The following is a 57,671-nucleotide window of genomic DNA, read 5'->3' on the forward strand; positions in this document are numbered from 1 at the left end:
CGATGGAGAAACCATCGCCATAAACGATATTTGAGTCAATTCACACAAAAACCTCTTCTAAACTTGTTGTTCAGAAGAGGTTTGTCTGCAGTCTGAAAGGAGTGACCATATGACTACAGTCACTCCTTTCTTTATGAAGATAAGATATCATCCTAGGAACACCCTTCCAACTTCTCTTCTAACATCTTATACCTCTTATCATACATATCCGGACCAAATTGATGAATAGCTTGTATCTGGTTCCTTTCTCCCACCTGTTGCCGTAGCTCATCTGATTGTAGTAGCGGACGAATCACTTTTCGCAGAGCAGACGGATTAATATCTTTCGCTAGATATCGCTTATTTGAAGTAGACAAGAAAATTTCTTGCAACCCTCCAGATGGATAAGCGACGACAGGCTTTCCATGCCCCATGCCCTCTAAAGCAGTTAATCCAAATCCCTCAGGCAAAACACTCGGAACCACAACGAGGTCAAGCGCAGAATACACCTGAGCAATATCCTTCACAAATGGAATCCAATGAACTCGATTTTGCAATCGATGCTTTGCTATATGTTCGCGAATTTGCCGAAAATAGGCGTTTTTGTGGTTAATCGGCTTTGTAGCACGAAGCATGAGATGAATAGAGGGATCTTGCTTCATTAAGGGAGCCATAGCTCGAACTACATGCCATATTCCTTTTTGAACATTCACCTTGATTGCAACCGTTCCAACCACAATACTTGAATACGGAATCTGATACCTTCTTCTTAGTTGCCGATGCATTTTTTCAGATCGTAGGGCATGATGGTCCAATTCATTCCAGCACGGATATAAACAATGCATTTTATGATTAGGATATCCTCTCGAACGAAAAGGCTCTAGCACACTTTCAGAAATACCGATTATGACCGGCTCTATTCTTTGAACAAGCGAAAACCATTGTTCCTTATAAATGGGGACGTGTTCTTGTAAAAACCAAATGACGGGGATATTCTCTTCTTTTGCAATGATTGCAGGAAGCAAATTAACTGAGGTATTCACCACTATATAGTCAGGGCGTAGACTTTGCATAGTACGCCGAATCGCCTCATCTTCACCTTGAGAGCGAATATGATCTAGTTCTATTTGGAAATCACCTTGCAAATCTTTTACACTCCACACAGCAGAGTACCTACAAAATGTGGTAGGTATCTTAAGTCTATCCACTTGTCTAGAAAGCTCTCCACTTTGCGGAAAAATGCATAGGCAACAGTGCTTCTCGTTCATCTTTTGTATCAATTGAAACATCGTTTTCTCTGCACCTGACATCGCGTTTGCCTGACATATATGAGAAAAGAATGCAAATTTCTTCATGGATAGCCACCTTTCTAAAAAGGCTAATCAACCCCTACTGTGTAATGATAATATTATCCATCCAGGATCTTAATGGGTGGTATAATCTCTCTTGGTCTCTCTCTACATAGTATATGGAGCAATGTCCAGAAGGACCCTCGCATATATCTATCCGCATTTGCTTGTCATTCCATTATCAATCCAGATTGAGTACATTAATCTACTAGTCTCACATTTCTTTGCTGTCTTCATATACTAACTGAAAATAAGCAATGATCTTTCAATATGTATTATTTCTGGGGGGAAGCAAATTGAAAGTCGTGATTCCTGTAATCAATTTAAGCATAGGTGGCGGATGTAAAGTACTATCACAACTTGCTCATGGCCTCGTACAAGCTAACCATGAAGTAGAGATCGTAATCCCCCATGGTGCTTCCATCCATTATCCACTCACCTGTAAAGTAACACGAGTTCCGGAAATCAGCAGGAAATATATACCTAAAGGAGATATCATTCTAGCCAATTATTATAAAACGTTTGAGGCAAGCTACGAAGCTTGGCCACAACAATGTGTAAGATACACTATGGGATACGAACCCCACTATGTACCTGATAGAGAATATGCAATTACTCTTTACCAAAAAAAAGTACCAACCATTACAATTTCCAAGTGGCTACAAAAGAACTTGTGGACGGATAATACTCAAATAAGTACTGTTATTTCTCCAGGACTTGATTTAGATATATACAAACCTCGTGAAAAGTCCATTAAGCCAAAAGGAATTCGAAAAATATTATACATCGCAAGAAATCCTGCAGCCCAAATTAAGGGTTATAACGACTTTATAGATAGCATAGAAATCGTGAAAAAAAAGAGTAAAATGCCCTTCAAAGTATTTTTTATTTGTCCCGAAAAAAACATAATACCTGCTCATATTCCGCATAAATGTTTTCGTCCTGCATCCGAACAAGCCATGGCTGACCTATACCAAAAGGCGGATTTATTTGTCTCTACCTCATGGGTTGAAGGATTCTCTCTCCCCCCATTAGAAGCCATGGCATGTGGAACCCCTGTCGTAACGACAAATTCTGGAGGAGTCACCGATTTTTGCATTCAAAAAAGAACAGCAGTCCTTGTGAAAAAACAAAATCCTCAATCAATTGCAAATGGGATTCTTACTGTATTACACAACCAGAAGCTAGCAAATCAACTAGCCTTTCATGGTATGCAAATGGCTCAACAATTTTCTCTAGAACAGTTCACTCAAAGTATGATTCGTACTTTCCAAGAGATTATCACCACTAGGCAGTAAGCACAATAATTAACTTGGGATATCGAGAGGCAAATCTGGATCCCTATCCCATTTTTTCATAAAGTATTCACGATTCTCTTTTGATAACTTTCTAGCCAACTCATCTGAATTGTTTTGAATAAAGCTTTTGCTCCCAAAATGATGGACATAGGTATCGCCAGCGATCATACATTTATAACCCGCTAAGCGGACGCGATAAGTAAAATCGATATCTTCGTAATAACCCATACCATAGTTTTCATCAAACTCGCCCACAGTGTTCCAAATTTTTCGTGGAAAAACTAGACAGAATCCAGATAATCGATCTGATACTTTCCACTTTGCTAGATTTTGACGGTTAAATTTTTTGCAAAACATATGAATGTCCTTCACTCGTTTCAAATCCGTTTGGAGGTATTGATCGGGTAGAACATAGTTGGACAAAGGGGCCGTTACGCCACACAAAGGTCGATCTTTCAATACGCGTAACATATTTGCTAACCATCTATGAGAAGGCAGTGTGTCATTATTAATCGTTGCCAGATACTTTCCTTTTGCCATTCGAAACCCTTGGTTTAATGACGCTGAAAACCCATTTTTATAAGAATTATGAATTTGTTTAACCGTAGGAAATTCCTTTATCAATTTTTTTTCTGTTACATCTGTTGAGGCATTATTTACGATAATCACTTCTATCGGAATACGTGTATGCCTAAAGAGTGATCGCAAACACATTTGGGTCACAGGCCATTGATTATGAACTGGAATCACAATACTGGTCAAATTAAGATCGGACATCTGTAAACCCCCTTCATCAAGTAAAAAATGATCTCATAGAATCATTTCCTTCCAAATATCACACAACGTTTCTTTCAATGTGTAAGTTGGCTTCCAACCAGTAGAACCCCTGATTTTTTTATAACTTCCTATAAAACAATCCTGGTCTATAATAGAGGAATGGGTATTCGGGGTAATCACCTTAATGGGAGATTGAATCACTTCTTCCCATGTAGAAACCAACTCTAAGACAGAGGCTCCTTTTTGTGAACAAATTTGATAGCAGTCCCCCACACATTCGCTTGCCTTCTCAGAGAGCATAAACAAAGCCTGCACAGCATCCCTCACATCTACATAATCTCGAATCCCACTTAAACTACGTAAATGAATCGTTACAGGCAACTCTTCAAATGGATATTTCTCTTTCAATTGCTGAGCAATCCATGGAATAATTCCTTCTCTTGCTCCTGGTCCGATGAGATTAAAAGGACGAACACAAATAATAGGAAGATGATGTGTCCTAGCGAACCACTGTGCACTACTCGTTACCAGATGTTTACTCCATCCATACAAGCTAGTTGGCTCCACAATCGAACTTTCTGTTATCGGAAGCTTTTTTTGCGTTTGATATTCCATAGCTGTTCCGATCACGAACACACTTTCTAAAGAGTCTAATTTTAATTTACGGAGCGAATCTAAGAATAAAAGAGATGCATACACATTATCTTTCCAAACATTTGAGTGGTCGATATCCGCACGATTTTCTCCAGCTAAATGATACATTCTTTTCCACGGATGTTGGCGAAGAACGGTATCCATCTCTTTCAAATTAGTCAAGTCTGCCACTTGATAATGAACACGTGGATGTTGTACAACCTTTTCTCTTGAAATAGAACGTCCAATTCCTACAATCTGTGTATGTTCTTCTTTCAAATACCTTTGAATCAAATGTTGCGCCACAAATCCATTGGCTCCTGTAATGAAAATCCAATTATCAAGACCCATGCTCAACTTCTCCCGGAAGGATTTGAGCCTTAAACTGTTCAAAGATTTGATTCGCTTTTTCGTAGTCGTGCGGCCTTCCAATATCCATCCAAAATGAATCAGTGTGGTGATGGGTAACCCTCTCTTTATGATCAAGCAATGTATAGATCAAATCAGGAATATCGAACTTTCCTTCTTTCGGAATATACGTAAGAGCATCTTGATGAATGATATATATCCCCATACTTACTAATGAGTGATTTGTTGGCTTTTCTACAATCTGAAGGACTCTTTCTCCCCTCACATCTAATACTCCAAAATCGATCGGCACCTCAACCTCATGTGAGGCAATGGTTAACATCGATTTTTGATCAATATGTTTCTCATAAAAATCTCGGAAATGGAGATTTGTTAGAATATCGCAATTCATAACCAACATAGATTCCTGTTCACACGATATATCACGAAGCGCTCCTGCTGTCCCTAGAGGAACATCTTCCTTTAAATAATCAATCTCCAATCCCCATTTCTCGCCATTTTGAAAGTAGTTTTGAATCATTGTGGCGAGATATCCACAAGCCATCGTTATGCGGTGAAACCCATAATACCGGCACTGTCTCACAAGTATATCTAATAGAGGAATCCCATCGATAGGAAGTAATCCTTTGGGAAAAACATGAGTATAAGGACGCATCCGCTCTCCTTTACCACCCGTCATAATAACAGCATGCATCAAATCCTCCTCCTCCTGAAATACACTTTTTTGTTACACTACATATTGATCAGGACGATACCCCTCAGGGTTTGAGCGAATCCATTCGACTGTTTTCTCTAATCCCTCTCGTAATGAGACTTGGGGTTCCCAACCCATAACTTTAAGCGCTTTCGATGAATCTGAGCAAAGGCGGTCTACTTCACTTTTAGCTGGTCGTAAACGCTCATCAGCCACTCGGATCGGCAGTTCTCTTCCGACAATTTGTTTAATATATATGGAAAGATCTTCGATACAAATCTCTTTTCCAGAGCCCGCGTTTACTGTTGTACCAATCGCCTGCTCACTAGTAGCCGCGTGAATGAACGCTCTTGCAGTATCTTGAACATAAGTAAAGTCTCTGGTTGCCTCTAAGTTTCCTAAGACGATCTCATCTCGATGGATAGCTTGATTAATAATGGTTGGGATTACTGCTCTCATGGATTGACGTGGTCCATACGCATTAAAAGGTCTTACTGTGACTACGGGTAAGTCAAAAGAACAATAAAAACTTTCTACACATTTATCTGCACCAATTTTACTAGCTGAATAAGGAGATTGTCCTTGCAGTGGATGGGATTCAGGAATCGGGACTATTCGAGCTGAACCATATACTTCACTCGTGGAGGTGTGTACCATTCGGGATATTCCATACTCACGAACTGCTTGTGCTACATGCAACGTACCAAGAACATTTGTTTGAAATACATCTGTAGGGTTCTGGTATGAGTACGGGATGGCAATCAATGCTCCCAAGTGCATGACTATCTCTTGATTCCGTACAGCACTTCGGACTGCATCTTGATCTTTTAAATCCCCTGTGTAAAAACGGATTTGACTTTGCATCTCCTGGGGGATTCGATCCAACCATCCTTTACTTCCATTGGAATTATAATGAATGAAAGCCGTAACGTCTGCACCAAGTCTCACCAATTCTTCTACCAGGTGGCTCCCGATAAATCCCCCTGCGCCTGTTACCAGTACACGCTTTCCGTTCCATGTCACCTTCATCCACTCCCTACATAATCAGTTTTACATTTTATTCCGCTAAAATCAGGATGGCCACAAAAAAATCGATAAAGCAATTTCTTTTATAAAAAATGAGATATAAAATCATCTCAACTTGACCATTTATATAGACTCTCTATCACTTTTTATTCATATTTTCATAGAATAGGAAGATCGATATTATTACTAGATTAAAAAATAGGTAAGATTATTGGAACCTTATTATTCATATCTTCATAGAATATGAAGATCAATATTATTACTAGATTAGAAGAATAAGTAAGATTATTGGAGCCTTTTATTTTCTTAGAATACAAAGATCGATTTATTGCTAGATTCTCTGAGAAATCTCTTTCATCTTGTGCAAAAACATCAGGAGGGATGGAACGAAATTGGCCATTCATTTATCGGCTGAAGAGAATATTTTCCATGAGAGTCATAAAAGGGTTTGTTTTATCCACATGCGTGTCTTGAGTTATTGGAAGGATATATTAGATAGACAACTAAAAAGATTATGCTCATCGGGGTTATATCAAAAGTTAGATGCTATTTTTATTACTTTTGTTATAGATGATATTCATAATACCCAATATATTAAAGATCACATCATAGACCCCTTGAGTCATTATGATGATATCATTCAATATAGGATTCTCCCTCAAGAACATCTGTATGAGAGAGCCACCTTGTATTGGATGCACAAGTATTGTAGCTCAAGTACAAATAATGTGGCAGTGCTGTATCTTCACTCTAAGGGAGTAAAACATGGTGAAACATCACCCTATAAAGACAGTATAGATGACTGGGTTAATTTGATGGAGACTGTATTAGTTGACCATCACGAAGTAGTCTTTGAGTGTCTAAAAGAAGTAGATGCTTGTGGAACTATCTTTTTCCTTCTCCCTCCATATCCACCACATTATTCCGGGAATTTTTGGTGGGCAAATAGCAACTATATTAAACAGTTAAATGGAACAATTCCGCCGGATTATATCGCACCAGAAATGTGGATTTTGTCTCATGACACGGTTACATTTGCTGATATATTTAATTCTGGATATGGACTTGCAGCTCACTATTACACCCGATTTCCAAAAGAGAACATCCCCGAACACTTTCAACCAATTATTTATCAAAAAAATGGAAGCGAAATAAAAAGAATTAGTTCTTAAATAGATGTTTTTTAAAACAAAACTATAATCTGGGAGCGCCCTATGTGTATTTTAAAAATAGGGTTGCTCCCCTTTCTGTTCTTTGAGTAAAGTTTGTATAAGCATTCATTTTCTTATGAAGAAATAAAGAAACCCTTCTGAAAAATAAAAATCAAAAGGGTTTCTCTACGGTTAATCGAATAATGCTTACTTTATAACCCTGACTCCTCTATCAATTTTTTTATTTTGATATCCTTCTTACGATTACTAGGTATTAAAATTCCTAGGCCTGAGCAAGGAAGCACTTTGTGAAAAGTAAGATTGAAGCTTGTCTTCTTTAAAAAGTCTTCAATGGCGGTTAAAACTCCGTTCTTTTCACCATTTTCATATAAAGCATTATTTAAGTGATGATTACAACCACCCTCTACCAATTCAGAAACACCTGGACACATGCCTTTTTGTTCATAAGGCTTTCGATACGCTTCTGGAATTGTCTCAGGCATATAGTACATATCTCGCCTACCATACGGCCATTCTGTATCATGAAGAAAAACAAGAGGGAATTTTTCTATTTTTTTTGCTCTACGTTCAATCACACCCAACTCATTAAACACCGTATACCAATTATGATCACCATCGATGAGTACTGCATCATATTGGCTGATGTTAGGCAGAGCCATTAAGCTAGTTAAACGTCTCATTTTCATATGACGCTGATAATTCTTTTTTAGAGCACCCACATGAAACTTGGGATAAGGGTCAATGATATATGCCGTTCCATTCACTTTCCGGCAGTAATCAAGAATTTTTACTGTATTCATCCCCCCATTAGCGCCAATTTCTACAATCGTTTTCGCCTTTTCCATCCTGAGAATAGGCTTAATCACTTTCTCCCAAAATGGATGCATCGAAAACACCCCCTATGTATCTTATTCAAACCGTTGCTAGATTGATATTATTTCGCACACCCATTTTCTATTATGTAATCATAAAAAAAGAGAGCATAAGCCCTCTTTGGAATGCTTTACTATTGGTTACGCCTGCTTATCTTTATTAGAGGAAGAATCTTTAGAAGCCGCACCACACGAATCTTTACAACAACATCCTGCACACAACGATACAAGTGCTAAAACCCCCATGATGATTTCATTCGTAAGTGTCGCCTGCATAACTCCCAGGATCTCATCTGTAAATAAGCCAATCACCGCTAAGAGAGCAAAAACCACTCCAATCACTCGCGCTGCGCATTTACTCATTTCCTCTGATGAAGAGGAGGCTAGCCAAGCAATTCCTGCTACAATGTACAATAAATTACTCCACAAACTTGGGGCTACAGCTTCTGTGACCACTCCCGAATCAGGAAGAAAGAAACCAACAAGCCCCCACACCAACAATAAAATACCAAGACTAACCGCATATTGCTTCTTCATAAATCAGAACCCTCCATTCTTGGTTCAACAGACAGAATAAAGTGCTCTACAATTTATGAGCCTAATGCCTCTTATATTCATAAAGATTATTTCCATTTAAAGGATTCTAATATTTTCCTTATTTTTTTCGGTTCTTTGCATATAGAATAGTATATAGATTGCCGAAAGGAGTAAAAGTGATAATGCGACGTATTCTTCCTATCGTAACATCTATTCTAATCTTCTCTTTTGTGATAGTTGCTTGTACTTCAGCAGCTGATTCTGGAGGAAACAAAACTCCAGCTGCATCCACCGACACATCCCAGACAGCACCTGTACCTACCGAAACGGCTAGCTCTCTCTCTACCAATTCGAGTGACCCAACCAAAAACGAGGCTAGTAGTAAAGAAGAAGAGAAAAGCAACAACACGGCTGAGTCAAATCAAAAAGAAAAAAATGCAAAGCCAACAAACAGTCCGACTACCCCTAAAGCACCTACAACACCAGAAAAAAGTAAAGCACCTACCAAACCAACAGCAGGAGCAACAACTCCTAGTAACAGCGCTCTATCCTCTGCTGAGAACGAAGTAGTTCGATTAGTTAATATTGAACGACAAAAAGCTGGCTTAAAGCCTTTAGTAGCTGATACGAAGATCTCCTCCGTAGCAAGGGTAAAATCGCAAGACATGATCGACAATCGTTATTTTAATCATCAGTCACCAAGATATGGTTCTCCATTTGATATGATGAGTCATTTTGGAATTCGTTATCAAACTGCTGGTGAAAATATTGCAGCCGGACAACCTACTCCAGCTGAAGTAATGAAGAGTTGGATGAATAGCCCAGGTCACCGAGCTAACATTTTATCCAGTAATTTCACCAAAATAGGAGTCGGCTTTGTAAAAGGCGGATCTTATGGTATGTACTGGACTCAACAATTTGCCGGATAATCTTACTTACATCATGAAAAAACACCAACATCTAAGGGATTATCTCTTAGTGCTGGTGTTTTTATTTTAACCTATTCTCTACTTAGATCGCACTCCGCTAACGGAACTACTTTCGTACGTTTGGTGAATTTATATCCCAACCAAACGAGCACGAATAACGGTAACCCCACATAGGAAGCAGTCACTCCATACCAATCAATCTTATCTTCTAAAAAGGCTTGATAGTTTTGGCCAAAGATTACGATTGTACATAGGACGAACGCAAACAGAGAACCAAAAGGGAAAAATCGTGCCCGGTAAGGTAGTTCGCTCAAGCTTCGTCCTTGTGCTTTGAACGCTTTGCGGAAACGGTAATGGCTAATCGCGATGCCAAACCAAGCAATAAAGCCTGATAAGCCCGATGCATTTAACAACCATGTATATACAACGCCATCCCCAAACAAGGAAGCAATAAAGGCTAACGCTCCCACAGCCGCTGTAACCAATAATGCAGCTACAGGCACTCCATAACGATTTACTTTTGCTAGAAAACGAGGAGCTTTTCCCTCTTTCGCAAGAGTGTAAAGCATACGGGTGGAAGCATACATCCCGGAGTTTCCTGCTGACAAGACCGCTGTTAAGATAATCGCATTCATAGCAGAAGCAGCAAATGCTAGGCCTGCATTTTTGAATACCAGCGTAAACGGACTAACTGCTACATTTTCAACTTCGTTACTTAATAAATTTGGATCTGTATGTGGAATGAGAACTCCAATAATCGCAATCGCTACAACGTAAAACAGTAAAATCCGCCAAAAAATACTTTTCACTGCACGTGGGATATTTTTCTCTGGTTCTTTACTTTCACCAGCCGCTACTCCTATTAACTCAGTCCCTTGAAAGCTAAAACCAGCCACCATAAAGACTCCGACAACTGCTAAAATCCCCCCATTAAATGGAGCTTCTCCTGCCGTTAGATTGCTCCAACCAGCCGTATGTCCTTCTAGAATTCCAAAGATCATCGCTAAACCAAGTATAATGAAGATAATGACGGTAGCCACTTTAATAAAAGCAAACCAAAACTCTGATTCTCCAAACCCTTTCACAGATAAGAGGTTAAGCCCGATGATCAGTAATAGAAAAAGTCCACTCCAAAGCAAAGAAGAACTATCTGGAAACCAAAACTTCATAATCAAAGAAGCTGCTACCAGTTCAAACGCAAGCGTAATCGCCCAGTTGTACCAATAATTCCAGCCTAATGCAAATCCAAAAGCAGGATCTACATAACGAGTTCCATACGTACTAAATGAACCTGAAACCGGTAAATAAGAAGCCATTTCCCCCAAAGCTGTCATTAAGAAGTAAACCATGATCCCTACGATCACATAAGCAAGCAACGCCCCACCTGCGCCTGCATTTGCAATCGAAGCTCCACTCGCGATGAAAAGACCTGTTCCGATCGATCCACCGATTGCAATCATGGATAGTTGACGAGCATTTAGCCCTCTACGTAATTGATTCTCATTGGTTGACATAAAAATAACCCTCTCCCTGCCGTTCGTGTTTATCACGCGAAAGCTGGTTTGGGCATAAAAATAACCGCCAACAAATACAGACGGTAGGATCTCTTCTACCCGCACCAACATTTCGCTAAGATAGCTCAACACAAACCATATGCGACATGGTTTGTGACAGTCCTGTCCCTATTCGGTAACAGTCCCAGCAAAACTACATGAGAGTATGTAGTTTGCTTCGGCGGTTGTGCCTTTCCTATGTAGTCCTTGATGTTTACTACGACGTAAGTGGTGTCGAAACTCTCCATCTCATACAAAGTACTATTCAAAACCGCGACCTCTACCTCACCTTATTTGATGAGGGTTGAAATATATAATCCATTTAGGATACTTGAAATAATTCTACACGATCATAAAAAATCCTGCAATAACTATTTCATGTAGACTTAATTTTTGATATATGTGGCATGCTATTTATAGGTATCTATAACATGGAACATTAGGGGATTGAGATGGATAAATCACGGAGAAAAACAAACAAACCTAGACGAAAAAAGTGGAAGTTGATTTTTTTAACCCTATTAACCGTTATTTTTTTAATAGCAGGTGGTATTACCGCTGTCATCGTGCAAGGAAAAACATTTGACCTTGATCAATTAGGCAATATCCAAAATAATTCGGCCATCTACGACCTCGATGGGACCAAAGTAGCGGAACTAGGAAATTTCCAACGAGAGATTGTATCTCTAAGCGATATAAAAAAAACAAATCCTCTTCTCCCTCAAGCTTTTCTCAAAGTAGAAGATGTTCGATATTATCAGCATAGTGGTATCGATTTTTATGCATTGGGGCGAGCCGTCTACGCTAACATCATCCAACGTGATAAAGCCCAAGGAGCCAGTACAATTACGATGCAGGTAGCTGGAAACGTAATCCTCGAAGATCGCCGTAAAACCTATACCCGCAAGGTCAAAGAAATCGCAACAGCTTGGAATTTAGAACAGAAATATAACAAAGATCAGATTCTGGAAGCATATCTGAATTACATTTACTTTGGCAATAACGTCAGAGGAATCCAAATGGCTTCGAAAATTTATTTTGGAAAAGATGTAACGAAAAATCGTCTCACCATTTCAGAGATTGCTTTCTTAGCCGGTTTGCCCAAAGCCCCCGAAGCGTACAATCCATATGCCTCCGAGAAATCCGCTCAAAGAGCAATCGAACGACGAAAAATTGTACTGACCGAAATGGCTGAGAAAAATGAGATGAATGCACTCATCACCGAAGATGAGAAGCAAAAAGCCCTACGCCAGCCCCTCGGAACGGATGAAAAATATCTCGTCCGCTATGGCAAAAAGGATGGCTATCAACCCTACAAACAATTTGTACTGAAGGAATTAACAGAGCGCTTTGGAATCATCCCTTCAGATGTGGAAAGTCGTGGATTTCGAATATACACCGGAATTAACACTCGGGCACAAGCAGAAACAGATCGTGTTCTCAAACAAGACTCCACGTATAAAAAGCAGGCTATTTTAGATGGAGGATCTGCCACCGTTGATCCACGCACAGGGCTTATTGCCGCAATCGGAGGCGGCCGTCACTACGAAGGCCAAGGCTTTCGCATTAACGGACAACTTCCGATTCAACCCGGCTCGGCCATTAAGCCTTTAACCGTTTATGCACCTGCCATCGAAAAATCAGGTGGCGACATCAACGAGTACACCATCATTCCAGATCGTGCTATCACCATTAACGGGTACAGCCCTCGTAACTATGATCGCATCTTTAGAGGTGATGTACCGCTATCCGAAGTAGTAAAAAGCTCCTTAAACGCTGCTACAGTTTGGTTGCTAGATAATAAAGTGGAAGTTGCAAATGCGTTTCAAACCGCTCAAAAACTTGGCCTTCCACTTGAAGAAGCAGACAAAAATATCGCACCCCTTGCCTTAGGTGGGCTTACAAAAGGAGTTAGCCCTCTGCAACTTGCACAAGCATATACAGCTTTAGCGAACAATGGAGTCGTCATAAAAGCACATGCAGTAAGAGAAGTGAAAGTGACTGAAAATGGAGTAGAGCAGAGCATCCCGCCTCAATCCGAGCCAGAGAAAAAACGAGTTTTTAGTCCCAAAACCGCCTACTATATGACCCGCATCCTAGAGCAAGTCGTAGAAAGTGGTACGGGACGCTCAGCACAGCTTGCAGGCGGACGACCGGCTGCTGGGAAAACAGGAACAACCAATAACAACGTTGCCGCTTGGTTTGCAGGCTATACCCCCCAATACGTAACCGTTGCTATGGTATACAACACGAGTAAAACCCCCTTAGAAAATCGAGTAGACGACTTAACAGGCGGACACTATGCCACAACCATTTTCAAAGACGTCATGAACAAAGCATTATCAGGGGTTCCCGTTGTAGGATTCTCCAAACCATCTGGGGTCGAGGAACCAACTCCTCCTTATACATTCCAAGCCCCACAGCTACAAGCAACCTACAGCAAAGAAGCTCAGGCGATACAAGTAAATTGGAGCAGTCCATCCGATCGAGTCACCTATCAATTACAACGCTCCGAAGATGGAAGTAACTTTGGTACGATCTTCGAAGGGGCAGGAACAAGCTATACGGATCAAAACATCCAGATTCCTGGCTACAACTTCATGGGTGGTCAATCGAAATCCTACTATTATCGTGTAAACGCCATCGATTCGCAGACCGGGGAATCGCATACTTCATCCCCTGTAAAAGTAGACATCAACTCAACTCAGTCTAGACCACAACAACCCGATCAGCGACCCAAATCCTTTCCACCTAGACAGCCCGAACAATCTCCATCCAATCAGGAACGCCCGAACAGACAGCCTAATCAGGAAAATCAGCAACAACAACAGGAAAACCAACAAAACCCTCCTGATCGTCGACCATTTCCATAACAGCCAAAAGCGAGCACCCGTTTCCGAAACTAGTGCTCGCTTTATTTTCTTCTACAACTTAGTCAAGCTGTTATGAAAGAGTATGCACTAGGGCAAACTCATAGTTTCATTCATCACTTACAAAACCTTGCTAGCAGAAATCGCCTTTGTAAAGGTAACCAGTTCCTCAACTACTCCACGGAATCGTTTATCTGCCGCTTCGATTAATTGTCCATTTCCGGTTAAGTCAGCAGGGTCAATAACAACTTGTTGAGGCAATCCCAAACCGAGTATCCCACGGATTACGGTTCGCACATTATTAAGCGCATTGATGCCACCTTTTCCGCCACCTCCTGCCGCTGCAATGGAAACAGGCTTTTGGCGAAAATAGGAAGATCCCAGGAAATCAAGAGCATTTTTCAACGCCCCACTCATAGCGCTATGATATTCAGGGGTAAGAATGAAAAATGCCTCCGCTTGGCTGGCATAATCACGCAACTTTTGGACATTTGGGTGCAGTTCTTCTCCTTCTGCCCCTGAATAGAGAGGAAGGATATCATGACCTACATCAAAAAATGTAACATCTGCTCCTAGTTCGGTAAGATATTTCGAACCGAGATTCGCTACCTTTCTTGTATTTGACTCAACTCTAGCGCTTCCACTTATCACTAAGATTTGCAATCGAAATTCCTCCATATGTATATAACATTTTTTTGATACCATCATAGCACGATTTTGTCTCAAATTTCGATTTCTATCCCATACTAAGTAAGGTAGATATAACAGAAAAAACCGAACTCACTTACTTTACGACAGTTTGTTCAAGATACTGATATAGTAAGTTCAAAAATGGTATGATATTATGCGAATTGACTATAACGTATCTTAATCAGATTATCCATCAACTATACAACAGACATGTTACTCCATTCATAGCTGTATAGCTGGTGAAAAGGTGGATTTTTAATGAGTAAACCATTTAATGATGCATTCTTAAAAGCTTGTCGAAAAGAACAAACTCCACATGTTCCAGTATGGTATATGCGCCAAGCAGGGAGATACCAGCCAGAATATCGTGAGATTCGCAAGAAATATACATTCTTCGAGATGAGTGAGATCCCAGAAGTTTGTGCAGAAGTAACTCGTCTTCCTGTCGAACAGCTAGGGGTAGACGCTGCGATTTTATTTGCGGATATTATGACACCCCTACAACATATTGGTGTAGATGTCGAAATCCGCTCAGGAGTCGGTCCTGTCATCGATAATCCGATCCGTTCGGAGAAAGATGTAGAGCGTTTGACGGAAATTGATCCTGAAACGCATGTGGCAACCACGTTGGAAGCGATTCGCATCTTGAACCAACAATTATCCGTACCTTTGATCGGCTTTGCAGGTGCTCCTTTTACATTGGCAAGCTACATGATCGAAGGCGGACCATCGAAGAATTATCATAAAACCAAAGCCTTTATGTATGCCGAGCCTGTTGCATGGAAAGCCTTGATGGAGAAGCTAGGTGCGATGACCATCTCCTACTTAAAAGCCCAAGTAAAAGCTGGCGCACATGCCATCCAGGTATTTGACTCTTGGGTTGGTGCACTAAATGAACAAGATTATCAGCTGTATGTCGCACCGATTATGCACAAGATCTTCCAAGCTTTAAAGGAAATGGGTGTACCAACCATCTATTTTGGAATTGGAACGGGACATCTTCTTACCGAATGGAACAAGCTTCCTGTAGATGTGCTTGGATTAGACTGGCGCACATCCATCACGCAAGCACGAGCAAAAGGAATCGACAAAGCGCTACAAGGAAACCTAGATCCTTCTCTACTAATTGGCCCATGGGAAGTCATCCAAGAACGGGCAAAGGCAATTTTGGATCAAGGGATGGCACAACCTGGTTATATCTTTAACCTAGGACACGGAATTTTCCCAGATGTACCTGTAGAAAACCTACAAAAACTAACTGCTTTTATCCATGAATATACAAAGAGGTAATCAGTTATGGAAAACACCACAATTGGATTATTAGTAATGGCATATGGTACTCCTAGAAGTCCTGAGGAGATCGAACCTTATTACACACATATCCGTCGCGGGCATACACCACCACCAGATCTTTTAGAGGATCTAACGAATCGCTATGAGATGATTGGCGGAGTTTCTCCCCTCGCTCGAATTACAGAAGAGCAAGCATATGCTTTAGAAAAAGCTCTAAACGCAAGAAATAGCGAGAAAACGTTTAAAGTATACCTTGGCTTAAAACATACCACTCCTTTTATTGAAGATGCGGTACAACAGATGCACGCAGATGGAATTAGAGAGGCAGTAAGTATCGTACTTGCACCTCATTACTCCACTTTTAGCGTGAAATCGTACAATAAACGGGCCCAAGAAGAAGCAGAAAAACTAGGCGGACTTGCCATTTATTCCGTAGATAACTGGCATACGGAACCCAAGTTTATTTCTTATTGGGTTTCTCAGTTGCAGAAAACATTCTCTTCTATCCCTACGGAACAGCAGGCGAAAACGATTGTTATTTTCTCTGCTCATAGTTTACCAGAGAAAATTCTTCAAGTCGGCGATCCCTATCCGGTTCAACTAGAGAAGACTGCTGAGCTAATCGCTGAAGAGTCCAACATCCCCCACTACGCCATCGGCTGGCAAAGTGCAGGCAACACACGTGATCCTTGGATTGGCCCCGATGTTCAGGACCTGACTCGCGAATTATACGACAAGCACGGATATACTTCCTTCGTATATTGTCCAGTTGGGTTTGTATCGGACCACTTAGAAGTTTTATATGATAACGATTATGAATGTAAAGTCGTAACAGACGAAATTGGAGCAAACTACTATCGCCCAGAGATGCCAAATACAGAGCCTATCTTTATCGACGGATTAGCAGATGTCGTAGAAAAGCGTTTATCCATGGAGAAAGGGACTAACTATGAACTCAGCTCCCTCTAAAAACATCGTCATCGTAGGCGGCGGTATTACAGGACTCTCAGCAGCGTTCTATCTACAAAAGGAGCTTCGGGCAAGAAATCTTCCTTGGACGATTACCTTGCTCGAATCCAAACAACAACTAGGTGGAAAAATCCAGACTATCGTTCGAGATGGATATACCATGGAGCGAGGACCTGATTCGTTTCTATCACGGAAGCCAAGTGCAACGCAGTTAGTTCGGGATGTAGGCCTCGAAGCCGATCTAGTACGAAATGAAGTCGGGCAAGCCTATATCCTTCGGCATGGACAGCTCCTTCCTATTCCAGAAGGGGCCGTGATGGGAGTTCCTACGGAAATAAAACCGTTTGTCACTACTTCCCTCCTATCTCCCCTCGGAAAAATGAGAGCCGCTGCTGATCTAGTACTTCCTGCGTCCAAAATGCTATCGGAAGAAGACCAGTCCGTAGGAACGTTTTTCCGACAACGTTTGGGAAATGAAGTCGTCGAAAATATCATCGAACCCCTTCTCTCTGGGGTTTATGCGGGTAATATTGATCAGATGAGTCTCATGACGACTTTTCCTCAATTTGCTCAAATGGGAAGAGAGCATCGTAGTTTAATTCTCGGTATGAAATCCTCACGCCCTAAGAAACAGGCAAATCAGAAGCCTGTAGGGATCTTTCAAACGTTAAAATCTGGACTCTCTTCACTAGTGTATGCGCTGGAATCTCAGTTAACAGATGTTGACGTAAGAAAAGGGATCTCTGTAGAAAAGATTGTGCGAGATCAAAATCAATATAGATTGTCCCTTCCAAACGGTGAACTGCTGCTAGCAGATAGTGTCATTCTAACTACTCCGCATGGACTCGCCCGTAAAATCTTAGGGGATCCTGACTTTTTAAAGCCCCTCCACGATCGCCCCACCTCTGTGGCAACTGCTATCTTGGCCTATCCACAAGAAGCGATCACATTGGATAAAGAGGGAACAGGATTCTTGGTTCCACGCAGCGAGGAAGGGTACTCCATCACCGCTTGCACATGGACCAATAAAAAGTGGCCTCATACCGCTCCTCTAGGAAAGACACTGCTACGTTGCTATGTAGGACGTGCAGGCGAAGAAGCAATCGTCGACCTGGATGATTCAGAGATTGTGGATACAGTAATTCAAGACATCAAAAAGTTATTCAACATTACAGGTGAACCAGAATTTAGCTATGTGACACGTTGGAGACGAGCCATGCCACAGTTTGTGCCGGGACATAAAACATGGCATTCTAATGTACAGAAGCAAATCCGCAATCAATACCCTGGCCTGTTTCTTGCTGGCTCATCGTACGCTGGCTCAGGGATTCCTGATTGTATCGATCAAGGTAAAAATGCCATCACCGACGTAATCGATTACGTATCGTCCATATCTTTATCCACTGCTTTGTGATAGCCATCACAATTGAAGCAAATCTATTGGTTAAGAAAAAGCATGTGTATCTTTTAACCGAGATACACATGCTTTTTTGATTTTACAACATAACCGAGGCATCACTTGATTCGAATATCTTTACTACTTCTCTCTCTCTCATCATCACAATATAATTCACATAGAGACGCCACCACGCTTGCCAGAGTTCATCCCCATATGGCTTGTACACGACATTTAAGCCGATGCTTTTGGCATCAAAATGATCGATCACTTGCCCATGGTTCGGGTACTTCTCGATGTTGATCAGTTCTTCGGCAATTCGCTGAGCTTCTTTTAGATTTCCTTTATGCATCGAACGAGAAAGCCACTTAACTGCCAAACGTTTCGAATGTTCGATCGATTTTAAACAATAATCGATTAAAGCTGCGTCTACACCCTTGAGAAACGGATAGTAGGCTGGGTTTAATGCTTGACCGTTTGCATGTTCTTTCTTAATCATCTCAAGACCATTCAAAAATGCTTGAGCAGGCCTGAAAGCTAGTCCAAATGAAGTGGGAATCGTCACTTGTGGATCAATCGGACCTAGCTCAGAGGTATTACTCATGACAATTTCATCTGCCGCCAAACTAACTAAAGTAGCTGCACTCTTCGCTGCTTGTGGAACAACAACTCGCAAATGTTTCGTTCGTGATAGAAGTGTATGAACGATAATCTCGGCTGCATTCGGATCTCCACCAGGGCTTTGGATAATAAAATCCACATCACTATCTTTATCGATGCTTGCGATAATCTCATTAAACGGTGCGATGTCCTCGCGCAAAATCGCACTATCTGAGTGATTCAGATTCGACATATATACAATGACTCGTCGCCCAGTTACTTTCTCAATCTCTTTGATAAAAGCTTGTCTATCATACCGATCGCGATTCACCGCATGTGTGAGCGGTTGGTTCGGTAAGAAGAGAGAAAGAGATGGGGGTACTTGTGGTTGATCCATTTTTATTACCCCTTTACTCGAAATTAAACTTGATACGGTCTGCCATGTAATCTCTCTTTAGAAGGCTTATTTTCTATAGCCTCCATATGCTTTTCAAACTCCTGAAAAGTCGTAAGGAAGCTGTCAAATTCTTTTTCGGTACTACCTTGCGATACAAACTCTTGTTTCGCTTTTAGCAAAGTCTCAAACTGTCTTGCCTTGATGAGTGTTTCCATCATGAAACCTGACCTCCTTTGCTTACTCTACATACTATATGCGAAAACATGCGAATAGACCTCCACTTTTCACATATAGAGAATCCTAATTTATATTTTATCAAACATCTCTATTAATTACATCATATTGAACGGAAGAGTTTGATAGCATACTTCTTTATTGTTGACTACATATGAGTAAGTTAAACAGCCAAATACAGGAACAATCCCAGATGATCTATCTTTCCATGCTAAATAGATCACCTAGAATCATTGATTGACTAGTTAACTTACAGACACAGCTTCTGGTAACAAAGGAGACGGATTATCTGAAGTAAGCACAACGAGTGAGTGGAGGGCACGAGTACATCCAACATAGAGCAGCTTTGCTGTCAGAGCATCATCTGGATACTGCTCGTTATCGACGTCAACTAAAATGACTGCATCGAATTCCATCCCTTTTACTAAGTAGATCGGTGCTACTGAGATTCCACCCGCATACTGGTTTCGATCCGGTGTAATCAAATGATGTTCAGTCCCGTTGGAGAGTAAATCTGCCGATAGTATGGATGCTGCCTTCTCGGTACGAGTCACAACGGCAATCGACTTCATTCCTTGAGCGGATTGGTTCTGAATCCATCCCGCTACTGCTAGTGTACGATCTTGATCACGTACTTGCTCCACTTGAACCGGCTCCCCACTACGGAATACAGGAGTGGCTGGAGTAAGATTCCCTCGATAAGAGTGAATCACCTGATTGGCAAATTGGATAATTTCCACTGTAGAACGATAACTTCGGTCTAGCTGAAAATAAGATACCTGTTCCTCTGGAAACAAATGTACAAACTCATTCCAATCGTAAATTCCTTTGTATGCATAAATATTTTGCAATAAATCTCCGAGAATCGTAAACGAATTCCCTCTCACATGCCCCTTTAATACGTACACTTGAAAGGGAGAAAAATCCTGAGCTTCATCGATAACCACATGATCAAAGCGATGCTCCGTCTCAATCCCGTAGAGGAAATTGTAAATATATAACAATGGAGCTAGATCTTCTGGATCAAACAGGACCTTTTTCCGTTCGATCGTAAATGGCTGAATCACATCGGATTTCTTAGCCAAATCAACATACATTTGGGATACTGTTCGACGATCCCAGAGATTTTTATATTGGCGAAACTTCTCCATCGCTTTTTTCTTCATCTCATTTCGTGGATCCCGGTTTCGAATATCGCGATGCTCCATCTCAATCCATCTCTTCATTCGAGAGAAGATCCTCTCTTGACGCTTACGCAAAGGTTCGTGTCGATACTCTACATGGAACCAATGGGAAATTTCTTCAGCCGTCAATTTCTTCTCATCCCAAATGGCAAAACCAACTTGTGGGACAAACCCCTTCTCCAAAGAAGCTAATTGCTGCTGAAGATACTCCAAAAATACAAAAGAACCCTTATAGCGGGCTAGCATCTCTTGCTGTTCACGTTCCAAATCGGTTGATTGGCCTGTTTCAAACCAACATTCCTCTCGATCCGTCTGATTCCGTAGGGTTATGGGTTCGGGTAATAAATCGAGTACCCATTCGATGAAAGTAGTCTGCTTAACGCCACCAATTCCTAGCTCAGGAAGAACATTCGAGATATAATCCAAGAACATCTTATTAGGAGCAAAGATCATGATGCGATCTGCTCGGACCTGATTCTGATACTGATACAATAGATATGCTAGACGATGGAGAGCTACCGTAGTTTTCCCTGAACCCGGGACTCCTTGAATAATAAGGGATTGATTCCGCTCAGATCGGATAATCTTATCTTGTTCCACTTGGATCGTCGAAACAATATCCCTTAATCGATGATCTTTGTTCTCCCCTAGACGATAAAGGAGAAATTCATCTGTAACCTGTAAATTCTCCCCGCCCCGAACATAACTGTCCACAACTCGTTTTAACGTCTGTTCTTCAACAGCCAAATTCCGCTTTAGATGGATAGTCCCTTCTACCTCACCATCAGGAGAAACATATCCAGCACGATCTCCTTGCCCCGTAAAAGAGTAAAACATACTGGCCACAGGAGCACGCCAATCAATCACAATGGGTTGATGACTATCAGGGTCTTCTACACCCGCTTTTCCTAAATAGAGCGGCGTCAGTTGTTTTCCGTCCTCTTCAAAATCAATGCGGCCGAAATAGGGAGACTTTTCCGATAACTGCAATCGATTAACCGTTTGCCTCCTCTGATCATCCAGGAGCTGTTCCACCAAATCTGAGCCTTGATATCGTGGAATCAATTGAAGCTCTTTTAACTGTTGTTGAATAAAAGAAAGTGTTTCTTGTAACTTCGCTTGCTCATATTGATAGATTTCGTCCATAGAAAATATTCACCCCTCTTATTGACAGAAGGCTATTATACAAGAATGGACTACCTTTCGCAAATTAATTTACAAAAAAACAAAAAATGATCCTTTTTGTACGCTCACACTAACATATCTACTATCTTCCACTCTATTTTCGTCTATAATGCGATATCATTTTCCGTAGTTCTAGCACTATAAAAAAGTCAACCGTCTGTAATTTCGGATTTATAATCGGCTCGCTAGCAATCTTTGCTCCAATCCAATAACATCTTTTTAACGAAGCAGAAAGTTTACGTTGTATTTTCTGTGAGTCCATTTTTTCGGGACTAATCAGATGTAATCCTTGGATGCGAAACTCTTCTCTTGGCTCAATACCATAACGATCAATTACAAAACCACTATACACTAGGAAACTATATATCTCGTTTATCTCTTGAATCTCCATCTGGGGTAAACTCGTACAAGTTACTATATATCGATATGTATTTCGGTTCAGATAATCCCTAATCCCTTTCCATAACATCTGAGTCACCTTGCCATCTTGATAACCAGCAGCCACACAACCGCTTCCTATTTCTACTATTTGGGATATATGTTCAGTAAGATGATGAAACTCAAATAATGATTGTGAATAGAGCCCTCCTAGGTCAATCACTCTTTTACCCGGTAAAAGCCGATATGTACCTACCACTTGATTTACCGTCTCGTCAACTACTATGAGATGGTCACTATAGAGATCATAGTCTTGTTCAGATACGTTTTGTAACTGTCGTAGTTGATAAACTTGTGCCTTCTCCTCTTTCGTCTTCGCCAGACGGGTCACCCATGAATGAGCAAATCCCTTATCTATCTCTTCCATTTATGTCATCCCCTCATTCCAACATTCCTTTCCCATCTATCATATTACATTTTAATAAATTAAATATTCATTTTTTTGAAACTTTTATAAAAAATGTTGCCTTAAGCAAACAAAAAATGAACAAAGCCCGTTTATCGATGGCCTCATTCATTTTTTTGTTTGCTCAATTCTTATTTATAAATAGGAACCCAGCCTTCTTTCGTTTTGAAAATCCGAATCGCTACAACCTGACGATCTTCCATTAACGTAAAATAATGTCGATATCCCTCTGGTACAGAAATAAGGTCTCCCGGCTCCAATTCCACATCAAAAAAATGACCCTCCAGACTCTGAATAGCAAAAATCCCATGTCCACTCACGATAAAGCGTACTTCATCGTCACTATGATGGTGTTCAGCTAAGAAATTCTGCAGCAATTGATCGAGATTCGGCGTCTCTGGTGAAAGAGAAATAACATCATTTGTGGTGTAACCTCTACGTGCTGAGATCGTATCAATTTCACTTTGAAATGTATGAAGAACCTCCGTTTTTTGCCCCTCGGTTAAATGGTAATTTTCCCGAAGACTTGCAGGTAGTTTCTCGATATCCCAATGCTCATAAATCACTCCTTGAGATTGTAGATAAGAGCTGACCTGATCTTGAGCAGATACATACTCATCTGTATGATGAAATCGTATTTGTGCCATGAACATCCTCTCCCCACTTAGCATATAAATTTGGTTGCAACAGACGTAGCTTAATATGATAGGAAAATAAAAACTCAAATGCTTCTAAATACTTCTTCGCTTCGAGCGGTGTAGCTCCCCATGTAGTAATCCCGTGATTCCGAATCAGGATTCCCTTCAACAGAGGATCTTGTAGCAGAAGACTTCCAAACTCCTTAGATAGCAGATCTAGATCGGCATAATTTGGGATAATCGGAATCGATATCTCCCCATCTTCTTCCCAGATTCCAAACGCTTTGATTAGCTCCTGTCCGCAAAAAGTGACTCGTCCTTCGCTCGCATATAACTCAGAGATCAGGTTGTTATCTAATGTGTGGACATGGAGACAACATGTTGCCCCTGTTCTCCGATAAATCTCTGCATGGATTCCTACTTCGGCCGAAGCTTTGAGATGCGTGTTTCCTAGCGGATTTCCATCTTGATCTACCAATAAAAAATCTTCTTCGGTACGCTTTCTTTTATCTTTTCCACTAGCTGTAACGAGAAACGTAAGCGGATCTTCGCGAACCCTGATCGATAAGTTTCCACTTGTTCCTGGAAACCAATCACGAGCCGCAAGCTCATCTTTTATATCCGCCAGTGTGCGCCATTTTTTCGCCACCTCTATCATATGGGTTGAAACACCTCCTCTTGCTCTAAAACAAAGCGAATATCGTGAAATGTTTTAAATGGAGAGTATCGAATCTTCTGCTCTTCACACTTCCCGATTAAGAAATCCCTCGCAAATACTTGATCTGCCATCTTCGCCGCTTGTAAGTCCGTTATCGAATCACCGATCACAATACGATGGACCTCCGTAGAATCAAACTGACGCAAAATCGTTACCTTGCAACATCCACAATCATTTTGACACGGATGATCGCAAGTATGCGGCCATATGATTTCAATTTGTTCACCTGTAAAATCACTGTGATTACAATAAATGTTCTCTGGCTTTACGATCCCTTCAAGAGCTGGATAAACAAAGAAATCAATTCCTCCGCTTACAATCCAAAATGGAATTCCCATCTCTTCTGCCCAACCTACAAACTCTTTAAATCCTTCCCGAAGTCTCATTTGCTCGAGGATATATCCCACAATCTCGTCCTTTTGCGAGCTGGGTAATAGTCGGAACAACTGGGTAACTCCATTCCGAATCGAAATACGTTGGGCTAGGATATCATCTTTGATAGCGATCCATTCTGGTGGCGCAAACTGTTTCATGATCGCAATAATGTTATCAGATTCCGTTACCGTCCCATCAAAGTCACAAAAAATGACAGGTTTCTTTTTCATTTACTCGCCTCCCCATAGAGCGATCGCTTGGTTTAACTCCGTATACTTCGTATCAGAAGCTACCTCTGACAGTGTCTTCCCAGCAAGTACAACCTCAATCGCTTGTCGAAATGCTTTCCCACCTGCCACTGTCCCGCTTGGATGACCATGAACTCCACCACCCGCATTAATAACGCTATCCATTCCAAAATCTTGAATCAGCCGTGGTACGATCCCGGGATGAATTCCAGCTGAGGGAACTGGAAAGGCCGGACGTAATGCAAGTTGATCGGTACGTAGCGAGTGCGCAATCCGAAGTGTTTCCCCTTTTTCTAAAACGACACTGCCATAAGGGGAAGGGAATAACGACAAATCAGCTCCCGCCACACGGAGTAAGGTTCCAAGTGCTAATGAATGGCTTAAACCATAAAACGCTGACGATGTAAATGCCCCAGAAAAAGCGGGATGTGCTAAGATTGGGACAGCTACTTCGGGATCTTCCGCCAACTCCTGTAAAATGTCCAAACCATAGGTGAAAACATTAAACAAAAGAGCACTGGCTCCTAATTCGACTGCTTTGCGTGCACGATCCCGTAATTGAGAGCTCCGGCCTGTGATATTCACCGCATACAACGTTTTCTCTCCTGTGAGAGATTCTGCTTCGCGCAGTACTTTAACTGCTGTACGGACACGATCTTCCCATGGAGTTAGCGGGTTATCGAATAAGATTTCATCATCCTTAACAAGGTCAATCCCGCCTAAAGCCTGCAATCTTAACTGTTCTTGGAAATAGTCAAGATCTCTCCCGATAACACTTTTAAAAATACTCATTAGAAGCGGCCGATCGGTTACGCGGACCTTTTCCCGAACCCCTCGTATTCCGTATTTGGGTCCTGGATAGAATGAAAGGTGCTCATCAGAGAAATGAAGATCGACTAACTTCACCTCACCATCGAGTGATAATTTTCCAAATACCGTAGTAAGAATGGCTGGTAAATCATGAGAGAAATTAGCTGTCGGATATGCGATTTTTAATAATCCCCTAGTACGTGTTCCCCCTAAATATTGATTTGCTTCCGGGTCTTCATCTAGCTCTATTACCTCTACTACTTCTCCCTTATGAAGCTTCAATTGCTCTTGAATCAAAAGAGGTAACTCTGTCCACGAACCAATCGTCAACCCCAATGCGATCGACTCTGCTTTTTTCACTAAATCTTGTTTTTTGTCATGAACCAAATAAGTGGCAGTCAACCGTGTCATTTGTAGAACCTCCCATTGCCTTTTATCTATAACAAATAAAGCCTCTCCCATGTGAGGAAGAGGCGCAAAAAGTCCGTCATCTTCCTCTCATCTCTCAGTCCATTTCTGAACTGCAAGAATTAGCACCGTTTTTATCGTTAGATAAGTCGGTTGCCGGGTTTCAAAGGGCTAGTCCCTCCACCTACTCTTGATAAGAGAAATATCATCTTTCAATTATTTAATTAGTCTGATTATGCCCGAATCCATTTGCGATGTCAACTATATTTTTACTTGGTGATAACAACGCGCCATTCTCTCTGCCGCTTCGATCAATCTCTCTTCCGTCGTCAATAAGCCAACACGGATATATCCATCTCCACTTTGGCCAAAGCCAACTCCCGGAGCTACCGCAACATGCTCTTGTTCCAGCAACAAATCAGCAAATTCTTGTGATCCTAGCCCACTTGGCGTCGGGAACCAGCAAAAAAATGATCCTTTTGGTGCGTGAATATGTTCCACACCCAGTTCCTGGAGTCGCGATATAAAGGCATTTCGGCGACGTTCATAAACCTCTACCAATTCATTCACACATTCCTGAGAGCTGCTTAGCGCTACTGCCGCCGCTTCCTGGACTGCTCCGAAAATGCTTACATAAAAATGATCCTGAATCAAATTAATCGACTTGATCACTTGCTCATTTCCTACAGCAAATGCGATCCGCCATCCCGCCATATTATAGGTCTTGCTCAATGTATATATTTCAATCCCCACATCTTTCGAGCCTGGGATTTGCAAGAAACTAATTGGTTTTTTTCCGTCAAATCCGATTGCTCCATAGGCAAAATCATGTACAACTAGCACCTGATGTTCTCCTGCACGAGTAATCGTTTCCTCAAAAAATTCTGTGGTGGCAATGCCCGCAGTTGGGTTATTGGGATAGTTTAAAAACATTAATTTTGCCTGATTCCATTGCTCATCTGAGATTTGCGTGAAATCAGGTAAAAATTGATTTTTTTCTAACAATGGCATTGTCACCATTTTGGCCCGTGCCATAGCAATTCCAGACCAATAATCCGGATAGCCTGGATCGGGTACAAGAGCGACATCATCTGGATTTAAATAACACTGGGATATTTCCACTAAGCCCACTTTCCCTCCAAAGAGAACCGCTACTTCACGCTCAGGATCCAGCTCCACTCCATATTCACGAGCGTAGAAATTAGCTACCGCTTCCTTAAGAAAACGATGCCCCTGAAAAGGAGGATATCGATGATGCTCAGATTTGGCTGTCGCCTCTTGCATGGCACAAACGATATGTTGTGGGGTTGGGAGATCAGGATTACCTTGCCCCAGATTAATGACATCTGCCCCGCTTGCAGTAAGATGATTCACCTTTTGAACGAGATTGGCAAAGAATTGCTTCGGTAGTTTTGTTAATACATCTGCTTGTGTGAATTGCGCCACTATCCATCACTCCCCGTCACTTTCGAACATTCTTGAAATGATAATGATATATGTTATAACGTGTAGAGGAAGTTGTCAAAGGGGAGGATTTTGGAATGAAGCAAACAATTTGTCTGATTCAGATGGATATCACATTTGGAGATCCAGAGGCTAATGTGAAACGAGTAAAAGACCTCATGCATCAAGTAATGAAACAGTTACATCCACCTCACGTGATTGTGTTACCTGAGTTATGGACGACTGGCTATGATTTAAAGCGCCTACATGAGATTGCGGATCCAGAAGGCGAACATACACAATCTCTATTCGCCGAATTAGCAAAAAAATATCAAGTTCATATAATCGCAGGGTCGATTCCTAAAAAAACAAAAACAGGCATTACCAACACGCTCTATGCCTTTAATCGTGAGGGAGAAGTCGTAACCGAATACAGCAAAGCACATCTCATTCAGTTGATGGACGAACATCTGTATCTTACTGCTGGTTCAAGTCTGGAACCATTTATGCTGGATGAAGTAGTAAGCGCAGGCTTTATTTGTTATGATCTACGCTTTCCTGAGTGGATTCGAAAAGCCATTCTTGCTGGTGCTGAGGTACTCTATATCCCTGCTCAGTGGCCTATCCAACGTCTTGCTCACTGGAGAAGCCTCTGTATTGCCCGGGCAATTGAAAACCAATGTTATGTCATTGCATGCAATCGGGCAGGAAGTGATCCAAACAACCAATTTGCTGGTCATTCCATGGTGATAGATCCATGGGGCGAAATATTGGCTGAGGCCGATGAGAGGCCCGCCATCATCCAAGTAAAAATTGACACCGACCAAGTACAAAAAATACGCTCTACTATCCCGATCTTCATCGATCGTCGTCCAGAGATATACTAGGCTTATTTGAGTCAAAAAAAATTTGTATTGACAACAAATTCCGAAAGCCTATATGATTGCATTTGAAAAGTTCAATTAAAAACTCAATTATATATTTTTGGTCTCTTATCAAGAGCAGGTGGAGGGATTTTGGCCCGATGAAGCCCAGCAACCGACCGTAATACCATCGCGAGATGGGGCGTCCACGTCAAGTGAGAGTGGGAGCCTTGACATATAGTCAAGCACGGCACGGTGCTAATTCCAGCGGAACGTATTTTATTTGACGTTCGCAAGATAAGAGGCGCGGAATGAAACAATTCCCTGCCTCTTTCACACCGAAAGGGGCAGTTTTTATTTGCCCCGAATCGCATCACTACACTTCGGGGAGGAAATGATCATGACACAACCGGCTGTTGTAAACCAATATGCTCCTTTTACCACGCAAACCGTGGTGGAGTTTGTAAAAACTCTTTCCATCTTTGATCATCCTAATCGTCTAATCGCCAACGAAATTGGAGATGGCAATCTAAATCTCGTTTTCCAATTAGTTGAACTAGAAACCAATCGTTCCATCATCGTCAAACAAGCTCTTCCTTATGCGAAGGTGGTAGGAGAAAGTTGGCCCCTTTCCCTCAATCGAGCAAAAATTGAGTCAGAATCACTACGCATTACCGCAAAAGTAGTACCCGATCTAGTGCCCCACGTTCTACACACGGATCACGAGTTAGCATGTACAGTGATGGAGGACCTATCTGACTATAACATTCTACGAACAGAGCTAATTTCAAACCATCACTATCCGTTACTTGCTGAGCACATAGGGCGTTATCTCGCGCAGACTTTATTTTCTACCAGCGATTTCGCGCTCCATCCCTTTGTCAAAAAAGAGCTCGTACAAAAATTCACCAATCCAGACCTGTGCAAAATCACGGAAGATCTTGTCTTTACAGACCCTTTCTTCGATCACCCAACCAATGATTTTCCAACAGAACTCAGGCCCGCAGTTGAGGCGATATGGGCTGATGAAACATTACTCACCGAAGTAGGAATCCTAAAATTCCAATTTCTCACCCAAGCAGAGGCGCTTTTACACGGCGACTTACACACAGGAAGTATCTTTGTCACCTCACAGTCAACCAAAGTTATCGATCCAGAGTTCGCTTTCTTCGGACCGATCGGTTTTGATCTGGGGCAATTCTTCGCCAATATCATTTTAAATGCCCTATCAAAGCTCGCTACTACCGAACGCCCAGCACTTCTAAGTGAACTTCTACGCACCACCGAACGAACTTGGATTACCTTTGCTCAAGAATTCACCAAACTTTGGGACGAATCAAATCAAGAAATCTATACTAATGTATCCGGCATCTTGCCACGTTTCTTATTAAAAATTTGGACGGATGCCATTGGGTTTGCTGGTTGTGAAATCGTTCGCCGTACGATCGGATTAGCTCATGTAGCAGATCTTGACTCCATCGAAGACTTTCACACCCAAATTGAAATCAAAGAGCGTGCCCTTCAACTTGGTGCGGACTTAATCAAATCCCGTACTCAGCTCTACAGTTTAAGCCATTTCATTCAACGGATAAAAGGAGCATTACGATCATGAGCAAACACACACCCATACAATCTGTACAATACCGGGGAGATCACCTACTCCTCCTAGACCAACACGAGCTTCCACACAAAACCGACTTCGTCCGGATTGAAACAACCGAACAACTATGGAATGCGATTCACGCCTTACAAGTGAGAGGTGCCCCTGCTATTGGGATTGCAGCCGCTTTTGGTCTCTCTCTATGGGCAAATCAACAAAAAGAAGAGTCAGACTTACGAACTTTTGTCCATCAATTAAAGATCCAACGGAATTATCTTTCCTCTGCTCGTCCAACAGCTGTTAACTTATGTTGGGCATTGGATCGTGTTGTGCAATCCATTCAGCTTGCTGAAACGGTTCAAGATGCCATTCAACTTATGGAAATCGAAGCCCTCACAATTCAACGAGAAGACGAAACCACTTGCCAACAAATTGGGGAATATGCCCTTAGTTTATTTCAACCAGGTGACCGTATTTTAACCATATGTAATCCAGGATCGATCGCTACTGCACGCTACGGAACCGCGCTCGCCGCCTTCTATCTTGCTCAAGAACGAGGGGTTCCACTATCGGTTTATGCCTGCGAAACCAGGCCCTTGCTCCAAGGCTCTCGCCTCACCACTTGGGAGTTACAGCAGGCTGGTGTGGACGTCACCCTCATCACAGATAATATGGCAGCCCATACCATACGTATCAAGAACATCTCAGCCATCATCGTAGGTTGCGATCGGATCGCTGCCAATGGGGATACTGCCAATAAAATCGGAACCTTTGGTCTTGCGCTCCAAGCAAAAGCACTCGGAATTCCCTTTTACGTCGCTTCTCCCTTATCTACGATTGACTTAGACACCCCGACTGGAGAATGCATCCCCATCGAAGAACGTCATCCAGAGGAAGTGACTCATCTAGCAGGGAAACGGATTGCACCTGAGGGAGTCCGGGTGTATAATCCTGCTTTTGATGTCACACCACATGAGTATATTTCAGCTATTATTACCGAACAAGGGATCATATTTGGTAACTATCGAGAGAAGTTAGCCATGGTCAAAAACCAGATGAATCTACTAATAAGCTAAAAGCCTGCTCAACGATGAACAGGCTTCTGGCTTTCTTCTATTCACTTCTTCATTGTTACTGTTTTTGAATCACTCCACAAGCGATACGTGCTCCAGAATTCCCTGATGGATCCGTCTTATAATCATCTTTGTCTTTATGAATGACAATCGCTGTTCCACCAGGATGGAATAAAGAATTACCTTGATTCCCTTTTAAAGTAACATTTTCTAATGCAAATTCAGCCATTCCCTCACCATTATCATTGATTTCTAAGTTGGGTAAATCTCCGGCATGCGGTCCTGCCGCATTTTCAATTCCATGCTTTTTCTCTGCTGGATTTAAATGAGCCCCAGCCGTTTCAAAAGTAGGAACATCACATTTTCCTACTGTGTGGACATGAATCCCATGTGGTCCTTCAGGCAGATCTTTTACTGTTACCCTTGCCATCACATAGTCCTGCTCCTGCCAGAATTCAGCTTTTCCAATAGTTGCGCCTTTACTGTTTATGATTTCGGCTTGCGCTTTTTCTGATGAAGTTGGAAGTTGCTTCATCGTGGGAGTAGAGTCATTGCATCCTGCTAGGGATAAAGCGAGAACAGATAGTCCAATCATGGATTTAATAGAACGTTTCATAATTCCTCCTTATAAGAAAATAATATAACAATGGTAATTTCTTCCTTTTAAACCCTTTTCCTTTTTTCAGGAATTATTTTTTCACATACTCTCTAAGCTGCTCTCGTCCATGATTTATAATAAATAGGAGGAGGGCGTACATGAACATTCAAGAAGGCTTTATTCACATGAAAGATGGGACGGAAATCTATTTATACACATGGCTACCTACAGAAACACCTAGAGGAATCGTTCAAATTGCGCACGGTATGACTGAGCATATAGGCGTATATAACGAATGCATAGAAGCCTTGCTAACCGCCGGTTTTGGGGTATACGCTCACGATCATCGCGGACATGGGAAAACCGTAAAACAAGAAGAAGACTATGGACATTTCGAGCCTGATGTAGGATGGGATCAAGCTGTTATGGATATCATCTTCGTTTCCGACCTCATTCGTGGCAGGCACGCCTGCCCACTCTTTTTGCTCGGGCACAGTATGGGTTCTTTTTTAGCAAGACAAGCTGTACAACTTCAAAGTCATGTATGTGATGGATTACTTCTTTCGGGGACAGGGGGGAATCCAGGACTTCTAGGAAAAATGGGGTATCTATTAGCAACTCTGGAAATGAAAATACGTGGAGCAAAAACAAAGAGCCACATGCTGAAATTGTTGTCATTTGGCACTTTTAACTCTCAATTCAAACCAAAACGTACCGATTTTGATTGGCTATCTTCTGATACAAGTCAAGTGGATCGCTACATAGCGGATCCAGCATGCGGCTTTACCTGCACAACCGGCTTTTACCGTGAATTATTTAAAGGCGTACTCAGTGTAAATCAACTCAAAGAATATAAAAAAACACCCAAAAACCTCCCTATCTATTTATTTTCAGGAGATCTTGACCCAGTTGGAGATAAAGGAAAAGGGGTACAAGAAGTATATGAAACATATCAAAAATGTGGCATTATGGACGTAACCATGAAGCTATATAAAAACAAGAGGCACGAGATGCTACATGAAGATAATCGTGAAGAGGTTTACCAAGATCTCATTGATTGGATTACAAAAAAATTGAATTAACATACTCTCTACGATATAAAAAGTACCACTTAGATAGACAGTTAAGAAGCTGTCTATCTAAGTGGTACGTGTATCAATCTATTCCAGACAAGACCTTTAAGCCATCTCCATATTTATGATATACAACCGGCTGGAAATGGGATGGAATTTCTTCTTGAGGGAATCGATGGACATAATGACCTGCGAGTGGATATCCAGAATTAAATATCTCGGCAAATGTAGCCGTATGATTAGATAAAACCCACATTTCTGGCGCTAACCAGTCCGACGGCACCGTTCCTGGTAACTGTCTAATATAGTGACTATTTGCCCACCAAACATTCCCCGAATAATGGGGTGGGTACGGAGGGTGAAGAAAAAAGTTAATTCCACAAGCGTCCACTTTTTTTAGATATTCGAAGCTCACTTCATGATAGTCCACTAATACGGTCTCCATTAAATTAACCCAATCTTCTATACAAGCTTTATTGTGTACCTCACCATGTCTTACTCCTTTGGAGTGGAGATATAGCACTTCTACATTATTCACACTTGCGCTACTATACTGATGTATCCAATGCAAGGTAGCTCTTTCATACAGATACTCTTCAGGAAGAATCCTATATTGAACGGTATCATCATAGTGACTAAAGGGATTTATAATTTGATCTTCAATATATTCAGTATTATGAATATCATCCACGACAAAATTAATGAAAATAGCATCCACTTTTTCATATAACCCCGATGAGCATAATCTTTCTAGCTTTTTTTCTAATACATCCTTCCAAAAACTCAGAGTACGAACATGAATAAAGCAAACCTTTTTATGATCCAGATGATATATGTTTTGTTCAGGTGATAAACGAATAGCCAAGTTCCATTCCTCCTCATCTACTCTACCGTTCTGTCATCTTCCTATGACACTCTCATTGCTGCTACTAGATCAGCTCGTATATGTTATTCTTTGTAGAGAGTACAGGTGATAGTTAGATAGATGATAAAATGGAAAAAGGGCTAGTTTGCATAGATCCCTTATTTGAGGGACAAGGGGGTAGATACTCCCCTCTTATGTCCCACAAAAAGTTTGATAGGGCGGTGAGGACGGATCAGGTAGTGAGCAGTATGTAGCTTGTCCCACTGTATAGGCATATGGATTGGAAAGAGCCTCTAAAAGCTTGTTCATCACACTAAGATCTCCTCGCATCGCAGACTTTAACGCTTCCTCTACTCGATGATTTCGCGGAATGATGGCTGGATTATGATTCCTCATTAACTGTTGTGAATCTGATTTTGAAGCTTGTTCTCGCTCTAATCTTTTTTGCCACTCTTGGATCCACTGGTCCCATTCTGGCTTTCCATAAAAAGCTAACTCCTCTAATTGGCCTAGCGTGAGCGCACGAAATGTATTGTTATAGTCAGCTTGGTACTTTTGCATCATGTAAAGAAGACTTTCAATTAACGATTCATCCCCTGCTTCTGCATGAAATAGCCCTATCTTAGCTCTCATCCCAGCAAGCCAATCATTTCGATAGATTTCAGGGAACTGGGAGATCGCCTCTTGGGCCACTTCCACTGCTTCAGACTCATTTTCGTGAAGCAACTGCAAGAGAGCTTCTGCAAATCTAGCCAGATTCCATCCAGCAATTCGAGGCTGATTCCCATAAGCATAACGCCCCTGCTGATCAATAGAACTAAAGACTGTTTCCAAGTGATAGGTATCCATAAAGGCACACGGACCATAGTCGATTGTCTCACCACTAATGGTCATGTTATCCGTATTCATCACTCCATGTATAAAGCCAACCAGTTGCCACTTCGCAATCAATGACGCTTGACGGTTGATCACCTCTTTTAATAGAGAAAGATACCGATTTTCATCTAGGGCAACCTGCGGAAAATGACGTTGCAACGTATAATCTGCTAAAGTCCGTAAATCCTCCTTACTCCCCCATCTAGCTGCATATTGAAAGGTACCTACACGAATATGGCTCTTAGCTACACGAGTTACGATAGCTCCCGGCAAATCGGTTTCGCGGATAACCATTTCTCCGGTCGTCACGACTGCTAGACTTCGAGTAGTGGGAATTCCGAGCGCATGCATGGATTCGCTAATGATATACTCGCGTAGCATAGGACCAAGCGCCGCACGACCATCACCTCCACGAGAGTATGGCGTTCTACCTGATCCTTTCAGCGCAATATCAAATCTCTCTCCTCTAGGTGTAATCTGCTCTCCTAGCAATATAGCCCTGCCGTCCCCTAACATCGTAAAATGACCAAATTGATGGCCTGCATACGCTTGGGCCAGTGGCAACGCACCTTCTGGAGCCTTATTACCAGCAAAAATTTCCGCATCCTTTTGCAGAGCTTCCGCATCTAATCCCAGAGAGCTTGCTAATGACTGATTTAGGAGAATCAGCTCTGGAACACGTACAGGGTTCAGAGCCGCCGTTGAGAAAAATACTTGGGGTAAGGTAGCATAACTATGATCAAAGTTCCATCCTACTATTCTTTCATTTTTTTGCGTCATGAAATCCCCTATTCTGTATTCGTTTTGACATCACTTGTCGTGAATTATACCCTATTCGCACTCCTCATAACAAAAAAAGAGCACCCATTAGGATGCTCAGTATTGGCAAATACTTTATGTTTGGTTATATAATTATCTGTACCAGATGCTACCACCAAAGCCACCTGAAACAGCAGTTCTCTTTAATTGCATACCAGTTGCTGTATAGTAAACAGTGAATGACAAGTTTCCGTGGCTCATGACTGCACCTCTTGGTACGTCAGCCCATGTACCCGCCGCTTTATCTCCAGTTAATTGTCCTTTAAACACGTTGGTCCAGTTGGTTCCCACTCCATTGTTACTCAAACCTGTCCACCAAACAGTGTTTCCAACTTGACGGATATAGTATAAACCACCATCATTGCCTCGCCAGACACCTGTGACATCAATAGCTTGTGTTCCAATACCTGGTTTTGCTTGCTCCTTTGCCAAAACACCGTTACCAGAAGCAACGAGCCCAACACTTAACATTAAGGCAAATGCTAAACAAACAGAAAAAAACTTCTTCATCCAATTCACTCCTACAATTGTATTGAAATACAAACTAATTATAACAGTTATATTATTCAGAAGATACATATTAACAAAAACTTAATGATATTTTAACTTTGTCTTAGTAATATTTTTCATCGAGGTGGTTCCACAGAGCCTTCCTGAAACTGAATCCACCCTTCCGTTGCATCGATTTCGGTAAGTACTCCTATCGGCAACGTCCAATTAGGTTGAGTATGCCCTACGTTTAAGCCATAATAACAAGGGATTCTAAGTGGCTTTACAATACTATCTAAAATCTCTCGAATGGTCAGGCTCTTCTCTTCATCTTCTGCGGTACAGTCCGTGAAATCAGTAAACACAATTCCTGCTGCCCTTTGAAGTTTAGTAGCATGACGTAACTGAGTTAGCATACGATCCAACCGGTACGGATCTTCGTCTACGTCTTCAATAAAAAGAATTTTCCCCGTTGTATCAAATTCAAATGGAGTTCCGAGTAGAGATACAAGCAGAGATAGATTTCCTCCGATTAATGGTCCTTTTGCGGATCCTGCTACAATAGAATGCTTCTCCACTAACTCTTCATACCTAGGAACTGGAGCGTTACTGGTCAAGTGTTGAAACAAGGTAGACCATGAATGAAAATCCGGCTTCCTCGCAAGCTCCGTAATCATAGGTCCATGAAAAGTAACCAAACCCGTAAATCGGTGAAGCGCTAGGTGTAAGGCCGTAATATCACTGTAACCCACAAAGATTTTCGGATTTTCCCTAATGATCCTATAATCAATTAGATCGAGAATACGCGGCGCTCCATAACCACCTCTCATGCAGAATATAGCATCCACTTCAGGATCTGCAAACATCCGGTTCAAATCATCTGCCCTGATCCAATCGTGTCCTGCCAAATATCCATGTTGTTCCCACAGCGAATTCCCTAATTTAAGCTTAAAACCAAACTCAGAAAAAATTTCCAACGCTTGTTCTTGCTCCTCTGGATTCGTCGGACTTGCAGGCGCGATAATCCCAATTGTATCCCCTAGCTTTAACGCTCTGGCTTTCATTGGAGGACCCCCTAAATAAAAGCGACTTCCATTCCTTATTTAGATAGTATATTTACATCATGAAATAAGAATCATCTTATATAGTAAGATTATTCGAATAACAAATAAAACCTTATCATACCTTCTAAAGAATAACTCTCTAACAAGGAGGGATTTTTTTGAGTCAAAAAGAGCGTTGTCACTTTACACCTATGAAAACATATGACGTATACCATGGACCCTTTGATCCCTGTCCCCCTATTGGGCATAAATACTACTCTACTCCCCCTCATCTTTATATGGGCTTTCAGCCCCGTTGCTTGGAGCAATTTCCTATTCGTGAAGCCTTATTTCGTGGGACCTTATGGAAAGAATTATATGATCCTTATGAAAATCCATATCGAAAAAGGGGGGAACTTCGATGAACACTCCCCTACCACCTGAATACTACGAGCTTTTGGAAGAATTACAAGCCGTGGACTTCGCCTTAGTAGAGTTAACCCTTTACCTTGATACTCACCCAAAAGACATGGATTCCATTCGCCAATTTAACGGATTAGCCAAAAAACGAAAAAAATTAGCTAAAGAATACGAAGCACGATATGGTCCTCTCTTACAATTTGGTCGTAGTTACTCCGATGAAGATTGGTCCTGGGGAAAGGCTCCTTGGCCTTGGCAGGTATAAAAAGGAGGTTTCCGGTCAATGTGGGTATATGAGAAAAAACTGCAATATCCCGTAAAAGTAAGTACATGCAATCCCTATCTAGCAAAACTACTGGTTGAACAATACGGCGGAGCCGATGGCGAACTCGCCGCAGCACTCCGCTATCTCAATCAACGATACACCATCCCCGATAAAGTGGTTGGACTACTAACCGATATCGGCACAGAAGAATTCGCTCATTTAGAAATGATTGCTACCATGATTTATAAATAAATAATTTCTTTTCAGCAACTAATCATTTATAAAAAACAGAGCATCAACATTTCATTGATTTGCTCTGCAATAATAGGCGGACCAGTTTCTCCATATCAAGTGAACCGTAAACTCTAACCGTTCCCTTATCCTCAATTATTTCTTCAAACGTTATGGGCTTATCTTTTAAGAGTTCTTCTATTCGGTTGTCCATAACAACCAGCTCCTATAGTAGGTTCGATTTAATGTATTAGTGATTTGGATTGTCTTATTACTACGAACTGTTAATCGGTAAATGGATCCCTATTAGACACAGAAAAGGATCCCTTTTTCCTAAGGAATCCAATGGGGATGCAAAATATCGGGTAATGGAGTGAAGCTATACATTAATAGAAACCTGTTTGTACTCTTCTGTTTGTATGCCTACAAGGAGATCGTTTTGGACAACTTCTTTTTCAGTAAACAAATGCTCACAATCTAATTCAAAATCAATTGAGGGATTCGTATTTCGGCAATGATATTTAAATTTAGGTCGGTGAGCAGGCCACGCAACCATTCGGAGATCAATCAACTCAACAAATGTGTTACCAATGGAGTCCTGAATAGTTATGTCAAACTCCCAAGAGATAGTGCCATTGCACTTACTCTGTAGTGAAGTATATGGAGAGTCTAAGTTTGTCCTTGCTTGTGCAAATTTCATTTGGGCACTGGTAAGCTTGTCTTTTGTTATGTGGAAATCATGTAGTTCAAACATTTGCATAGAGAAATTTATTAATTCTCCGGGTGGTAACAAAATTGGAAATGGATCATATACATTCGGCTTGCCTTCAAAAAAATAAGATGTACCAATGGTGCATTCTACAAGATTTATAGGAACTACTCCTATATTGGTTATTGTCACCAAAAGTATACGGTATTTTTGTTTTCCAAACTCATGTTCCTCAATAACTGGACGTATAGCTATTCGTGGTTCGCTCGCAGCAGCAGTCATTTTTCTTTGTTCTTCTAATTGTCTAAGAGCAAGTTCTCTTTGCTCATTCATTTGTAACATAGCAATTTGTTTACTTTCCTCGGTCTGTTTTAGTACCACTTTCACTTGTCTAAAACCTACGTATACTGCCAGTACGGTTCCTATTGCACCCGCCCATTGACCGATTGCGCTCCACCAATCGGGATCTTTATACCAACTCATATGCTTCCTCCGAAAAAGGATTGTTTTTACACATTCTACTTTATTTAATTTCTAATAACAATGAAATTTCTAATTATAATCTTATAAATTATAACTCGAGATGAGCAAATTCACTGGAAATAATTTACAAATGATCAAAAAGAAAGACATGGTACCCCCTGTGTAGAAGTTAGTGGTTCCCGCCAAATAACTTTGTGAAGGAGATAAAACATGTCTCGTAACGTCAGACTACCACATCACGAAACAATCAACCAGTACTTACAGAGAAAGAAATTCAATTTATATTACAGTAAACCTGCTTTGGAGCATATGATTCATTTCATAGATGGCGTGACGCAAAAAGGTTTTTCAGGGACACTTACAGATATTCATGGCTCCAGCCATGATTGCACCATCGCACCACTTTAGGGCATTTTCTTCAACACGGAAAATGGCAAGAAGATTGGCTTCTTAAAAAATCTCAAAGTGATGTGTTACGTCAGATCTACAAAGAAGCAGAACAAACGTAATTCCCCATCCATGTAACTGTTGATGATACCCTCTGCAAGAAGACAAAGCCTTCGTCACAGGCGACGTCGTCCATTCCAAATGCTGAGTTTCACTTCTCCCATAAAGAAGGGCGTTGCATCTGGAGTCATCAAGTTATTGTCGTACTTTTCCAATGCGGAAAACTCCGTCTTCCTTACGCTTTTCTACGATATGATAAAGCTGGAAAAAGCAAAATTGATCTTGTGTGCGATTTGCAGGCATGATCGAATGGATTTATTCGCAATGCCGTTTAGGCATTCCGCTTAGTTGTATAAAAAAGCAACTGAATGCGGCCTAGCCGTAGTCTGTCTATTGGAACTGGATATTTCTGTTAGCAGATTCGCTCATCTCGAGTTAATTATATGATTCAAGCATATGAAGCCGTAGTGTAAGAATGGACCTGGATAATCATTAGAAGCAAATGTATGAACTGAAATAAAGTCTTCAGGAATTTCACTTGCTTTATGTCTACTAAAGTACATACTGAGTGTATTTGTTTCAAATTCAGTTAGCCCATTGAATTCGATATACTCCTTTATCCCCAACAAATCTTTGTATTTCAATTTTGTACCTCATTTCAATCCTGTAGAGCTGTTATATCAAAAAAGCGTGACTAAAATCACGCCTCATTCTGCTCTCATCACTTCATAACAATTTTTATATCAAATTCTTTACCGATCTTAGTATACACGATAACTTCTACCAACTCTCTTAAAATCGTGTTCACTTCACGTTCTGGAAGTTTGTCTCCGTGCGTGAGGAATCGACTCATTTTCTCAAGTGTTACTTCCACTCTGTCTAACTCTGTGATATTTCCTTGTTCTTTGAGCTCATCGACTTGCTCCTCTAGTGTCTTGATCTGTTGTTTGGCTTGGTAAATTTGCTCTCTTGCCTCACCCTGTGTGAAAATCTCCAACATGAACCCTTGTTGAATTCGTTTAATATCGTTATTTAACTTTGTAATTTGTTTTTGCTTTGATTCTAGCTCTTGTGTATAGTCTGGTGAATCGTTCAAATCATGTTCTCTTATCAAACCAACGTACTGTTCTAGCTGTTTTACATGCTGGGAGAAATACATATAGAATAGCTCTTCAAACTGCGACAGCTTTGCTCCACTGTTTTTGCAAACGGTGTAATCATCCCCACTACTATATATCCTCGTTTGACAAGATGCGATCCGCTTACCTCCGTATCTACTCCCTTGAAATGAATGAATGGCCCCACATAGACCACAGCGAATCAGTCCGCTAAACTTATGCTTTCCTAGTCTCAATGATGGTGGTCTACTATTTCGATCTTTCTTTAGCTGTTGAACTTGATTAAATAGCTCTTGAGATACAATGGATTCGTGCGTATTCTCAACTAAAATCTGCTCGGATTTATCTGCATATGTTATGGTACGTCTTCCATCAACCGTCTTTTGGATTGTCTTTCCATATAAAGAGTGTCCAGCATACACAACATTGGAAAGCAATCTTGACACACTAGCAGAAGACCACAGCATATTCATTGTGGTTTTGACTGTTTCCTGTGTGAACTTATACGCTATATCCTTAGTAGACAGTCCAGCTATGTACAGGTCAAACATTTCCTTCATAACGGGGGCATCTTCTGAGACTTCTAACCGCTTGGTATCTCGATTATATTTGTATCCAATCGGAGATTTTTTCCCTAACCAGTTACCATCACGGGCTGATTGCCTAGATCCTCTAATAAGACGAGCTTTGATTTTCTGGTATTCTTGCTTAGAAAGAACACTTTGAATATCCGAGATAAAATCATCATCGTCTTTTCTAAAGTCGTATACTCTCGAAGGAGTAACAAATAAGCAACCTGCATTCACTAAGATTTGTTTTATTTGATCTAAATGACCTACACTACGACTCAAACGGTCTTGGTCGGCAGAAACAACGGCATCATAATGAAAAAGTTTGATTCTTGAAATCATCTTTTGAAGTTCTGGTCGATCGAGTTCTTGAGAACTTCCGACCTCTTTATAAACATCATATTTCCAATGGTTACGTTCGCATAAATCAATAAGAACAGATTGTTGTCGTTGTAAAGTGTCTTCGGTTTCTTCTTCTCTAGACTTACGAACATATACAGCAACTATTTTCTTTGCTTCCATTCCCTAACCCCTTGTTGCTTAATAGTTTAATTTGCATGATTACTATAACAGAATAGTATCAAAAAAGGAATAATCTGTAAACTAACAAAGGACGCCACTCCAGAGCAATTAAAAGCCGCGGGGCTTGATTCGCATTATGTGGCCCATGATAGTGCCTTATTTTACAATAATTCTGCTGGCGTACCCTTTACAGCCGCTTATATACAAGCGAAGGGTGATCCTATCGCTGACTTGTATGAGGATATCGCTGCGGAGGAGAAGGCACGGGCGACTTATCAGTGGATTATCGATCAATCGGATGATCCCGATCTAAATGACTCCCTGAAGTTTTTAAGGGAAAGAGAAATCGTCCACTCCCAACGCTTCCGAGAGGCTGTGGATATTTTGAAGGATGAGCGGGGGAAAAAGAAGATCTTTTGATCGTTAAATCCATCAAACAAAAAAGAACAAGCTCCTTCTCACGGGCTTGTTCCTTTTTCCTTTTAGCTATGAACAGCAATATATTTTTGATATAAATGGTTCGCTATTTCTACATCGTGGGTGCCGTGGATGAGTACACGACCATCTCGGAATACGACAAATCGGTATGGATTCAATTTAAAAGTAAGCAAGTAGTCATTCACATGTATGTGCTCTGCTTCTCTCTTGATCAGTTGTTGTAATCGAGTTAGATCAAAGTCCTGATGGGAAAGGGATCGAATTTGAACGGTATCTCTTCCACAAAGAGCCGTTATTTTAGCTCCGTGTTCTGTTTGAAGAGCTGGATAGGTTGCATTTTGGCCACAAGATGGGCAGTCCTCCTGCCTCAAATGCCCGACTTGAACGGAAGAAACTTCATTCTTCCAAACATCGAATGAGTACAGCTTTTGGCGTAAATATTCGGTCTGACCAAGTAATATTTTAAATGCTTCTGTGACTTGCTCCGCCACGACCATCTGTACAGCTGGGGCGATAATGCCTGCTGTATCACAGGTTTCACTCTGGACTTGGTCGTCTCCTAGTAGGCATCGTAAACAAGGAGTAATCCTTGGGAGGATGCTATAAGTGACTCCATAACTTCCTACACAAGCTCCATAAATCCACGGAATTTGCTGCTTTTGCGCTATATCATTAATTAGAAACCTAGCTTCAAAGTTATCGGTGGCATCGAAGATAAGGTCCACTTGCTTCACGAAGGAGAAGATATTATCAGCTGTAACATCACTCACATGGGCATGAATGGTCACATCTGAATTAATCTGTTCCAACCGATTTTTAGCCGCAATCACTTTGGGTAACGTTTCTGCTTCGTCCTGCTCTGTATACAAAGTTTGACGTTGTAAGTTGCTCAGATCCACATAGTCACGATCCACAATCGTAATCGTCCCAATCCCTGCACGAGTAAGCATCTCAGACAGCGAACTTCCTAAGGCCCCCATCCCAATGATGAGAACATGCTTCTTCTTTAGGAGTGCTTGTCCATGGGCACCGATTGGTTGAAACCGTTCTTGCCTCGAATACCTTCCTGTTATCATACAGGGATTCCGCTCTCCGGACTGCTTGCTGTCGCATAAGGACGTTTGGAGATTCTCCCTGCTTCAAAGCCCATTCTGCCAGACATGACCGCATATTTCATGGCAAGTGCCATTTTGACAGGATCTTGTGCCCCTGATACGGCTGTATTTAACAACACTCCATCTGCTCCCAGTTCCATCGCTAGCGCAGCATCCGCTGGACCCCCGATCCCAGCATCGAGAATGACTGGAACGGTAGCCTGTTCGATGATAAATGAGAGATGAAGTGGATTAAGTAGCCCCATCCCAGATCCAATCGGGCTTCCTGCGGGCATGATTGCATGTACGCCAAGCTCCTGAAGTCTGCGAGCGAGTACCACATCATCCGAAGTGTATGGCAATACAATCATCCCATCCTCCAACAATTGTTCACAGGCTCGTAGGGTTTCTATTGGATCGGGCAACAGAGTACGATCGTCGCCAATCACTTCTACTTTGATCATATGACATAATCCTGATTGATGAGCCAGTCTAGCGATTCGTACCGCTTCCTCGGCTGTTTTCGCTCCAGCTGTATTAGGAAGCAAATGAAATCTCTCTAAATCAATGGATTCCAAGAAGTTAGGCGCATCTGGATTATTTAAGGGTAATTTACGAACCGCAAAGGTTAGAATTTCCGATTCTGATATCTCAATCGCTTGGTTTTGTGTTTGAGCATCGGGAAATTTACCTGTCCCGAGTAATAAACGGGATTGAAAGGAATAAGGTCCAATTTGTAACATGTTTAGCCACCTCCCACAAAATGAATCATTTCAATTCGATCTCGATCTGAAAGCAAAGTATCTTTATATTGTTCAGGTAAAATAACGGTGCCATTATGTTCAATGATGAGTCGCTTTTTTTCCAAGCTGAGTTGGATGAGAAGCTGTTCGATTGTTTCGGGCATAGGAGTAAATTCTCGTAATGAATCATTCAGATATAGCATGTTTATTCCTCCATCTCTCTGGTGCAAATGGCTGTAAGTCAAATGAACTCTTCCCGTGGACAATGAGGTCCGTTACGATTTCACCTGTAATCGCACTGAGTAAAATTCCATTTCGATAATGTCCGGTTGCATAAATAAGTCCAGGAAGATCAGGATCTAAACCTAGATAAGGAAGACCATCCTTTGTTTGCGGCCTTATTCCTGACCAAGTCTTTTCAATCTCTCCATCGAGAACAGGTGGATATATCTTAGAAGCATTTAGAAAGAGCTTGAATAACTCTTCCATCCTCACAACAGGGTCCCATTCATACGGGGATTCTGTGGCACCTACTAGCAAACGATTTCCTGATTTAGGAACAATGTAACAATCCTTGGTGTAAAGAGTATGCATAAGCTCCATCTCGGGAAGTCGAAGAGAAAAAGCATCTCCTTTCACAGGATAGAGCGGAATGTGATACTCATCAGGTAATAAATCATTCGTCCAAGCTCCTCCTGCTAATACAACCGTTTCAGCGAAATACTGTCCACTTGTCGTGTTAACACCACGAATTTCATTATGATGAATTTCGAGCGACAGAACGGTTGTGTTTTCATACACTTCGACTCCCCGCTCCTGTGCCACCTTCATCAATAATGGTGCAAGACGAACTGCTTCTAACTGTCCATCTGAAACATGGATTCCTCCTTTGACCGCCGGAGAAACACCGCGTACCCGATTACAAATTTGATCATAGGTGAGAAGCTGGCTTGAAAGCCCTATTGCGGACTGAGCCTGATGTAGTTCAGCTAACTCCATCAACTCTTCATCTGTACGAGCAAGGCGGATTATGCCATTTTGGTTTAAGTGAAGCTTTTCTTCAGTCACATTCTCTAATTGCTCAACCAAATCCACAAAACGTAATTGACTCGCTCTTGCTAGATGAAACAACGGATTATCCGGCTTCAACTCCACTTGTGCACCTAACATGCCTGCAGCTGCGGATGAAGCATGAGAACCGACTTTATCTCGTTCGATTACCAGGATTCGTTTCTGAAATCGAGACAGATGGTACGCAATCGAAGCCCCGATGACCCCACCACCCACGATAATCACATCATACATCCAGTTCCCCCCTTGCTCGGTTATAAGAAGCGAGTGCTTCCACAGGCTTGTCCGCATTTAGAATTCCACCCATCACCGCAACTCCGTGGAAGCCAATCTGATGTAAGGGTGCGATATGAGCAGGCTGTATCCCGCCAATCGCAATGACAGGTTGATGGACGGCTTCAATGATTTGCTTTGCTTCTTTTTCGCCCAGCGGCTGTTTATTGGGCTTGGAAGCAGTTTGATAAATATGACCAAGCATGAAGAATTCTGCTTCTTTTGCCTGCTCCATTTCCATGAGCGAATGTACGGAGACACCGATTTGCAAGAAAGGGTAACGCTTCTTCACTACTTCAAATCGGGGGCTTCGAAAGCCAATTTGCACATGAGGTAGCCCCAGTTCGGCAACCAGATGCGGGCGGTCATGAAGAATGATTTTGGAGTCTGGAAAGGATTTACTTCTCAGCTCTTTCACAAGGGAAAGTAATTTCTGATCTGAAAAATAGTGGAGGCGCAGATGAAGCATATCAAAATCATCTTGCATAGGCGGTATCGTCGTAATCAAAGTTTGAAATGAACTGTTCTCAGGTGTAATCAAATGCAACCTCATCCCGATCACTCCTAGCCTTGTTAACTGTAAATTTTACCGCCACTCTCTTGAAAGTCTTCTGCTTTTTCTTTCATTCCTTCCTGCATCGCATCCTCTAAGCTAAGGCCCTTCTGCTCCGCGTATTGTCTAATGTCTTGCGTAATTCTCATGCTACAAAACTTCGGACCACACATCGAACAGAAATGAGCGGTTTTAGCTGGTTCGGCAGGCAATGTCTCATCGTGGAATTGATGAGCTCGCTCTGGGTCTAACGAAAGATTAAATTGATCTACCCAACGGAACTCAAATCGAGCCTTGGATAAAGCATCATCTCTTACTTGTGCTCCAGGGTGCCCTTTTGCAAGATCAGCAGCATGGGCCGCGATTTTATAAGCAATGACCCCTTCTTTCACATCATTTTTATTAGGTAGCCCCAAATGTTCCTTCGGTGTTACGTAACAAAGCATTGCAGTCCCAAACCATCCAATCATCGCGGCACCGATCGCGGAAGTGATATGATCATATCCAGGAGCAATATCGGTCGTAAGAGGTCCAAGTGTATAGAAAGGCGCTTCCTGACAAACTTCCTGCTGTATATCTACATTTTCCTTGATCTTATGCATCGGGACGTGCCCCGGGCCTTCAATGAGCACTTGCACATCGTATTCCCAAGCAATCTTGGTCAATTCCCCAAGCGTATCTAATTCGGCAAATTGAGCTTCATCATTCGCGTCTGCAATAGAGCCAGGTCGTAGTCCATCTCCAAGTGAGATCGAAATATCATACTCTTTTAGGATCTCGCAGATTTCACGGAAATGGGTATAAAGGAAGCTCTCTTGATGATGAGCCAAACACCACGCCGCCATGATCGAACCCCCGCGGGAAACGATTCCAGTCACTCGCTTTGCAGTAAGCGGTATATAAGCAATCTTTACTCCTGCATGAATGGTGAAATAATCGACTCCTTGCTCCGCCTGCTCAATCAAGGTATCCCGGTAAACTTCCCAAGTGAGATCTTCTGGCTTTCCGTTTACTTTCTCCAGTGCTTGATAGATCGGAACCGTGCCTACAGGTACAGGAGCATTTCGAATGATCCATTCGCGAGTGGTGTGAATGTTCTTCCCGGTAGACAGATCCATAATGGTATCTGCTCCCCAGTGAGTCGCCCATGTCATTTTCTCCACTTCTTCTTCAATGGAGGAGCTAACTGCTGAGTTCCCAATATTGGCATTAATCTTAACGTGGAAGTTTTTGCCGATAATCATGGGTTCTAGCTCAGGATGATTAATATTAGCCGGAATAATCGCTCGTCCAACCGCTACTTCTTCACGTACAAACTCAGGACTCACTTTTTCACGTATAGCGATAAACTCCATCTCTGGAGTAATGATTCCTTGTCTAGCATAATGCATCTGCGTCACATTTCGGCCTATTTGGGCACGTAATGGTCTGATATGGTTAGAGGGGAAAATAGCTTGATTCACTTTTTCTTCAGAACGATAACCGTTGTCGATGGGTAATATTTCGCGTCCTTCGTATTCTTCGACATCCTCACGTTCTAAAATCCAGTTACGTCGCAATGGAAATAGGCCTTTGTTAATATCAATCACTACCTCCGGATCCGTATAAGGACCGCTGGTATCATACACTTGAACAGGCTCATTTTCTGTTTCACCGCGCCAATCGTTAGTGGGTGAAAGTGCGATTTCGCGCATCGGAACACGAAGGTCTGATCGAGATCCCTGCTTATAAACTTTCTTGCTAGCTGGAAATGGGTATGCGTTCACGTCCATTTCTCCTCTCATCCATCCAAATCAACTCATATACGCAAGCTAGGGCCTAGAATTCCAGTTTCATAGGCATAAAAAAAGCCGTACGCCAATAGCGCACGACTTTCTAATTTCGAGTATTAGAAGTCTACAAGATCAGAAAAGTTCCGCTAAAAAATAAAAAGCGAATCTTGTCCATCCCTACGCTGGCATTATCCAGATCAGGTTATTGGTCGGTGGCAGAGCTCTCCACCCTCTCAGCTTGGCTATCTCCAGGCTCCCATTTGATCGTATAAAGTTGTTATTTTGAATGTATCATACTCTTTTTCGGTTAGCAATACATTTAATTTATGAATTTTTTTATACAATGTATTAATAGCTTAGGTAAGCCGTTTTTTTAGGTAATATCTTGTATGTTGACCTGGGTAATCTAGAATCCCAAAGATCTCATATCCATTTTTCAGATAAAAATCTTTTGCTTGAAAGTCAAAGGTATCTAGATGAGCCATGCGGCAACCCTTTTCTCGCGCATCACCTTCCATATGGCGTAATAAGTTTGAACCCAATCCACCCCTTCTATCTTTCTCATCAATCCAAAAAACAGTAATAAACAAACAACTTTCCTTCCAGTAGATAATTCCATTGATGCCGCCTCTAATACTTCCGATAGAATCCTTGATATGAAATCCAATTGAGGAAGCTTTGATGGGAACATGTGAACTGTTATATTCGTCAAGTCTTTTGTCAATAAAATCACGCTCATGCTTTTCACTCGTATAGATCAACTCTATCACTCCTTACGTTTTTACAAACCAAAACACACCTGAATCCAATCACTTTGGACTCAAGTGTGTCTTTATATGTTGGACAGGATTAACTAACCTATCCCACCTTATGCTCAATTCGCAATTTATCCGCAACCATAGCGATAAACTCGCTATTAGTCGGTTTTGCTTTGCTTACATTGATCGTGTAGCCAAATAAGGTACGGATCGAATCCATGTTTCCTCTGCTCCAAGCTACTTCGATCGCGTGACGAATCGCGCGTTCTACTCGGCTTGGGGTCGTTTTAAATTTCTCTGCAATCCGGGGATATAAGGTTTTCGTAATCGCACCCAGAAGATCAACTTCGTTATATACCATCGTAATCGCTTCTCGTAAATAGAGATATCCTTTGATATGAGCAGGTACACCAATTTCGTGGATAACACTGGTGATACTCACATCGAGATGATTGGAGCGGGGTGAGAGTGAAGCAGCCATTGCATTGGTACGTGGGCGAATGACACTGCTTACTCCTTTCATCTGCCGAATTCGCTCGGTGAGAACATCCATATCAAATGGCTTCAAGATATAGTAAGATGCCCCCAATGAAACAGCTCGTTGCGTAACCTCTTCTTGTCCAAATGCAGTTAGCATAATAATCTTTGGCATCGGTTGAAGTTGTAATTCTTGAATTTGCTCTAATACGCCTAATCCATCTAAGTGAGGCATGATAATATCGAGGACGAGTACATCAGGTACCTCTTTTTTTAAAATTTCAATGACCTCTCCGCCATTATAAGCTACTCCAACCACTTCTAAATCAGGTTGTGAAGATAGATGCTCTTTGACAAGCTCAGTAAATTCTCGATTATCATCTGCTAATACAACTCGTATTTGATTCATAACCTTTCTCCCCTCGTTGGTCCTGTCCCGAGAACTGGATAGAGTACATTTTCGACAACTTACCAAATCATTCCTTCTATTTATATTTAATTCCCTAACTTTTCCATTTTTTTGATAACGAAACAAAAAGCGGCTACCTGTTAAGGTCTCCGCTGATTGGTTTTCTAATGCTCCTGCATCTTTTAACATCCATTCGATATAAGTTCCATATCCAGAGCTTGGATCATTTACAAAAACGTGAGTAACAGCACCCACTAGCTTTCCATCTTGAATAATCGGACTTCCGCTCATCCCTTGAACAATACCCCCCGTTTTGGCTAGGAGACGAGGATCCGTCACTTTAATGATAAGTCCTTTTGTGGCAGCAAATTTCTGCTTAACGGCATGAGTAATTTGAATTTCAAATTCCTCCACCTTCTGTCCTTCGACAACGGTGTAGATCTTCGCAGGACCTTCCTTTACTTCATCGGAGAAGCCGACTGGAATCGCTTCACCTTGATTCGAAAGTTTTTCATCCATGCTCCCAAAAATACCAAAAGGCGTGTTTCTTTTTATGTTTCCTAGCACCTGATCTTCGTTAAAAAAGATCGCTCTCTTTTCTCCAGGTTTACCAGAAGCACCCTTTTGAATCGAAGTCACATTGGAGTGAACGATTTTCCCATCTCCAACTTGAATTGGCTGTCCTGTATCCAAATCAGAAATGATGTGGCCAAGTGCACCATACACTTTCTTTTGGGGATCATAAAACGTAAGCGTGCCCACACCCGCGGCAGAATCACGGATGAATAGACCCATTCGGTATTGTTGATCCTTCTCATCAAGCGCTAAGGGAAGGACTACTTTATATTGCTTGTCATCACGTCTCAGCACGATTTGTAGCGACTTCGTTGTATTTCCTGCATCTTTAACAACCTTTGCTACATCTTGCGTACTTTTCACTTGTTGTCCATTGATCTCAACTAAGTAGTCTCCTACATGAATATCTGCTTGTTCACCGGGAGACTTCTCACCCTCTTTTGTTGAAACCAGATGATGTCCAACAACTAAAATACCGGACGACTTTAATTTGACCCCAATAGACTGTCCTCCCGGGATTACCTGTAGCTTAGTATGCTCTTTCGCATCAGGAGAATCCCCTATTTTCTGAAGACCTGCCATCGTTTGCACAGAGGACCTATTACTCCTTTGCAGGGCATTTGGAGTAGCAGGATTACCTGTAGCCGTGATGGGAATTGACAAGAATACGAGGTCTTCCCTTCCTTGGATCAAGTGTTGATTTCGAGGAAAGGAGAAATATTGTTGAAAAAGAGAAGATGTACTTCCCATTACCAAGAGAAGCACCAGGAGAACACCTAAAAATTTGATTCGTTGTCTGTCTTTACGCACGTAAGAATCACTCTCCTGAGCTTCCCGCCAAACCACCAGCCCAAGCAATTACAGTTACATCTTGTACCATACGTTTAAAGTAACCTCAATCAACTCTGTTTATGTTACTCAAAAGCTTCCATCGAATCAAAATCACAGTCTCTGGAGCAAACCAGTTTTTGGTTAATCCACCAGCATACTCCAGCGCTTCTCTTTTACCACATTTGCCAAACGAATCATCTCAGTAGCGTGGTCTTTGGTTTTATCCGTGACTTCTACTCCACTTAACATTCTGGCTAGCTCTAAGACACGACCAGAATGGTCTAAACGGTCGATCTTGGCTCGGGTAGACGTAACTGTGCTCTGTTTCGAAATACCATAATGATGGTCCGCCATACAGGCCACTTGGGGTAAATGGGTCACACATAACACTTGAAAACGTCCTGCGATATAAGCGATTTTCTCTGCGATAGCTTGGGCGGCTCGTCCGCTTACTCCTGTGTCCACTTCATCAAAAATCAGTGTATCAACTTGCGTCACATCGGCAAAGATACAGGTAAGTGCCAGCATGATTCGAGACATCTCGCCGCCAGAAGCGATTTTTGCTAATGGACGAAGCGGTTCTCCCAAATTGGGAGCGATTAGAAACTCGACACCATCTTGCCCTGTACGAGTAAGCCGTCTTTGCGCATTTTCTTCCGCGTGAAAATGAACCCGGAATAAAGTCTCTCCCATATACAGGTCTGCCAATTCACGTTCCATTTCCACTTCTAATTTACGCGCTGCCTTCTTTCGAAGCTGTGTAATCTGCGAAGCGAGTACAAATAAACGTTCCTTGTACAGATCTTGATTCTTCTCCAAATCATCCCTGTGCACATCGCGGTCCAATAGTTGTGATAGCTCTGCTGAAATTAATTCCTCATACTCGAATATGTCTGGGATCGTTTCTCCGTATTTACGCTTTAGTTGCCCGATATGGTGAGCGCGCTCTTGAGCCTCCGCTAATCGCTTCGGATCAAAATCTAACGTATCTTGATAGTTGCTCATGTCTCGGATGATCTCATCTAACTGGTCGGCTACGCTAAGCAATTGTTCATGCAATACTTGCAGCTTCGGATCCAGATCCGCCACATTCGCTAGCTCTGATAACGCTTGCTGAAGGAAATCTAAGCCTTGGTGCTCCCCATATAAACTGCGATAGGAACGACTGACATGAGCCATTAATTTCTCCGTATTCGCTAGTTTTCGGCACTCGATCTCTAATTCTTCATCTTCACCCAAAATTAACTGGGTATCTCGAATCTCTTGCAACTGATATTCTAACAAGTCGATACGTTGTACCCATTCTCGTTCATCTTGATTTAATCTTGCTAATTTACGCTCTATTTGAATAAATTTATCATAATTTTCTTGGTACTCTGCTCGTGTGGTAAGAAGCTCATTTCCTCCATATTGGTCAATCCACTCAAGATGCATATCGATTTGATTTAATTTTTGGTATTCGTGCTGACCATGAATTTCAATCAGATGAGAGCCTATTTGTTTTAAAGTCCCGAGCGTAACCAATCTACCATTCACCCGGCAACTACTTTTTCCATTTGCCAATAGTTCTCGGCGAATCCATAAACTGCCCTCTTCGAGCTCAAGGCCTTGCTCTTCAAACAAGGCAGATAGCTGCTCACTCAGTTCACAGTCAAATACAGCTTCAATTTCAGCTTTTTCTTTTCCATGACGGACGAAATCAGCAGAAGCCCGGCCCCCCATCACTAGCCCAAGAGCATCGATTAAGATGGACTTTCCAGCGCCTGTCTCCCCTGTCAACGCATGAAAGCCATGAGAGAAATCAATATGTAATTCTTCGATGATGGCAAAGTGACGAATTGATAACTGCCGAATCATATTCATCGTCTCCTAAAGCATATCTAAAAATCGTTGAACGATAGTAGGTACTAGTTCTTTATTACGTACAATTAGCATGATGGTATCATCACCTGCAATGGTTCCGATTACCTCATCCCATTCTAAATTATCCATCAAAGCTCCAATAGCCTGAGCGTTTCCGGGTAGGGTCTTCATGACAATTAAATTTTCTGCATGATCGATCCCTACAAATGTTTCTTGTAACATTCTCTTCAATTTTTGGTTGGGATTAAAACGATTATCCAACGGAAGAGAGTATTTATATGTGCCGCTATTGGTAGGAACTTTTACCAGATGTAATTCTTTAATATCACGAGATACCGTTGCTTGAGTTACATTATATCCAGCTTTTTTTAATTCTTCCACCAGTTCGTCTTGTGTTTCGATATCACAGTGGGTAATGATATCCCGAATCTTAATGTGCCTTTGCGCCTTCACAGTTGTTACCTCCTGTAGTTAACCCTTCTCATCGCCATGAAGCTTTTTACGTACTACTTCAAAGAAGGAGCGTTCTCTCCACTTTACTAAATAGGTTTGATTTTGAGATCTTCTGATCCGAATCAAATCACCCTCATGAATCTCAAAGCCAATTTGTCCATCAATAGTCATCCCCATCTCATGATGCGCAGCAGATACTCGTACTTCTAACTCACTCTCTGCTGGTAACACCATGGGCCGAGAAGTAAGGGTATGTGGGCAGATCGGGGTTAACAAGATCGCTTGAAACCCTGGCCACACAATCGGGCCACCGCAAGATAATGAGTACGCTGTAGAGCCAGTAGGAGTGGAGACAATAATCCCGTCACCTGAGTAACTACCTAAGAACATCCCATCCATACTAACCGAACAGTTGACGATTCTCCCAAATGAACCCTTGGCGATCCCGACATCATTAAAGGCGGTTCCTCGATGAACAATCTCTCCTTTTCGGATGCATTCTGCATCAATCATCATCCGTTCTTCAATACAAAAATCATTATTTAGGACTCGATCTACAGCACTTCCTAGATTATCTGGCTCTGCCTCAGACAAAAAACCTAAGTTCCCTGTATTTATCCCTAGTATTGGCAACTTCGCCCCAGCTAACTCACGACCCACTCCTAAAAGTGTGCCATCTCCCCCTAGAACAAATACGATTTCCACACGATTGGGAAATTCTTTCAGCGGAATCCCGCAATCATCTCGGCCTAACACACTTGCTAAGCCCTGCTCGAGTAACACAAACGCATTTTTCGCACAGAGGAGTTGCATTAATTCCTTCGCAACCTGCAAAGCATGTGGTTTGCTGGCATTCATCATAATGCCGATTCGCTTCACAACTCCTACCCCATTTCTATTTGGTTATCGACCATGCTACAAGCATTCCTAATACAAACACAACGATATAGCTCCACGGAAAAGGGGATCGTTTCTGAGAAGGAAATTCATATTGAAACGTGATTTCCTGCACACTGCGCGCCTCTACATCCACATAAAGCAAACCCATTGGCTTCGCTAATAAGTAAGAAGCAAAAAAAGAATCTCGTAAGGAAGCCCCTACTTTTTTTAGTGGTCTCCTCCGCCTTGAGGTGATCACAGCATAACGGTTCCCATACTCATCCGTAGCAAATACATCGACAAACATCCGGCTATCAAAGCTTTCTTCACCGATTTTAATATGGAGGGGAATCTTCTGCTTTTCCGCATACGCTTCGTATCCATTTTCCTGTAAGATCGAAGGGATTTCACCCCTGAGCGGTTCAGGATCAGGACGAGTATTAAAAACCCAATCTTTCATCGAAGCAAACGAAAACCATTTTCTGAGGAAAAAGAAGAAGATGACTCCAACTAATAGGAATAAGACGATCGGATCTCCGGAACGTGTCATACGCACCTCCCCCTTCCCCTACTAATTCGGAGTCATGAAAAAGAAACCTTTTTATTTTTAGGAAAAACGTTGATGTACTTCCTGTACGATTTTTGAAATTTGAGTCGCCCAATCTTCTTGAACAGGCGTCTCTTGTTTTTGAAGCAAGCTGATAAATTCAATATTTCCTTCTCCACCTGTAATAGGGGAACCCGAAATCCCTTTTACAGAAAATCCATTGGAGTTGGCTGTAAACACAAATTTCAATAATACTTGCTCATGAATCTTAGGATCTTTTACAATCCCCTTTTTCCCAATCTGTTCTTTCCCCGCTTCAAATTGGGGTTTTACCAAGGCAATGGTTTCTCCGCCAACTGGCAAGAGTTGCCGTAAAACGGGCAAAATATGAGAAAGAGAGATAAACGACACATCTATCGTAGCATAGGTAGGCTCTTCACCTGTCAGTTGCTTCTTTTCTAAATATCGAAAATTGGTCCGTTCCATGACGACCACACGGGAATCTTCACGAATCTTCCAAGCTAGCTGTCCATACCCAACATCGATCGCATACACCTGTTTCGCACCATTTTGCAGAGCACAATCTGTAAATCCACCTGTTGAAGCACCGATATCTAGCACGACTTGATCTTGAACAGAGGTAGGAAAAACCTGCAACGCTTTCTCTAACTTTAATCCACCTCGGCTCACATAAGGAGAAACCTGTCCTTTAATCGTAATCGTCTTATCTACTGGCACCTTAGTCCCAGGCTTGTCGATTCGCTCCTGTTCAACCAAGACAAGCCCAGCCATAATGGCACGCTGGGCTTGCACGCGACTTTCATAAAAACCTTGTTGTACGAGTAACACATCAATTCGCTCTTTCACTGCGTATCCTCTTATACTTCCTGTTTTTTCTTTACAAAGCGGGTTACTTGATCAGCAATTTGAGGTGGCGTTAGTCCTACTTCCTCCATCTGCTGAGCCATACTTCCATGCTCTACAAAGTAATCTGGAATCGCAAGTAACTTTACCTTTGCATCATAAATCTCTCTTTGTGCAAAAAACTCTAACACTGCACTTCCGAAGCCACCTTGTAGGGCCCCTTCTTCCATTGTAACGATTGGCATCTGATCGTGATAAAGAGATAAGAGCATTTCTTCATCCAATGGCTTCACAAACCGAGCATTAACCACTTTCGCGCTAATTCCTTGTTTTTGAAGTAATTCTGCTGTTTGAATAGCTGGCTCAACCATGGACCCAAATGCTACTAAGGCTACATCTTCTCCATCTTGCACGGTTTCTGATTTCCCGATTGGAATGAGCTTAAACTCTTCGTCCATCTGTACTCCAGTACCGTTTGCCTTCGAATAACGAACCGCAATTGGTCCTTTTCCATATTCGGTTGCTGTATAGAGCATGTGTTGAAGCTCATTTTCATCTTTTGGCATCATCATCACCATGTTTGGCTGGGAACGCATAAAGCCGATATCATAGATCCCTTGGTGAGTCTCGCCATCTTCTCCCACAAATCCAGCGCGGTCGATCGCAAACACGACATGTAAGTTTTGCCGACAAATATCATGAACGACTTGATCATACGCACGTTGTAAAAAGGTCGAATAGATCGAAAAGACAGGGATAACCCCTTGCGTAGCAATACCCGCTGCAAAAGTACCAGCATGTTGTTCCGCAATCCCGACATCAAATGTGCGATCCGGGAACCGCCTCTGGAACTTCTCCAGTTTTGATCCTGTAAGCATGGCTGGAGAAATCGCTACGATCTTTGGATTCTCTTCTGCTAACTTGATCATCGTCTCCCCAAAAACAGCTGGGTAGGCTACTGGTCCGCCGGATTTTTTGGCAAATGCTCCTGATTCGATCTTATACGTTCCAACCCCGTGATAGTTCACTTGATCCTCTTCAGCAGGTTGGTATCCGTTCCCCTTACGAGTCACAATGTGTACTAGTACAGGACCTTTAGTATGCGCCGCTTGACGTAGGCACTCCATTAGATCCGTTAAATTATGGCCATCTATCGGGCCAAGATAGGTGAAGCCCAACGTTTCAAATAAAACTCCGTCTACAACTAGGAATTTCAAACTATCTTTGACACGTTCAAGCAGATGGGCAAATGGTGTACCCACAGAAGGGATTTTTTTAATAAGTGATTCCAGATCATGCTTGGTTTTCGAGTATGTCTTGTTAGTGCGTAGACGTCCTAGATAATTATGGAGCGCTCCAACATTCGGACTGATTGACATTTCATTATCATTTAGTACCACAATGAGGTCTTTTTTCTCTTCCCCAATATGATTAAGCGCCTCGAGAGCCATACCACCTGTCAAGGCTCCGTCACCAATGATGGCAACCACTTTATTATCTTCACCTTTTAAATCACGTGCAGCCGCCATCCCCATCGCACCCGATAACGATGTACTACTATGTCCCGTTTCCCACACATCATGTTCACTTTCGCTCATCTTAGGAAAACCGCATAAGCCTTTGTATTGACGAAGCGTTGGGAAAAGATCCATTCGTCCTGTCAATAATTTGTGAACATACGCTTGGTGACCCACATCCCATAAAAACTTGTCCTTCGGACTATCGAATAAATAATGCAGAGCAATAGTCAGTTCTATTACACCTAGGTTAGAGGCGAGATGTCCGCCTGTTTTTGATAAACTTTCAATTAAAAATTGACGAATTTCCTCCGCTAACTTAGGTAATTCTTCTACTGGGAGTTTTTTCAGGTCGTCTGGTGATTGCATCTGCTCCAAGAGCATCGCGATCGCCTCTCTTTCTAGTTTCTTTATGCACAAAGTATAGCATTTAAATTGACTTTTTATTGGTTGAAATGATCATATCAGAAAAACGCCGGTCACGAATCTTGGTTCGAACCGGTTACGATCTCAATCAAATCCCCTATGTATGTACATATCATTCTTTTTAAACGTAATTATTATTATACCATAATCTAACGATCACGTGACATTAGGTAATCAGCTATCTCCATTAGTCTCCCCGGGTTGCAATCTGGAATATTCATGAGCGCTATCTTTGCTTGGGAGATACAGTGATGTAATTTCTTCTTCGATTCTTCCAGCCCTAATAATGACGGGTACGTCGACTTGTGATTCGCTTCATCACTCCCCACACGTTTCCCAATCTTCTCTTGGTCACCGATTACATCTAAGATATCATCTTGAATCTGAAAGGCCAATCCAATTCCATAAGCAAATTGGCTCAAAAAGTGCATCGCCCCTGGGGATACCCCAGCCACACGAGCTCCCATGCGAACCGAATATGCAATCAAATCGCCAGTTTTCCGTTTATGAATAGACTGGAGATCTTCTAAAGCAATTTGTCGATCTTCAGCTAAGAGATCACTTACTTGTCCCC

54 protein-coding genes, 2 pseudogenes and 4 riboswitches (1 of these 60 running past the window's edge) are annotated in these 57,671 nt (G+C 41.8%); of the genes and pseudogenes, 16 read left to right on the plus strand and 40 right to left on the minus strand.

Annotated features, from left to right (window positions below):
• Window positions 1-152: 152 nt before the first annotated feature.
• Window positions 153-1,334: a glycosyltransferase family 4 protein gene (locus tag EDD57_RS03125; protein WP_131848033.1), complete on the minus strand. Its 1,182-nt coding sequence runs from the start codon at window positions 1,332-1,334 to the stop codon at window positions 153-155.
• Between the two features lie 299 nt (window positions 1,335-1,633).
• Here EDD57_RS03125 and EDD57_RS03130 point away from each other — a divergent pair, with 299 nt between their 5' ends.
• Complete coding sequence (locus tag EDD57_RS03130; RefSeq protein ID WP_243649428.1) at window positions 1,634-2,626, plus strand: glycosyltransferase family 4 protein; 993 nt, start codon at window positions 1,634-1,636, stop codon at window positions 2,624-2,626.
• A gap of 9 nt (window positions 2,627-2,635) precedes the next feature.
• On the opposite strand, the gene EDD57_RS03135 is transcribed toward EDD57_RS03130, so the two are convergent.
• Genes EDD57_RS03135 through EDD57_RS03150 form a run of 4 tightly spaced genes read right to left on the minus strand, consistent with a single transcriptional unit; the run spans window position 2,636 to window position 6,122 of the window.
• On the minus strand, window positions 2,636-3,403 hold the full coding sequence (locus EDD57_RS03135) for a glycosyltransferase family 2 protein (RefSeq protein ID WP_131848035.1): 768 nt from the start codon (window positions 3,401-3,403) through the stop codon (window positions 2,636-2,638).
• A 33-nt stretch (window positions 3,404-3,436) separates the two neighbouring features.
• Window positions 3,437-4,387 carry an NAD-dependent epimerase/dehydratase family protein gene (locus tag EDD57_RS03140; protein ID WP_131848036.1) on the minus strand — a complete coding sequence of 317 codons (951 nt, stop codon included), beginning with the start codon at window positions 4,385-4,387 and terminating at the stop codon, window positions 3,437-3,439.
• Window positions 4,377-5,099, minus strand: a complete 723-nt coding sequence (locus EDD57_RS03145; protein WP_131848037.1) for a sugar phosphate nucleotidyltransferase — start codon at window positions 5,097-5,099, stop codon at window positions 4,377-4,379. The genes EDD57_RS03140 and EDD57_RS03145 overlap by 11 nt, the downstream gene beginning before the upstream one ends.
• A gap of 33 nt (window positions 5,100-5,132) precedes the next feature.
• Window positions 5,133-6,122: an SDR family NAD(P)-dependent oxidoreductase gene (locus tag EDD57_RS03150; protein ID WP_243649422.1), complete on the minus strand. Its 990-nt coding sequence runs from the start codon at window positions 6,120-6,122 to the stop codon at window positions 5,133-5,135.
• 395 nt (window positions 6,123-6,517) lie between these two features.
• Between EDD57_RS03150 and EDD57_RS03155 the strand changes: the two genes are divergently transcribed.
• Window positions 6,518-7,297, plus strand: a complete 780-nt coding sequence (locus EDD57_RS03155) for a hypothetical protein (protein ID WP_131848039.1) — start codon at window positions 6,518-6,520, stop codon at window positions 7,295-7,297.
• Between the two features lie 191 nt (window positions 7,298-7,488).
• Here the strand turns inward: EDD57_RS03155 and EDD57_RS03160 are convergent, their stop codons facing one another.
• Together EDD57_RS03160 and EDD57_RS03165 are read right to left on the minus strand one after the other, a co-directional pair.
• Window positions 7,489-8,184 (minus strand): class I SAM-dependent methyltransferase, encoded by a 696-nt coding sequence (locus EDD57_RS03160; protein ID WP_131848040.1) that lies wholly within the window; start codon window positions 8,182-8,184, stop codon window positions 7,489-7,491.
• 126 nt (window positions 8,185-8,310) lie between these two features.
• Window positions 8,311-8,706 (minus strand): DUF4383 domain-containing protein, encoded by a 396-nt coding sequence (locus EDD57_RS03165; protein WP_131848041.1) that lies wholly within the window; start codon window positions 8,704-8,706, stop codon window positions 8,311-8,313.
• A gap of 182 nt (window positions 8,707-8,888) precedes the next feature.
• Here EDD57_RS03165 and EDD57_RS03170 point away from each other — a divergent pair, with 182 nt between their 5' ends.
• Window positions 8,889-9,635 carry a CAP domain-containing protein gene (locus EDD57_RS03170; protein WP_131848042.1) on the plus strand — a complete coding sequence of 249 codons (747 nt, stop codon included), beginning with the start codon at window positions 8,889-8,891 and terminating at the stop codon, window positions 9,633-9,635.
• Between the two features lie 71 nt (window positions 9,636-9,706).
• Here the strand turns inward: EDD57_RS03170 and EDD57_RS03175 are convergent, their stop codons facing one another.
• Complete coding sequence (locus tag EDD57_RS03175; RefSeq protein WP_131848043.1) at window positions 9,707-11,149, minus strand: amino acid permease; 1,443 nt, start codon at window positions 11,147-11,149, stop codon at window positions 9,707-9,709.
• 113 nt (window positions 11,150-11,262) lie between these two features.
• A riboswitch (Lysine riboswitch) is annotated at window positions 11,263-11,479 on the minus strand.
• A gap of 161 nt (window positions 11,480-11,640) precedes the next feature.
• Here EDD57_RS03175 and EDD57_RS03180 point away from each other — a divergent pair.
• A complete protein-coding gene (locus EDD57_RS03180) occupies window positions 11,641-14,061 on the plus strand; it encodes a transglycosylase domain-containing protein (protein ID WP_131848044.1) in 2,421 nt (806 codons plus the stop codon).
• Window positions 14,062-14,178: 117 nt separating this feature from the next.
• Here EDD57_RS03180 and EDD57_RS03185 read toward each other — a convergent pair whose 3' ends face one another.
• On the minus strand, window positions 14,179-14,721 hold the full coding sequence (locus EDD57_RS03185; protein ID WP_131848045.1) for an NADPH-dependent FMN reductase: 543 nt from the start codon (window positions 14,719-14,721) through the stop codon (window positions 14,179-14,181).
• Between the two features lie 285 nt (window positions 14,722-15,006).
• On the opposite strand from EDD57_RS03185, the gene hemE reads away from it, so the two are divergent.
• The 3 genes from hemE to hemY are packed head-to-tail and all read left to right on the plus strand — an operon-like array spanning window position 15,007 to window position 18,424.
• Window positions 15,007-16,038, plus strand: a complete 1,032-nt coding sequence (gene hemE / locus EDD57_RS03190) for a uroporphyrinogen decarboxylase (protein ID WP_131848046.1) — start codon at window positions 15,007-15,009, stop codon at window positions 16,036-16,038.
• Between the two features lie 6 nt (window positions 16,039-16,044).
• Window positions 16,045-17,010, plus strand: a complete 966-nt coding sequence (gene hemH / locus EDD57_RS03195) for a ferrochelatase (RefSeq protein ID WP_131848047.1) — start codon at window positions 16,045-16,047, stop codon at window positions 17,008-17,010.
• A complete protein-coding gene (gene hemY / locus EDD57_RS03200; RefSeq protein ID WP_131848048.1) occupies window positions 16,991-18,424 on the plus strand; it encodes a protoporphyrinogen oxidase in 1,434 nt (477 codons plus the stop codon). The genes hemH and hemY overlap by 20 nt, the downstream gene beginning before the upstream one ends.
• Before the next feature lie 82 nt (window positions 18,425-18,506).
• Here hemY and EDD57_RS03205 read toward each other — a convergent pair whose 3' ends face one another.
• The 9 genes from EDD57_RS03205 to EDD57_RS03245 all read right to left on the minus strand — a co-directional run bounded on the left by EDD57_RS03205 (window position 18,507) and on the right by EDD57_RS03245 (window position 27,493).
• Complete coding sequence (locus EDD57_RS03205) at window positions 18,507-19,403, minus strand: SDH family Clp fold serine proteinase (RefSeq protein WP_131848049.1); 897 nt, start codon at window positions 19,401-19,403, stop codon at window positions 18,507-18,509.
• A 23-nt stretch (window positions 19,404-19,426) separates the two neighbouring features.
• Window positions 19,427-19,621, minus strand: a complete 195-nt coding sequence (locus EDD57_RS03210; protein ID WP_131848050.1) for a hypothetical protein — start codon at window positions 19,619-19,621, stop codon at window positions 19,427-19,429.
• Window positions 19,622-19,882: 261 nt separating this feature from the next.
• Entirely contained in the window at window positions 19,883-21,967 is a 2,085-nt protein-coding gene (locus EDD57_RS03215; RefSeq protein WP_131848051.1) for a HelD family protein, read from the minus strand.
• A 133-nt stretch (window positions 21,968-22,100) separates the two neighbouring features.
• Window positions 22,101-22,811: a GNAT family N-acetyltransferase gene (locus tag EDD57_RS03220; protein WP_131848052.1), complete on the minus strand. Its 711-nt coding sequence runs from the start codon at window positions 22,809-22,811 to the stop codon at window positions 22,101-22,103.
• A gap of 170 nt (window positions 22,812-22,981) precedes the next feature.
• Window positions 22,982-23,497: a 1,2-dihydroxy-3-keto-5-methylthiopentene dioxygenase gene (locus tag EDD57_RS03225; RefSeq protein WP_131848053.1), complete on the minus strand. Its 516-nt coding sequence runs from the start codon at window positions 23,495-23,497 to the stop codon at window positions 22,982-22,984.
• The gene (locus tag EDD57_RS03230; protein ID WP_131848054.1) at window positions 23,466-24,146 is read right to left on the minus strand and encodes a methylthioribulose 1-phosphate dehydratase; all 681 of its coding nucleotides are present in this window, start codon (window positions 24,144-24,146) and stop codon (window positions 23,466-23,468) included. Before EDD57_RS03230 ends, EDD57_RS03225 begins: the two co-directional genes overlap by 32 nt.
• Window positions 24,143-24,811, minus strand: a complete 669-nt coding sequence (locus tag EDD57_RS03235; RefSeq protein WP_131848055.1) for a 2-hydroxy-3-keto-5-methylthiopentenyl-1-phosphate phosphatase — start codon at window positions 24,809-24,811, stop codon at window positions 24,143-24,145. Before EDD57_RS03235 ends, EDD57_RS03230 begins: the two co-directional genes overlap by 4 nt.
• Complete coding sequence (locus EDD57_RS03240; protein ID WP_131848056.1) at window positions 24,812-26,050, minus strand: 2,3-diketo-5-methylthiopentyl-1-phosphate enolase; 1,239 nt, start codon at window positions 26,048-26,050, stop codon at window positions 24,812-24,814. It abuts the gene before it with no gap.
• 84 nt (window positions 26,051-26,134) lie between these two features.
• Window positions 26,135-26,247, minus strand: a riboswitch (SAM riboswitch).
• A 61-nt stretch (window positions 26,248-26,308) separates the two neighbouring features.
• Window positions 26,309-27,493, minus strand: coding sequence for a pyridoxal phosphate-dependent aminotransferase (locus EDD57_RS03245; RefSeq protein WP_131848057.1), 1,185 nt, complete (start codon window positions 27,491-27,493; stop codon window positions 26,309-26,311).
• Between the two features lie 95 nt (window positions 27,494-27,588).
• Here EDD57_RS03245 and EDD57_RS03250 point away from each other — a divergent pair, with 95 nt between their 5' ends.
• The 3 genes from EDD57_RS03250 (at window position 27,589) to mtnA (ending at window position 31,029) form a co-directional block, all read left to right on the plus strand.
• On the plus strand, window positions 27,589-28,377 hold the full coding sequence (locus EDD57_RS03250; protein ID WP_131848058.1) for a carbon-nitrogen family hydrolase: 789 nt from the start codon (window positions 27,589-27,591) through the stop codon (window positions 28,375-28,377).
• Window positions 28,378-28,479: 102 nt separating this feature from the next.
• A riboswitch (SAM riboswitch) is annotated at window positions 28,480-28,657 on the plus strand.
• Window positions 28,658-28,747: 90 nt separating this feature from the next.
• Entirely contained in the window at window positions 28,748-29,965 is a 1,218-nt protein-coding gene (gene mtnK / locus EDD57_RS03255) for an S-methyl-5-thioribose kinase (RefSeq protein ID WP_424205270.1), read from the plus strand.
• Window positions 29,962-31,029 (plus strand): S-methyl-5-thioribose-1-phosphate isomerase, encoded by a 1,068-nt coding sequence (mtnA, locus tag EDD57_RS03260; protein ID WP_131848060.1) that lies wholly within the window; start codon window positions 29,962-29,964, stop codon window positions 31,027-31,029. The genes mtnK and mtnA overlap by 4 nt, the downstream gene beginning before the upstream one ends.
• A 55-nt stretch (window positions 31,030-31,084) precedes the next feature.
• Here mtnA and EDD57_RS03265 read toward each other — a convergent pair whose 3' ends face one another.
• Entirely contained in the window at window positions 31,085-31,642 is a 558-nt protein-coding gene (locus tag EDD57_RS03265; RefSeq protein ID WP_131848061.1) for a superoxide dismutase family protein, read from the minus strand.
• 140 nt (window positions 31,643-31,782) lie between these two features.
• Here EDD57_RS03265 and EDD57_RS03270 point away from each other — a divergent pair, with 140 nt between their 5' ends.
• On the plus strand, window positions 31,783-32,706 hold the full coding sequence (locus tag EDD57_RS03270; protein ID WP_131848062.1) for an alpha/beta fold hydrolase: 924 nt from the start codon (window positions 31,783-31,785) through the stop codon (window positions 32,704-32,706).
• Between the two features lie 73 nt (window positions 32,707-32,779).
• Here the strand turns inward: EDD57_RS03270 and EDD57_RS03275 are convergent, their stop codons facing one another.
• The 4 genes from EDD57_RS03275 to EDD57_RS03290 all read right to left on the minus strand — a co-directional run bounded on the left by EDD57_RS03275 (window position 32,780) and on the right by EDD57_RS03290 (window position 36,810).
• Window positions 32,780-33,562 carry a hypothetical protein gene (locus tag EDD57_RS03275; RefSeq protein ID WP_131848063.1) on the minus strand — a complete coding sequence of 261 codons (783 nt, stop codon included), beginning with the start codon at window positions 33,560-33,562 and terminating at the stop codon, window positions 32,780-32,782.
• A 192-nt stretch (window positions 33,563-33,754) separates the two neighbouring features.
• Window positions 33,755-35,218, minus strand: coding sequence for a protein adenylyltransferase SelO (locus tag EDD57_RS03280; protein ID WP_131848064.1), 1,464 nt, complete (start codon window positions 35,216-35,218; stop codon window positions 33,755-33,757).
• Window positions 35,219-35,350: 132 nt separating this feature from the next.
• Entirely contained in the window at window positions 35,351-35,767 is a 417-nt protein-coding gene (locus EDD57_RS03285) for a hypothetical protein (RefSeq protein WP_131848065.1), read from the minus strand.
• A gap of 116 nt (window positions 35,768-35,883) precedes the next feature.
• Complete coding sequence (locus tag EDD57_RS03290; protein WP_131848066.1) at window positions 35,884-36,810, minus strand: S66 peptidase family protein; 927 nt, start codon at window positions 36,808-36,810, stop codon at window positions 35,884-35,886.
• A gap of 191 nt (window positions 36,811-37,001) precedes the next feature.
• Here EDD57_RS03290 and EDD57_RS03295 point away from each other — a divergent pair, with 191 nt between their 5' ends.
• The 3 genes and pseudogenes from EDD57_RS03295 to cotJC form a co-directional block, all read left to right on the plus strand.
• Window positions 37,002-37,214, plus strand: a complete 213-nt coding sequence (locus tag EDD57_RS03295) for a spore coat associated protein CotJA (protein WP_131848122.1) — start codon at window positions 37,002-37,004, stop codon at window positions 37,212-37,214.
• Complete coding sequence (locus EDD57_RS03300; protein WP_131848067.1) at window positions 37,211-37,474, plus strand: spore coat protein CotJB; 264 nt, start codon at window positions 37,211-37,213, stop codon at window positions 37,472-37,474. Before EDD57_RS03295 ends, EDD57_RS03300 begins: the two co-directional genes overlap by 4 nt.
• Window positions 37,475-37,492: 18 nt before the next feature.
• Window positions 37,493-37,723 (plus strand): annotated as a pseudogene (cotJC, locus tag EDD57_RS03305) (spore coat protein CotJC); the annotation flags it as partial.
• A gap of 361 nt (window positions 37,724-38,084) precedes the next feature.
• On the opposite strand, the gene EDD57_RS03310 reads toward cotJC, so the two are convergent.
• The gene (locus tag EDD57_RS03310) at window positions 38,085-38,897 is read right to left on the minus strand and encodes a hypothetical protein (protein ID WP_131848068.1); all 813 of its coding nucleotides are present in this window, start codon (window positions 38,895-38,897) and stop codon (window positions 38,085-38,087) included.
• Window positions 38,898-39,107: 210 nt separating this feature from the next.
• Here EDD57_RS03310 and EDD57_RS03315 point away from each other — a divergent pair, with 210 nt between their 5' ends.
• A complete protein-coding gene (locus EDD57_RS03315; RefSeq protein WP_131848069.1) occupies window positions 39,108-39,305 on the plus strand; it encodes a hypothetical protein in 198 nt (65 codons plus the stop codon).
• A gap of 760 nt (window positions 39,306-40,065) precedes the next feature.
• Here EDD57_RS03315 and EDD57_RS03325 read toward each other — a convergent pair.
• Window positions 40,066-41,553 (minus strand): recombinase family protein, encoded by a 1,488-nt coding sequence (locus EDD57_RS03325; RefSeq protein WP_131848071.1) that lies wholly within the window; start codon window positions 41,551-41,553, stop codon window positions 40,066-40,068.
• Window positions 41,554-41,622: 69 nt separating this feature from the next.
• Here EDD57_RS03325 and EDD57_RS03330 point away from each other — a divergent pair.
• Window positions 41,623-41,973: pseudogene (locus tag EDD57_RS03330) on the plus strand (manganese catalase family protein); the annotation flags it as partial.
• A gap of 62 nt (window positions 41,974-42,035) precedes the next feature.
• Here the strand turns inward: EDD57_RS03330 and EDD57_RS03335 are convergent.
• From EDD57_RS03335 to EDD57_RS03410, 15 genes are all read right to left on the minus strand, one after another.
• On the minus strand, window positions 42,036-43,064 hold the full coding sequence (locus EDD57_RS03335) for a ThiF family adenylyltransferase (RefSeq protein WP_131848123.1): 1,029 nt from the start codon (window positions 43,062-43,064) through the stop codon (window positions 42,036-42,038).
• The gene (locus EDD57_RS03340) at window positions 43,064-43,828 is read right to left on the minus strand and encodes a thiazole synthase (protein WP_131848072.1); all 765 of its coding nucleotides are present in this window, start codon (window positions 43,826-43,828) and stop codon (window positions 43,064-43,066) included. Before EDD57_RS03340 ends, EDD57_RS03335 begins: the two co-directional genes overlap by 1 nt.
• A gap of 2 nt (window positions 43,829-43,830) precedes the next feature.
• The gene (thiS, locus tag EDD57_RS03345) at window positions 43,831-44,031 is read right to left on the minus strand and encodes a sulfur carrier protein ThiS (RefSeq protein ID WP_131848073.1); all 201 of its coding nucleotides are present in this window, start codon (window positions 44,029-44,031) and stop codon (window positions 43,831-43,833) included.
• On the minus strand, window positions 44,015-45,133 hold the full coding sequence (gene thiO, locus EDD57_RS03350) for a glycine oxidase ThiO (RefSeq protein ID WP_165873649.1): 1,119 nt from the start codon (window positions 45,131-45,133) through the stop codon (window positions 44,015-44,017). Before thiO ends, thiS begins: the two co-directional genes overlap by 17 nt.
• Window positions 45,126-45,725 (minus strand): thiamine phosphate synthase, encoded by a 600-nt coding sequence (locus EDD57_RS03355; protein WP_131848075.1) that lies wholly within the window; start codon window positions 45,723-45,725, stop codon window positions 45,126-45,128. Before EDD57_RS03355 ends, thiO begins: the two co-directional genes overlap by 8 nt.
• 20 nt (window positions 45,726-45,745) lie before the next feature.
• Window positions 45,746-47,491, minus strand: coding sequence for a phosphomethylpyrimidine synthase ThiC (gene thiC, locus EDD57_RS03360; protein ID WP_243649423.1), 1,746 nt, complete (start codon window positions 47,489-47,491; stop codon window positions 45,746-45,748).
• A 163-nt stretch (window positions 47,492-47,654) separates the two neighbouring features.
• Window positions 47,655-47,767: riboswitch (TPP riboswitch) on the minus strand.
• 86 nt (window positions 47,768-47,853) lie between these two features.
• A complete protein-coding gene (locus tag EDD57_RS03365) occupies window positions 47,854-48,258 on the minus strand; it encodes a GNAT family N-acetyltransferase (RefSeq protein WP_243649424.1) in 405 nt (134 codons plus the stop codon).
• A 97-nt stretch (window positions 48,259-48,355) separates the two neighbouring features.
• Window positions 48,356-50,527 carry a SpoIVB peptidase gene (gene spoIVB, locus EDD57_RS15100; RefSeq protein WP_424205278.1) on the minus strand — a complete coding sequence of 724 codons (2,172 nt, stop codon included), beginning with the start codon at window positions 50,525-50,527 and terminating at the stop codon, window positions 48,356-48,358.
• A gap of 162 nt (window positions 50,528-50,689) precedes the next feature.
• On the minus strand, window positions 50,690-52,405 hold the full coding sequence (recN, locus tag EDD57_RS03380) for a DNA repair protein RecN (RefSeq protein WP_131848078.1): 1,716 nt from the start codon (window positions 52,403-52,405) through the stop codon (window positions 50,690-50,692).
• 12 nt (window positions 52,406-52,417) lie between these two features.
• A complete protein-coding gene (gene ahrC / locus EDD57_RS03385) occupies window positions 52,418-52,864 on the minus strand; it encodes a transcriptional regulator AhrC/ArgR (protein WP_131848079.1) in 447 nt (148 codons plus the stop codon).
• 18 nt (window positions 52,865-52,882) lie between these two features.
• Entirely contained in the window at window positions 52,883-53,743 is an 861-nt protein-coding gene (locus EDD57_RS03390; protein WP_131848080.1) for an NAD(+)/NADH kinase, read from the minus strand.
• 16 nt (window positions 53,744-53,759) lie between these two features.
• Window positions 53,760-54,293: a hypothetical protein gene (locus tag EDD57_RS03395; protein WP_131848081.1), complete on the minus strand. Its 534-nt coding sequence runs from the start codon at window positions 54,291-54,293 to the stop codon at window positions 53,760-53,762.
• A 57-nt stretch (window positions 54,294-54,350) separates the two neighbouring features.
• Window positions 54,351-55,157: a TlyA family RNA methyltransferase gene (locus EDD57_RS03400; protein WP_243649425.1), complete on the minus strand. Its 807-nt coding sequence runs from the start codon at window positions 55,155-55,157 to the stop codon at window positions 54,351-54,353.
• A gap of 11 nt (window positions 55,158-55,168) precedes the next feature.
• Window positions 55,169-57,055 (minus strand): 1-deoxy-D-xylulose-5-phosphate synthase, encoded by a 1,887-nt coding sequence (dxs, locus tag EDD57_RS03405; protein WP_131848083.1) that lies wholly within the window; start codon window positions 57,053-57,055, stop codon window positions 55,169-55,171.
• A gap of 191 nt (window positions 57,056-57,246) precedes the next feature.
• On the minus strand, window positions 57,247-57,671 hold the 3' end of the coding sequence (locus tag EDD57_RS03410) for a polyprenyl synthetase family protein (RefSeq protein WP_165873650.1). It continues 472 nt past the right edge of the window; 425 of the gene's 897 nt are visible here — the last part of the coding sequence; its start codon lies off the right edge, out of view — the gene reads right to left on this strand; the stop codon is at window positions 57,247-57,249.

Origin of the sequence: Baia soyae, assembly GCF_004341445.1 — a bacterium.
GTDB lineage: Bacteria > Bacillota > Bacilli > Thermoactinomycetales > Thermoactinomycetaceae > Baia > Baia soyae.

Excerpts from the sequence above, each read along its gene's own strand:
- EDD57_RS03125 (WP_131848033.1), bottom strand. The coding sequence starts at position 1,334 with ATGAAGAAATTTGCATTCTTTTCTCATATATGTCAGGCAAACGCGATG.
- EDD57_RS03135 (WP_131848035.1), bottom strand. The coding sequence starts at position 3,403 with ATGTCCGATCTTAATTTGACCAGTATTGTGATTCCAGTTCATAATCAA.
- EDD57_RS03140 (WP_131848036.1), bottom strand. The coding sequence starts at position 4,387 with ATGGGTCTTGATAATTGGATTTTCATTACAGGAGCCAATGGATTTGTG.
- EDD57_RS03145 (WP_131848037.1), bottom strand. The coding sequence starts at position 5,099 with ATGCATGCTGTTATTATGACGGGTGGTAAAGGAGAGCGGATGCGTCCT.
- EDD57_RS03160 (WP_131848040.1), bottom strand. The coding sequence starts at position 8,184 with ATGCATCCATTTTGGGAGAAAGTGATTAAGCCTATTCTCAGGATGGAA.
- EDD57_RS03165 (WP_131848041.1), bottom strand. The coding sequence starts at position 8,706 with ATGAAGAAGCAATATGCGGTTAGTCTTGGTATTTTATTGTTGGTGTGG.
- EDD57_RS03170 (WP_131848042.1), top strand. The coding sequence starts at position 8,889 with ATGCGACGTATTCTTCCTATCGTAACATCTATTCTAATCTTCTCTTTT.
- EDD57_RS03175 (WP_131848043.1), bottom strand. The coding sequence starts at position 11,149 with ATGTCAACCAATGAGAATCAATTACGTAGAGGGCTAAATGCTCGTCAA.
- EDD57_RS03180 (WP_131848044.1), top strand. The coding sequence starts at position 11,641 with ATGGATAAATCACGGAGAAAAACAAACAAACCTAGACGAAAAAAGTGG.
- hemE (WP_131848046.1), top strand. The coding sequence starts at position 15,007 with ATGAGTAAACCATTTAATGATGCATTCTTAAAAGCTTGTCGAAAAGAA.
- hemH (WP_131848047.1), top strand. The coding sequence starts at position 16,045 with ATGGAAAACACCACAATTGGATTATTAGTAATGGCATATGGTACTCCT.
- hemY (WP_131848048.1), top strand. The coding sequence starts at position 16,991 with ATGAACTCAGCTCCCTCTAAAAACATCGTCATCGTAGGCGGCGGTATT.
- EDD57_RS03205 (WP_131848049.1), bottom strand. The coding sequence starts at position 19,403 with ATGGATCAACCACAAGTACCCCCATCTCTTTCTCTCTTCTTACCGAAC.
- EDD57_RS03210 (WP_131848050.1), bottom strand. The coding sequence starts at position 19,621 with ATGATGGAAACACTCATCAAGGCAAGACAGTTTGAGACTTTGCTAAAA.
- EDD57_RS03215 (WP_131848051.1), bottom strand. The coding sequence starts at position 21,967 with ATGGACGAAATCTATCAATATGAGCAAGCGAAGTTACAAGAAACACTT.
- EDD57_RS03220 (WP_131848052.1), bottom strand. The coding sequence starts at position 22,811 with ATGGAAGAGATAGATAAGGGATTTGCTCATTCATGGGTGACCCGTCTG.
- EDD57_RS03225 (WP_131848053.1), bottom strand. The coding sequence starts at position 23,497 with ATGGCACAAATACGATTTCATCATACAGATGAGTATGTATCTGCTCAA.
- EDD57_RS03230 (WP_131848054.1), bottom strand. The coding sequence starts at position 24,146 with ATGATAGAGGTGGCGAAAAAATGGCGCACACTGGCGGATATAAAAGAT.
- EDD57_RS03235 (WP_131848055.1), bottom strand. The coding sequence starts at position 24,811 with ATGAAAAAGAAACCTGTCATTTTTTGTGACTTTGATGGGACGGTAACG.
- EDD57_RS03240 (WP_131848056.1), bottom strand. The coding sequence starts at position 26,050 with ATGACACGGTTGACTGCCACTTATTTGGTTCATGACAAAAAACAAGAT.
- EDD57_RS03250 (WP_131848058.1), top strand. The coding sequence starts at position 27,589 with ATGAAGCAAACAATTTGTCTGATTCAGATGGATATCACATTTGGAGAT.
- mtnK (WP_424205270.1), top strand. The coding sequence starts at position 28,748 with ATGATCATGACACAACCGGCTGTTGTAAACCAATATGCTCCTTTTACC.
- mtnA (WP_131848060.1), top strand. The coding sequence starts at position 29,962 with ATGAGCAAACACACACCCATACAATCTGTACAATACCGGGGAGATCAC.
- EDD57_RS03265 (WP_131848061.1), bottom strand. The coding sequence starts at position 31,642 with ATGAAACGTTCTATTAAATCCATGATTGGACTATCTGTTCTCGCTTTA.
- EDD57_RS03270 (WP_131848062.1), top strand. The coding sequence starts at position 31,783 with ATGAACATTCAAGAAGGCTTTATTCACATGAAAGATGGGACGGAAATC.
- EDD57_RS03280 (WP_131848064.1), bottom strand. The coding sequence starts at position 35,218 with ATGACGCAAAAAAATGAAAGAATAGTAGGATGGAACTTTGATCATAGT.
- EDD57_RS03285 (WP_131848065.1), bottom strand. The coding sequence starts at position 35,767 with ATGAAGAAGTTTTTTTCTGTTTGTTTAGCATTTGCCTTAATGTTAAGT.
- EDD57_RS03290 (WP_131848066.1), bottom strand. The coding sequence starts at position 36,810 with ATGAAAGCCAGAGCGTTAAAGCTAGGGGATACAATTGGGATTATCGCG.
- EDD57_RS03295 (WP_131848122.1), top strand. The coding sequence starts at position 37,002 with ATGAAAACATATGACGTATACCATGGACCCTTTGATCCCTGTCCCCCT.
- EDD57_RS03300 (WP_131848067.1), top strand. The coding sequence starts at position 37,211 with ATGAACACTCCCCTACCACCTGAATACTACGAGCTTTTGGAAGAATTA.
- EDD57_RS03310 (WP_131848068.1), bottom strand. The coding sequence starts at position 38,897 with ATGAGTTGGTATAAAGATCCCGATTGGTGGAGCGCAATCGGTCAATGG.
- EDD57_RS03315 (WP_131848069.1), top strand. The coding sequence starts at position 39,108 with ATGTCTCGTAACGTCAGACTACCACATCACGAAACAATCAACCAGTAC.
- EDD57_RS03325 (WP_131848071.1), bottom strand. The coding sequence starts at position 41,553 with ATGGAAGCAAAGAAAATAGTTGCTGTATATGTTCGTAAGTCTAGAGAA.
- EDD57_RS03340 (WP_131848072.1), bottom strand. The coding sequence starts at position 43,828 with ATGTTACAAATTGGACCTTATTCCTTTCAATCCCGTTTATTACTCGGG.
- thiS (WP_131848073.1), bottom strand. The coding sequence starts at position 44,031 with ATGCTATATCTGAATGATTCATTACGAGAATTTACTCCTATGCCCGAA.
- thiO (WP_165873649.1), bottom strand. The coding sequence starts at position 45,133 with ATGTATGATGTGATTATCGTGGGTGGTGGGGTCATCGGGGCTTCGATT.
- EDD57_RS03355 (WP_131848075.1), bottom strand. The coding sequence starts at position 45,725 with ATGAGGTTGCATTTGATTACACCTGAGAACAGTTCATTTCAAACTTTG.
- recN (WP_131848078.1), bottom strand. The coding sequence starts at position 52,405 with ATGATTCGGCAGTTATCAATTCGTCACTTTGCCATCATCGAAGAATTA.
- EDD57_RS03395 (WP_131848081.1), bottom strand. The coding sequence starts at position 54,293 with ATGACACGTTCCGGAGATCCGATCGTCTTATTCCTATTAGTTGGAGTC.
- dxs (WP_131848083.1), bottom strand. The coding sequence starts at position 57,055 with ATGCTCTTGGAGCAGATGCAATCACCAGACGACCTGAAAAAACTCCCA.